This window comes from Sphingomonas sp. 37zxx (assembly GCF_000786205.1).
In the GTDB taxonomy this organism is placed as follows: Bacteria; Pseudomonadota; Alphaproteobacteria; order Sphingomonadales; family Sphingomonadaceae; genus Sphingomonas.
Genome location: NZ_JROH01000001.1, coordinates 114,905 through 171,455, shown reverse-complemented (window position 1 = coordinate 171,455; position 56,551 = coordinate 114,905). Strand labels below are relative to the sequence as shown.

54 protein-coding genes and 1 other RNA gene (1 of these 55 only partly in view) are annotated in these 56,551 nt (G+C 66.2%); 15 read left to right on the top strand and 40 right to left on the bottom strand.

All coding sequences use genetic code 11. From position 1 onward, the window contains the following. From QU44_RS00820 to QU44_RS17285, 8 genes are all read right to left on the bottom strand, one after another. Positions 1 to 308 carry the beginning of a phage major capsid protein gene (locus QU44_RS00820; protein WP_231621562.1) on the bottom strand. Its footprint begins 712 nt before the window's first position, so 308 of the gene's 1,020 nt are visible here — the first part of the coding sequence; the start codon lies at positions 306 to 308; its stop codon lies off the left edge, out of view. Between the two features lie 84 nt (positions 309 to 392). After that, positions 393 to 785 (bottom strand): HK97 family phage prohead protease, encoded by a 393-nt coding sequence (locus QU44_RS00815; protein ID WP_052134190.1) that lies wholly within the window; start codon positions 783 to 785, stop codon positions 393 to 395. A gap of 29 nt (positions 786 to 814) precedes the next feature. Continuing rightward, on the bottom strand, positions 815 to 1,117 hold the full coding sequence (locus tag QU44_RS00810; RefSeq protein WP_033919476.1) for a DUF6127 family protein: 303 nt from the start codon (positions 1,115 to 1,117) through the stop codon (positions 815 to 817). Next, positions 1,114 to 2,217, bottom strand: coding sequence for a phage portal protein (locus QU44_RS00805; protein ID WP_033919474.1), 1,104 nt, complete (start codon positions 2,215 to 2,217; stop codon positions 1,114 to 1,116). Before QU44_RS00805 ends, QU44_RS00810 begins: the two co-directional genes overlap by 4 nt. Positions 2,218 to 2,254: 37 nt before the next feature. After that, a complete protein-coding gene (locus QU44_RS17610; protein WP_033919473.1) occupies positions 2,255 to 2,551 on the bottom strand; it encodes a type II toxin-antitoxin system RelE/ParE family toxin in 297 nt (98 codons plus the stop codon). 1 nt (position 2,552) lies between these two features. Then, positions 2,553 to 2,825 carry a hypothetical protein gene (locus tag QU44_RS18070; protein ID WP_033919472.1) on the bottom strand — a complete coding sequence of 91 codons (273 nt, stop codon included), beginning with the start codon at positions 2,823 to 2,825 and terminating at the stop codon, positions 2,553 to 2,555. Positions 2,826 to 2,878: 53 nt separating this feature from the next. Continuing rightward, entirely contained in the window at positions 2,879 to 4,192 is a 1,314-nt protein-coding gene (locus tag QU44_RS00790) for a phage terminase large subunit family protein (RefSeq protein ID WP_033919471.1), read from the bottom strand. Next, entirely contained in the window at positions 4,189 to 4,731 is a 543-nt protein-coding gene (locus QU44_RS17285; protein WP_197054200.1) for a hypothetical protein, read from the bottom strand. Before QU44_RS17285 ends, QU44_RS00790 begins: the two co-directional genes overlap by 4 nt. 228 nt (positions 4,732 to 4,959) lie before the next feature. Between QU44_RS17285 and QU44_RS00780 the strand changes: the two genes are divergently transcribed. After that, the gene (locus QU44_RS00780) at positions 4,960 to 6,492 is read left to right on the top strand and encodes a permease (RefSeq protein ID WP_231621561.1); all 1,533 of its coding nucleotides are present in this window, start codon (positions 4,960 to 4,962) and stop codon (positions 6,490 to 6,492) included. Next, on the top strand, positions 6,489 to 7,520 hold the full coding sequence (locus QU44_RS00775) for a serine hydrolase domain-containing protein (protein WP_156140839.1): 1,032 nt from the start codon (positions 6,489 to 6,491) through the stop codon (positions 7,518 to 7,520). The genes QU44_RS00780 and QU44_RS00775 overlap by 4 nt, the downstream gene beginning before the upstream one ends. A 117-nt stretch (positions 7,521 to 7,637) precedes the next feature. Here the strand turns inward: QU44_RS00775 and QU44_RS00770 are convergent, their stop codons facing one another. Next, positions 7,638 to 9,248, bottom strand: a complete 1,611-nt coding sequence (locus QU44_RS00770; RefSeq protein WP_443018060.1) for an N-acyl-D-amino-acid deacylase family protein — start codon at positions 9,246 to 9,248, stop codon at positions 7,638 to 7,640. After that, complete coding sequence (locus QU44_RS00765; RefSeq protein ID WP_081987772.1) at positions 9,245 to 11,641, bottom strand: penicillin acylase family protein; 2,397 nt, start codon at positions 11,639 to 11,641, stop codon at positions 9,245 to 9,247. The genes QU44_RS00770 and QU44_RS00765 overlap by 4 nt, the downstream gene beginning before the upstream one ends. Before the next feature lie 373 nt (positions 11,642 to 12,014). Between QU44_RS00765 and QU44_RS00760 the strand changes: the two genes are divergently transcribed. Then, positions 12,015 to 15,062 (top strand): TonB-dependent receptor plug domain-containing protein, encoded by a 3,048-nt coding sequence (locus QU44_RS00760; protein WP_033919468.1) that lies wholly within the window; start codon positions 12,015 to 12,017, stop codon positions 15,060 to 15,062. 44 nt (positions 15,063 to 15,106) lie between these two features. Here the strand turns inward: QU44_RS00760 and QU44_RS00755 are convergent, their stop codons facing one another. From QU44_RS00755 to QU44_RS00740, 4 genes are all read right to left on the bottom strand, one after another. Continuing rightward, the gene (locus QU44_RS00755; RefSeq protein WP_052134188.1) at positions 15,107 to 15,910 is read right to left on the bottom strand and encodes a hypothetical protein; all 804 of its coding nucleotides are present in this window, start codon (positions 15,908 to 15,910) and stop codon (positions 15,107 to 15,109) included. 107 nt (positions 15,911 to 16,017) lie between these two features. Then, entirely contained in the window at positions 16,018 to 17,607 is a 1,590-nt protein-coding gene (locus QU44_RS00750) for an amidohydrolase (protein WP_033919467.1), read from the bottom strand. A gap of 23 nt (positions 17,608 to 17,630) precedes the next feature. After that, positions 17,631 to 20,726: a TonB-dependent receptor plug domain-containing protein gene (locus tag QU44_RS00745; protein ID WP_231621560.1), complete on the bottom strand. Its 3,096-nt coding sequence runs from the start codon at positions 20,724 to 20,726 to the stop codon at positions 17,631 to 17,633. A gap of 231 nt (positions 20,727 to 20,957) precedes the next feature. Next, positions 20,958 to 21,536 carry an Lrp/AsnC family transcriptional regulator gene (locus QU44_RS00740; RefSeq protein ID WP_231621559.1) on the bottom strand — a complete coding sequence of 193 codons (579 nt, stop codon included), beginning with the start codon at positions 21,534 to 21,536 and terminating at the stop codon, positions 20,958 to 20,960. 36 nt (positions 21,537 to 21,572) lie between these two features. Here QU44_RS00740 and QU44_RS00735 point away from each other — a divergent pair, with 36 nt between their 5' ends. Further along, positions 21,573 to 24,047: a zinc-dependent metalloprotease gene (locus tag QU44_RS00735; protein WP_033919588.1), complete on the top strand. Its 2,475-nt coding sequence runs from the start codon at positions 21,573 to 21,575 to the stop codon at positions 24,045 to 24,047. Positions 24,048 to 24,097: 50 nt separating this feature from the next. On the opposite strand, the gene QU44_RS00730 is transcribed toward QU44_RS00735, so the two are convergent. Next, positions 24,098 to 24,475: a PaaI family thioesterase gene (locus QU44_RS00730; protein ID WP_033919465.1), complete on the bottom strand. Its 378-nt coding sequence runs from the start codon at positions 24,473 to 24,475 to the stop codon at positions 24,098 to 24,100. Further along, positions 24,472 to 24,930 (bottom strand): PaaI family thioesterase, encoded by a 459-nt coding sequence (locus QU44_RS00725; RefSeq protein ID WP_033919463.1) that lies wholly within the window; start codon positions 24,928 to 24,930, stop codon positions 24,472 to 24,474. Before QU44_RS00725 ends, QU44_RS00730 begins: the two co-directional genes overlap by 4 nt. A 162-nt stretch (positions 24,931 to 25,092) precedes the next feature. On the opposite strand from QU44_RS00725, the gene QU44_RS00720 reads away from it, so the two are divergent. Further along, complete coding sequence (locus tag QU44_RS00720) at positions 25,093 to 25,881, top strand: crotonase/enoyl-CoA hydratase family protein (RefSeq protein ID WP_033919462.1); 789 nt, start codon at positions 25,093 to 25,095, stop codon at positions 25,879 to 25,881. A gap of 38 nt (positions 25,882 to 25,919) precedes the next feature. Then, positions 25,920 to 27,113 (top strand): acetyl-CoA C-acyltransferase, encoded by a 1,194-nt coding sequence (locus tag QU44_RS00715; protein ID WP_033919587.1) that lies wholly within the window; start codon positions 25,920 to 25,922, stop codon positions 27,111 to 27,113. A gap of 119 nt (positions 27,114 to 27,232) precedes the next feature. On the opposite strand, the gene QU44_RS00710 is transcribed toward QU44_RS00715, so the two are convergent. The 4 genes from QU44_RS00710 to QU44_RS00695 are packed head-to-tail and all read right to left on the bottom strand — an operon-like array spanning position 27,233 to position 31,237. Next, a complete protein-coding gene (locus QU44_RS00710) occupies positions 27,233 to 28,240 on the bottom strand; it encodes a glycosyltransferase family 4 protein (RefSeq protein WP_033919460.1) in 1,008 nt (335 codons plus the stop codon). Continuing rightward, positions 28,237 to 29,793: an alpha-amylase family glycosyl hydrolase gene (locus QU44_RS00705; protein WP_033919458.1), complete on the bottom strand. Its 1,557-nt coding sequence runs from the start codon at positions 29,791 to 29,793 to the stop codon at positions 28,237 to 28,239. The genes QU44_RS00710 and QU44_RS00705 overlap by 4 nt, the downstream gene beginning before the upstream one ends. Beyond that, complete coding sequence (locus QU44_RS00700; RefSeq protein WP_033919456.1) at positions 29,790 to 30,902, bottom strand: glycosidase; 1,113 nt, start codon at positions 30,900 to 30,902, stop codon at positions 29,790 to 29,792. Before QU44_RS00700 ends, QU44_RS00705 begins: the two co-directional genes overlap by 4 nt. A gap of 56 nt (positions 30,903 to 30,958) precedes the next feature. Next, positions 30,959 to 31,237, bottom strand: coding sequence for a chorismate mutase (locus QU44_RS00695; protein ID WP_033919455.1), 279 nt, complete (start codon positions 31,235 to 31,237; stop codon positions 30,959 to 30,961). Positions 31,238 to 31,336: 99 nt separating this feature from the next. Between QU44_RS00695 and QU44_RS00690 the strand changes: the two genes are divergently transcribed. Further along, the gene (locus tag QU44_RS00690; RefSeq protein WP_033919453.1) at positions 31,337 to 32,350 is read left to right on the top strand and encodes a polyprenyl synthetase family protein; all 1,014 of its coding nucleotides are present in this window, start codon (positions 31,337 to 31,339) and stop codon (positions 32,348 to 32,350) included. 60 nt (positions 32,351 to 32,410) lie between these two features. On the opposite strand, the gene QU44_RS00685 is transcribed toward QU44_RS00690, so the two are convergent. Continuing rightward, the gene (locus QU44_RS00685) at positions 32,411 to 32,602 is read right to left on the bottom strand and encodes a hypothetical protein (RefSeq protein ID WP_033919585.1); all 192 of its coding nucleotides are present in this window, start codon (positions 32,600 to 32,602) and stop codon (positions 32,411 to 32,413) included. Between the two features lie 93 nt (positions 32,603 to 32,695). Between QU44_RS00685 and hrpB the strand changes: the two genes are divergently transcribed. Both hrpB and QU44_RS00675 read left to right on the top strand, forming a co-directional pair. After that, complete coding sequence (gene hrpB / locus QU44_RS00680; protein ID WP_033919451.1) at positions 32,696 to 35,212, top strand: ATP-dependent helicase HrpB; 2,517 nt, start codon at positions 32,696 to 32,698, stop codon at positions 35,210 to 35,212. Positions 35,213 to 35,221: 9 nt separating this feature from the next. Beyond that, positions 35,222 to 35,503, top strand: a complete 282-nt coding sequence (locus QU44_RS00675; protein WP_033919449.1) for an ETC complex I subunit — start codon at positions 35,222 to 35,224, stop codon at positions 35,501 to 35,503. Here the strand turns inward: QU44_RS00675 and QU44_RS00670 are convergent. Beyond that, a complete protein-coding gene (locus tag QU44_RS00670) occupies positions 35,496 to 36,035 on the bottom strand; it encodes an NUDIX hydrolase (protein WP_033919448.1) in 540 nt (179 codons plus the stop codon). The two genes, QU44_RS00675 and QU44_RS00670, sit on opposite strands and share 8 nt — an antisense overlap. Positions 36,036 to 36,114: 79 nt before the next feature. Here QU44_RS00670 and mscL point away from each other — a divergent pair, with 79 nt between their 5' ends. Next, positions 36,115 to 36,570 (top strand): large conductance mechanosensitive channel protein MscL, encoded by a 456-nt coding sequence (gene mscL / locus QU44_RS00665; protein ID WP_033919447.1) that lies wholly within the window; start codon positions 36,115 to 36,117, stop codon positions 36,568 to 36,570. Positions 36,571 to 36,761: 191 nt separating this feature from the next. On the opposite strand, the gene QU44_RS00660 is transcribed toward mscL, so the two are convergent. Next, the gene (locus QU44_RS00660; RefSeq protein ID WP_033919445.1) at positions 36,762 to 37,190 is read right to left on the bottom strand and encodes an RrF2 family transcriptional regulator; all 429 of its coding nucleotides are present in this window, start codon (positions 37,188 to 37,190) and stop codon (positions 36,762 to 36,764) included. Positions 37,191 to 37,305: 115 nt separating this feature from the next. Here QU44_RS00660 and ssrA point away from each other — a divergent pair. Next, positions 37,306 to 37,654, top strand: a transfer-messenger RNA (tmRNA) gene (gene ssrA, locus QU44_RS17605). Between the two features lie 55 nt (positions 37,655 to 37,709). Here the strand turns inward: ssrA and QU44_RS00655 are convergent. The 5 genes from QU44_RS00655 to truB all read right to left on the bottom strand — a co-directional run bounded on the left by QU44_RS00655 (position 37,710) and on the right by truB (position 43,040). After that, the gene (locus QU44_RS00655) at positions 37,710 to 38,081 is read right to left on the bottom strand and encodes a hypothetical protein (RefSeq protein WP_033919444.1); all 372 of its coding nucleotides are present in this window, start codon (positions 38,079 to 38,081) and stop codon (positions 37,710 to 37,712) included. A 98-nt stretch (positions 38,082 to 38,179) separates the two neighbouring features. After that, a complete protein-coding gene (locus tag QU44_RS00650; RefSeq protein ID WP_052134187.1) occupies positions 38,180 to 39,199 on the bottom strand; it encodes a sensor histidine kinase in 1,020 nt (339 codons plus the stop codon). 139 nt (positions 39,200 to 39,338) lie between these two features. Next, positions 39,339 to 41,696: a polyribonucleotide nucleotidyltransferase gene (pnp, locus tag QU44_RS00645; RefSeq protein ID WP_033919443.1), complete on the bottom strand. Its 2,358-nt coding sequence runs from the start codon at positions 41,694 to 41,696 to the stop codon at positions 39,339 to 39,341. A gap of 178 nt (positions 41,697 to 41,874) precedes the next feature. Beyond that, on the bottom strand, positions 41,875 to 42,144 hold the full coding sequence (gene rpsO, locus QU44_RS00640) for a 30S ribosomal protein S15 (protein WP_033919583.1): 270 nt from the start codon (positions 42,142 to 42,144) through the stop codon (positions 41,875 to 41,877). A 14-nt stretch (positions 42,145 to 42,158) separates the two neighbouring features. After that, entirely contained in the window at positions 42,159 to 43,040 is an 882-nt protein-coding gene (gene truB, locus QU44_RS00635; RefSeq protein ID WP_033919442.1) for a tRNA pseudouridine(55) synthase TruB, read from the bottom strand. A gap of 97 nt (positions 43,041 to 43,137) precedes the next feature. Between truB and QU44_RS17280 the strand changes: the two genes are divergently transcribed. Then, positions 43,138 to 43,503, top strand: a complete 366-nt coding sequence (locus tag QU44_RS17280) for a hypothetical protein (RefSeq protein WP_052134186.1) — start codon at positions 43,138 to 43,140, stop codon at positions 43,501 to 43,503. On the opposite strand, the gene QU44_RS00625 is transcribed toward QU44_RS17280, so the two are convergent. The 10 genes from QU44_RS00625 to rimP form a co-directional block, all read right to left on the bottom strand. Further along, positions 43,500 to 44,093: a thymidine kinase gene (locus tag QU44_RS00625; RefSeq protein ID WP_033919441.1), complete on the bottom strand. Its 594-nt coding sequence runs from the start codon at positions 44,091 to 44,093 to the stop codon at positions 43,500 to 43,502. The genes QU44_RS17280 and QU44_RS00625 overlap by 4 nt on opposite strands. A gap of 2 nt (positions 44,094 to 44,095) precedes the next feature. Further along, on the bottom strand, positions 44,096 to 44,485 hold the full coding sequence (locus QU44_RS00620; protein WP_033919440.1) for a type II toxin-antitoxin system VapC family toxin: 390 nt from the start codon (positions 44,483 to 44,485) through the stop codon (positions 44,096 to 44,098). Further along, positions 44,482 to 44,811, bottom strand: a complete 330-nt coding sequence (locus QU44_RS00615; protein WP_231621558.1) for an AbrB/MazE/SpoVT family DNA-binding domain-containing protein — start codon at positions 44,809 to 44,811, stop codon at positions 44,482 to 44,484. Before QU44_RS00615 ends, QU44_RS00620 begins: the two co-directional genes overlap by 4 nt. Then, the gene (gene rbfA / locus QU44_RS00610) at positions 44,795 to 45,211 is read right to left on the bottom strand and encodes a 30S ribosome-binding factor RbfA (RefSeq protein ID WP_033919439.1); all 417 of its coding nucleotides are present in this window, start codon (positions 45,209 to 45,211) and stop codon (positions 44,795 to 44,797) included. The genes QU44_RS00615 and rbfA overlap by 17 nt, the downstream gene beginning before the upstream one ends. Beyond that, positions 45,208 to 45,579, bottom strand: coding sequence for a helix-turn-helix transcriptional regulator (locus QU44_RS00605; protein ID WP_033919437.1), 372 nt, complete (start codon positions 45,577 to 45,579; stop codon positions 45,208 to 45,210). Before QU44_RS00605 ends, rbfA begins: the two co-directional genes overlap by 4 nt. Positions 45,580 to 45,588: 9 nt before the next feature. Then, entirely contained in the window at positions 45,589 to 45,816 is a 228-nt protein-coding gene (locus tag QU44_RS00600; RefSeq protein WP_231621557.1) for a type II toxin-antitoxin system RelE family toxin, read from the bottom strand. Between the two features lie 72 nt (positions 45,817 to 45,888). Further along, positions 45,889 to 48,738 carry a translation initiation factor IF-2 gene (gene infB, locus QU44_RS00595; protein WP_033919435.1) on the bottom strand — a complete coding sequence of 950 codons (2,850 nt, stop codon included), beginning with the start codon at positions 48,736 to 48,738 and terminating at the stop codon, positions 45,889 to 45,891. 8 nt (positions 48,739 to 48,746) lie between these two features. Then, complete coding sequence (locus QU44_RS00590; RefSeq protein ID WP_331377402.1) at positions 48,747 to 49,427, bottom strand: DUF448 domain-containing protein; 681 nt, start codon at positions 49,425 to 49,427, stop codon at positions 48,747 to 48,749. 223 nt (positions 49,428 to 49,650) lie between these two features. Further along, a complete protein-coding gene (gene nusA / locus QU44_RS00585) occupies positions 49,651 to 51,300 on the bottom strand; it encodes a transcription termination factor NusA (RefSeq protein ID WP_033919434.1) in 1,650 nt (549 codons plus the stop codon). Next, a complete protein-coding gene (gene rimP, locus QU44_RS00580) occupies positions 51,300 to 51,863 on the bottom strand; it encodes a ribosome maturation protein RimP (RefSeq protein ID WP_033919432.1) in 564 nt (187 codons plus the stop codon). Before rimP ends, nusA begins: the two co-directional genes overlap by 1 nt. Positions 51,864 to 52,055: 192 nt before the next feature. Between rimP and QU44_RS00575 the strand changes: the two genes are divergently transcribed. Next, positions 52,056 to 53,225: a PQQ-dependent sugar dehydrogenase gene (locus QU44_RS00575; protein WP_033919578.1), complete on the top strand. Its 1,170-nt coding sequence runs from the start codon at positions 52,056 to 52,058 to the stop codon at positions 53,223 to 53,225. Positions 53,226 to 53,267: 42 nt separating this feature from the next. On the opposite strand, the gene QU44_RS00570 is transcribed toward QU44_RS00575, so the two are convergent. Both QU44_RS00570 and QU44_RS00565 read right to left on the bottom strand, forming a co-directional pair. Further along, positions 53,268 to 53,672, bottom strand: coding sequence for a Dabb family protein (locus QU44_RS00570; RefSeq protein WP_033919431.1), 405 nt, complete (start codon positions 53,670 to 53,672; stop codon positions 53,268 to 53,270). After that, on the bottom strand, positions 53,669 to 54,883 hold the full coding sequence (locus QU44_RS00565; protein WP_231621556.1) for a Gfo/Idh/MocA family protein: 1,215 nt from the start codon (positions 54,881 to 54,883) through the stop codon (positions 53,669 to 53,671). The genes QU44_RS00570 and QU44_RS00565 overlap by 4 nt, the downstream gene beginning before the upstream one ends. A 192-nt stretch (positions 54,884 to 55,075) precedes the next feature. On the opposite strand from QU44_RS00565, the gene QU44_RS00560 reads away from it, so the two are divergent. Together QU44_RS00560 and QU44_RS00555 are read left to right on the top strand one after the other, a co-directional pair. After that, a complete protein-coding gene (locus QU44_RS00560) occupies positions 55,076 to 55,456 on the top strand; it encodes a c-type cytochrome (protein WP_033919428.1) in 381 nt (126 codons plus the stop codon). A 22-nt stretch (positions 55,457 to 55,478) separates the two neighbouring features. Then, positions 55,479 to 56,522: a sugar phosphate isomerase/epimerase family protein gene (locus QU44_RS00555; RefSeq protein ID WP_033919427.1), complete on the top strand. Its 1,044-nt coding sequence runs from the start codon at positions 55,479 to 55,481 to the stop codon at positions 56,520 to 56,522. The last annotated feature ends 29 nt before the right edge of the window (positions 56,523 to 56,551 follow it).

Below are 56,551 nucleotides of genomic sequence, written 5' to 3'. Positions count from 1 at the left end.
GTCTGGCTCGCCCAGCCCGAAGGCGTGCCGCCGCTGGTCACCAGCTTGCGATAGCCCGCCGATCCCACCTGCACGACATTGGCGATTGCCCGGATCGGGCTTGCCGCCTTCAGCGTCGAATCGATCATCGCATCAAGTTCGCGCGGCACCGCAAAGCCGCCCTCGGCCCCCGTCACCCCGGTAAACGCCTTCATCTCCAGCCCGCCCGCGCCGCTGCGCAAGAACCCGGCAAACGCCGCGCTCGCCGCCGGTGCCTGTGCCCCGCTCAACAACGGCCGCGCCGTCGCCATCATCGCAAAATCGGTCATTCGCATTCCTTCCTTCGCCCAAAACAAAAAAGGGGCGCGCCACCCGGCACGCCCCTGCAAAACCCCAGCAATTTCGTTGCCGCCTTAGCTGTCCACCCGCGCCAGTCGCTGCATCGGCTGCGCCACCAAACTCACCTCGACCAGATCGAGCGACAGCAATTCGCGATACACGCCCTGCCGCACCGCCCGCGCGCGATAGCCGAACGACAGCCCGGTCAGCGCCCCCGCCGCCACCAGCGCGCCCAGTCGCGGCTCCTCGATCACCCCAGCCACCCGCAGCCCGCGCGAATCCTCCGCCACCGCCTCGACCCGCCCGACCACCGCGCCATGCTCCCACAGCAACGGCACCGCCCCCGCCCCGGCAAAGGCGCCCCGCCGAACCACATCCCCCCCCCGATCCGGACAATCAAACACCGCCGCATACCCAGCAAACTTCCTTCCCCCCTCCCGCTTGCGGGAGGGGTCGGGGGAGGGCATGTCACCGCCCTCGCCAACCCCCTCCCCCCTCACTTCACCCACCCCCCAAACCCCAACCGCACCGCCAGCCCCACCAGCAGCACCGCGCACGCCATCCGCGCGATCCACCCCACCACCGCGCGCGCCGCCGATCGCTTGGCATCGCGCCACGCCGCCAGCAGTTCGCGCAATTCGCCCATGTCCTTGGCCGCCGCTGAATCGCTCAGCCCCAGCCGATCGAGCGCGCGGCCCGCCGCAACCTCCCCCGCCTCCTCGGCGATCCCGCGCAGCGTCGCCACCGACGCGCCTTCATCCTGTGCCTGCCGCAACAGCTCGGCCAGCATCGCGCTCATTGCGCCACCCCCAGCATTTCGCGTTTCTCCTCATTGGTCAGGAAATCGGCGGCGCTCACCCGCGCCCACAATGCCGATCGGTCCTCGCTCAGCGCCGGCACCCGCTCCAGGTCCACGGTCAGGCTGGCATCGGCGAACCAGGGCCGCAGATCCTCGGCGATCGCGCCCAATATCTTGCCCGCCAACGGCAGCACCGCCTGGCGCCACAGCGCGCGATTGGCCTCGCGATAATTGGCATAGGCATTGTCGCCCGGCAGCCCCAGCAGCATCGGCGGCACGCCAAAGGCCAGCGCGATCTCGCGCGCCGCCGCCGCCTTCAGGCTCACGAAATCCATGTCGGCGGGCGTCATGCTGATCGGCTGCCATTTCAGGCCACCTTCCAGCAGCATCGGCCGCCCGGCATTGGTCGCCCCCTGAAACCCCGCGAGCATCTCGGCTTTCAGCCGCTCGAACTGGTCGGGGCTCAGCACCGCGCCGTCGCGATTGTCGTACACCAGCGCGCCCGATGGCCGCGCGGCATTGTCGAGCAGCGCCTTGTTCCAGCGGGTCGCGGCATTGTGGATCGCCACCGCGCCCGCCGCCGCGCCGATGCAGCCGAGGCCATAATGATCGTCGAGCGGGTGGAATCCGCGCACATGCACCACCCCCGGCCGCCCCGCGCCATCCTCGCCCAGCCGCACCGATCGCTCGCCGACGCGGTAGCGATAGGCGACCGGCCAGCCCTGTGCATCGACCTCGACCGACACCCGCTCGGGCCGAAGCGCGAACAATTCGATCACCTGACCCTGTGGGTCGCAGGTCACCTGCACGAAGCAATTGCCGTGCAGCAGCAATTGCGCCGCCAGCGTTTCGAGCAACGGCTGCCCCGCCGATCGCTCGGCCACGAGCGCCGCCAGCGCCGGATCGGACGCCGTCACCGGCACGCTCCCCACCGCCTCGGCCACCAGCCGCACCGCGCGCTGCGCCACCGGATTGGCGCAAAACCCCTCACGCACCTGTGCGTCATAGCCGCTGGGCCATTCGCCCAGCCGATGCCCTGGCGCACCCGCCAACACCGGACGCGAACCCTCGCGCCCGGCCTTCCTGCCGAACCATTTCATGTCGTTTCCTTGCCTTGTTGGCGCGCAGCGCGCGCGATCAGCCCAGGATCGCCTGGTTGTCCCGGCTACCGTGCAATATGCGGACGATCGTCACCCGGTCGGTGCGAACGCGATAGAGGATGATCAGCGTCCGCTCGAACGAGACGCTGCGATATTCGCCGCTTCCCAGCCGCGGCGTTCCCCGAAACGGAAACTCGGTCAGGCCTGCGCATTGATCCAGGATTCGCTTGAGGTAACCATCGGCGACATCGCTATCGGCCTGTTCGGCTACCCAAGTGCGAATCCGTTTGAGGTCGATCGCCGCCCGGCGCGAAAACTCCAGCGCGAACGCCACCTTATTCGGGCGATTCGCCGCGAGCGATCCGGAACGCCTCCTCCATCGAAACATAAAGCCGCGGATCGGCGTCGGCCTCGGCCACCTTCTCGCGCAGCCATGCGGTGAATTCGGGCGTCTCCATCGCGCGATCATCCTCGTCGAGCGCGTCGAGCCCGGCGCGCAACACCGCCTCGACCGACTCAAACCGTCCGCTGTCGACATGCGGCTGTGCCCGCGCACGCACCGCTTCGAGTTCCGCCGCCTGCTGGTCGATCTTCACCGGCTTGTTCATCGCGCTGCTCCCCGAGTCCCCCAATCCTACGCCCGCCCCCGTGCCCCCGCAACTCACACAACCCGCACCGCCGCCGCCGCGCGCGCCTCGACCATCAGCGCGTTCAGCGCCCACACGCACGCATCGGCGCGGTCGGGCGATCGGCCCGGCCCTTCATAGCCGCCCCCCACCGACAGACCGCATAACTCATCCTCCAGCGCCGCCAGTCCGCCGACATGGAACACCCGCCCGCTTTCATACAATGCCGCCACCGGCTCGGCGCGCGCCACCTTGCCCTTCGACGCATGCACCAGCCGCACCGGCAACAGCGAATGCGCGGCCTTGAGCACGTCGCGCACCATGTCGCCGCCCATATTGGCCTCGGCCACCACCAGATCGCCGCGATGCCGTTCGTAACACCCCACCACCGCGCGCGCCCAGCCTTGCGGCGAGCAGCCAGCGACGCTCGCATCCTCGATCACATAGCCATGCCCGTCGGTCCCCAGCCCCGCCGCGACGATCCCGCAGGCATCGCCGCCGGCGCTTGCGGGCGGATCGACCCCCACCACCACCCGCACCAGATCGGGCGCGGCGCGCACCCGGCATCGCTCGATCAGCGCGCGGGTCCATAATGCCCCCACCACATCGTCGAGCAATTCGCCGTCCAGCTCCTGCCGCCCCAGCCGCGAATCGCCATATTCGGCGATCATCGCGCCGACGAAACTCTTGGGCAGATGCGGATTGTCGCGCGTCCGCCCGCGCGTTTCCACCAGGTCGGGCATCGCCAGCAGCCGCCGCATCAGCCGGGTCGGGCGCGGCGTCGTCGTCACCAGGATGCGCGGCCTTGGCCCCAACCGCATTCCCATCGCCAGATTGTCCCACGCCGCCTCGCCGCCCGCGCCCCATTTGCCCAGCTCGTCGCACCAGGCCAGATCATGTTCGGGGCCACGCAGCTTTTCGGGCGAGGCGGCGGAAAACACCTGCGCCAATGCCCCCGATCCGAACTGCACCTCACGCAGCGACGATCGCCAGCTCACCGTCTCGCCGTCATGCGCCACGTTGATCAGCCCGCTTTGCCCCTCGATCATCACCTGCACCACTTCGTCAAAGGTCGCGCCGACCAGCGCGATCCGGGCCTGCGGATGGTTGCGCGCAAAATCGCTCACCCATTCGGCCCCCGCGCGCGTCTTGCCAAAGCCGCGCCCCGCGCGGATCAGCCACACCCGCCAGTCGCCCGGCGGTGCCAACTGGCCGGCATGCGCCCACATCCACCAGCGCTGGCTGATCTCACGCAACTGCTGCGTCGTCATGTTCGCCAGCAACCGATCGCGAAGTGGCCCGGCCAGCATCGCCAGCCGAACGATCTCGGCATCGGGCACCGCGCTCATTCGACCGCCTTCATCCGCTTAGCCAGCATATCGAGCTTCGCGTTCAGCACCGCATTGGTCTCGTCGCGGGTAGTGCCATGCGCCTTGCCGGCACTGCCCCGCGCCGATTTCTTCCCCGCGCCGGGACGCTCCAGACGATCCAGGCGATCCAGCAGATACATCGCCAATTTGGTCTCTTCGGCGCTCAGCGGCTGCAACGGCGGCTCCTGCGCCGCATCCTCGCCATCGCCGCTCACCGGCCCCTCGATCGTCAGCCGCTCGGCCGCCGCCAGCGCTTGTTCGAGCAGCCTTTCCTCCAGCCGGGGATAGGCCATGCGGATCGCTTCGCTCCAGGCAGCGGCAAAGCTCGGATCGCGCCACCGCAGCCGATACAATCCCCTGCGCGACATTCCCAACAGGCGCGCCGATCTGGCGACGTTGCAGCTATCGGCCAGCTCCTCCAGAAACGCCTGTTTTCGCTCCTCGCTCCATTCGTCCGCACGCAGCTTCGCTACCTGCAACGGGTATCGCCTGCCCGTCTTGATCCGTTCCTCGCCCATCATCCCCGCCCCAAATGAAAAGAGCCGGAAAGCGTCACCGCTCCGGCCCGACTCGCAATTCTTCAGCGTTCCTGTTATGTACCGAATGAGCGTGACGATGTCAAGCAAAATGTTCCCATTTGGTACGCGGGCGACCTGCCCCCGCTAAACAATCCGCGCCGGGCGGTTGACGCCGCCAGCCGCCGGCCCGACGATGTGCCCACCCCCCCATCAGGAACCCCCAGCGCGATGACCGCAACGCCCCCGCCGGTATCGCCGCCCACCCCAACCCCAGCCACCCCAGCCACCCCAGCCCCGCCGCTGCCCCCCGGCAAAGCCCGCATGGCGCTGTTCGGCCTGCTCGGCTTCTCCGCCGGGCTGCCCTTCTACATGTTCTCCACCGTCCTCGCGCTCCGGCTCCAGGCGCATGGCGTGGCTTTGGTCGTCATCGGCTTCTTCGCCTGGGTGCAATTGCTCCCCACCTTCAAATTCCTCTGGGCACCGTTGCTCGATCGCTACGACGTCCCCGGCTTCGCGCGCTTCTGGGGCAAAAGGCGCGGCTGGATCCTGCTGTCGCAGCTCGGCATCTTCACTGCGATGGTCGGCATGGCGCTCACCGCCGGCGACCAAAGCCTGGGGGTCACCGCCTTGTTCGCGGTGCTGCTGGCGTTCTGGACCACCACGCTCGAAGTCGCCGCCGATGCCTGGCGGATCGAGCTTGCGCCGACGCAGGATGAACAAGGCCCGATCGTCGCGGCGAACCTGTGGGGCTATCGCTCGGCGATGGTCGCGGCGGGCAGCGGCGCGCTGCTGATCGCCGATGCCAGCGGCTGGTCGGCGGCGTATCTCGGCATCGCCGCCGCCGCGATCGCGCCCTTCCCGCTGCTGCTGGCGACCGCGCCCGATCGCCCCGGCACGCGCGGGCGCTGGACCGCCCTTGCCCACGGGCTGACCGCGAGCGCCGCGATCCTCGCCCTGGTGCTGGTCGTCACCGCCGCGCTCGGCTGGGTCGTGCTCGAGGCCGCGTCGGCAGCGGGGATCGGCAGCCAGAGCAACGTCACCCCCTATGTGCTGGGCATCTGCATGCTGCCCTTCATCGCGATGGCGATCGCGCTGCCCAAAATCCGCCGCGCGCCACCCGACTCGCGCATCCGCCGATCGGCGGCGATCGGCCCCTATGTCGATTTCTTCTGGCGCTATGGCTTCGGCGCGATCGTGCTGCTGGGCTTCGTGTCGATCTATCGCATGGGCGACGTCCTCGCGCTCAACCTGTCGAAGCCGATGATCCGCGACCTCGGCTACACCCTCGTCCAGATCGGCCGCGCCGACAGCATCGTCGCGCTCGCCGCCAGCATCATCGGCGTCGGCGTCGGCGGCTTCATCGTCACGCGGTGGCCGATGGCATGGACGCTGGCGCTGGGCGCGGTGTTCGCCGCGATCGGCAATTTCGGCTTCGTCTGGCTGGCGTGGCAACCGCCGAGCGAGGCGTTGCTCTACATCGCCACCGGCGCGGACCAGTTCGGCAACGGCATGGCGGGCGCGATCTTCGTCGTCTATCTCTCGCTGCTGGTGAACCCGCGCTTCCCCGGTGCGCAATATGCCTTTCTGTCGGGCTTCGCCTTCCTGCTCCCCCGGCTGCTGTCGGGCGCGGGTGGCGCGATGGTCGGGACGATCGGCTATAACGGCTTTTTCGCGCTGTCGGGCATCGTCAGCCTAGCGGCGATCCCCTTCCTCCCCGCGCTGTCGCGTATCCGCCCGCGCGCATCGGATTTGCCCGCATGATCGAAGCCATCGCCGACCACGCCTTCGCCGCCGCCGCGCAAGCCGTTGCCGCCGGACGAATCCCCGGCGCGACGCTCGGCATCGTCACCGCCGATGGCCAGCGCGCGACTCGCCTCGCCGGCCTCGCCAGCCGCGTGCCGCACGAAATCCCGCTCACCGCCGATCACTGGTTCGACCTCGCCTCGCTGACCAAGGTGATCGCCACCACCACGATGGTCCTGCGGCTGGCCGACCAGGGCGCGCTCGATCTCGACGCCCCGCTTACCACCGCCATCCCCGACCTTCGCCAGTACGACGTCGCGGGTGCCGCCGAACGCCGCCTCACCTTCCGCGCCTGCCTCGCGCACAATACCCACCTGCCCGCGGTCGAGCCGATCTACACCTATGGCGACGATCCCGACCGGCTGCGCGCCTTCATCCTCCAGCGCGAATGGCGGCACGGCCCGCCGGTCTATTCGGACATCAACTATCTGTTGCTCGGCATCGCGATCGAGCGGCTGACCGGCGGCCCGCTCGACGCGCAGCCGCTGGGACCGGGCATAAGCTATGGCCCACCCCCCGGCCCCGCCGTCGCCACCGAACGCTGCAGCTGGCGCGGGCGGGTGTTGCAGGGCGAGGTCCACGACGAAAACTGCTTCGCGCTGGGCGGGCGCACCGGCCATGCCGGGCTGTTCGGCACCGTCACCGGCGTGCTCGATTTCGCAGGCGGCCTGCTCGACGGATCGGGCGCATCGCCCGCAATGCTGTCCGCGATCCGCACCCCCGTCACCGAACGGCGCACCTGCGGCTGGGAGCGGCGGTTCGACGGCTGGCCCGGCGGCAATGGCTGCTCAGCCGAGACGATCGGCCATACCGGCTTCACCGGCACCGGGCTGTGGATCGATTTCGCCCGCGGCATCGGCTGGACCTTGCTGACCAACCGGGTCCACCCCACCCGCCACGCCGACAGCGGCATCGTCGCGCTGCGTGCGGCAACGGGGGATGCGGTGGTCGCTGGGTTCGATGCCGCCACCGTTCGTGCTGAGTAGCGACCGAGTAGCCCGAAGGGCGTAGCGAGGGCGCGTATCGAAGCACCCGCGCGTGTGGCAGTCCTCCGATACGCGCCTCCGACAAGCTCGGCCGCTACTCAGGACGAACGAAAAGGCTCAAACGGCAGGACACCCCGCAGGCCTTGCCCGCAGCAAAGCCCGCCCCGCCCTTGCCCCTGTCGCCGCGCCATCCTCCAACGCCAGCACGCCGTTGACGAACAACGCCGTCACCCCAGCAGCCGGCAGCGCCGGGTTCACATAATCCGCACGCGGCGCATACTCCTCAGGATCGAACACCACCAAATCGGCGAAATACCCGGCGCGCAGATACCCGCGCCGCTCGATCCGATACATATCCGCCACCTTGCCGGTCGATCGCCGGATCATCGTCGCCAGGTCGATCACCCCGCGCTCGCGGACATATTCGGCGTATAGCCGGGGGAAGGTCGCATATTGGCGCGGATGCCCGTCCGATCCGTCGGATCCGGTCACCACCCAGGGCTGGCGCATGATCAGATCGATGTCACGATCGGCCATGTTGAACGACGCGACCGCGCTGCCCGCGGCGCCGGTGCCGCGCGGATTGGCGACGCGCAGGATTCGGATCGCCGCCTCGATCGGGTCGATCCCCCAGCTCTGCCCCATCTGCGCCAGCGTCCTGCCGGTCCAGGGCTGCCCCGCGCTGGTCAACAGCAAGCTGTCGGCCCCGCCCCGCCGCCGCAGATTCTCCGCCATCTCGCCCTTGATCCGCGCCAGCGTCGCGGGCGTGTCGAACCGCGCGATCATCGCCTTATAGCCGCCATCGACCGCCCAGCGCGGCACCAGCGAGGCATCGACGCTCGATCCCGATGCGTCCCACGGATATTGATCAGCGGTCACGTCGATCCCCGCCGCGCGCGCTGCCTCGATCTCGGCGATCAGTTGCGGGGCCTGGCCGTGGACGTCGACCCCCAGCGCCTTCAGATGTGCGAAATGCACCGGCATCTTCGCTTCGCGCCCGATGCGGATCGCCTCGCGCGTCGAACCGAGCAACCCGATGGTGTAGCTCGATTCATCGCGCTGATGCGTGTCGTACATCCCGCCGCGCGACCCCGCCTCGCGCGCCACCGCGATCACCTCCTCGGTCGTCGCAAAGCTCTGCGGCGCATAGAACAGCCCGGTCGAAAGCCCCAGCGCCCCCTCGCACATCGCCTTGGCCACCAGCGCCTGCTCCCGCGCCAGTTCGGCAGCCGTCGGCACGCGGTCGTCCTGCCCCAACACCGCCTCGCGCACCGCGCCGAACCCCACGAAGCGCGCGACATTGGTGCCGATCCCGCTCGCCTCCAGCCTGGCGGCATCGGCGGCGACATCGGGCGAACCGCCGCCATCGACGCCGTGGATGATCGTCGTCACCCCCTGCGCCAGCCACGGCAAATTGCGCCGCGCCACCGGATCGGCCGATCGGATATAGCTGTCGGGATGGGTATGCGGATCGATGAACCCCGGCGCGACGATCTTGCCCGCCGCGTCGATCACCCGCGCCGCCGCTGTCCCGCGCGAAGGCCCGACATAGACGATGCGGTCGCCGGCAATCTCGACATCGCCCACCGTCGCCGCATCCTCGCCACCCGAATAGAGCGTGCCGCCCCGGATCACGACATCGGCGCGCTGCCCGCTCCCGGCGCTCGCCGCGCATCCGGCCAGCGCCAGCGCCAGCGCCAGCATCGAAACCACAGCCCGCCGCATCATTGCTCGTCCCCCGGCACCAGCATCGTCCGCCCCCGCGCATCGGCATCCACCGCCCCGCGACTGAAGGGCAGCTTTAGCATTCGCCCGGTGATCCACGGCGCATAATGATCGCGGTAATGGAGCGATCGCGGGTCGGCCGATTGCCCCGGCAAATTCAGATACAGGCTGTTGTCCCAATCGCCGACATCGATCACCTGCAAATAGCTCGCCCCGCCCGACGTCCGATAGCCCCGGCTCGCCGCCACCCAGCGCGCATTGACGGTGTAATTATCCCCCGGTGACTGTCCCCCCTCGATCGCCGGAAACGCCGCCGCGATCGCCGGCAGCCGTGCCAGCGGATGCGCGATCCGCACCTGGTGTAGGCTCCCCCAGCGCCACCCCGCCGGGTCATCCCCCATCAGCCGCTTCGCCTCCTCCCAAGCCGCAACCAATGCGTCATCGAACAGCCCCGCCATGCCCGCACCGCGCGCGCGCAGCAGCCGGATCAACTCCCCCGCCGCGATCGAGGGCACCAGTTCGCGCGCCTGCGCCGGCACCACATGATCGAGCACACGCTTGCCCAGCCCCGCCCACAGGATCTGGAACAGCGCCCCCGCCGCGCTCCCGGCCCCCAATTGCCCGTCCCACCCGCGCAGCATCGCCGCCGCGGGCGTCGCCGCCGCGCTCACCTGCGCGGGGATCAGCGCCACCAGTTCGCGCGCCGGGGTCGACAGCACATCCTGCTGCAACGCCGCGCTGTCGGCGAGGCTATGCTTGCGCTGCCCCGTCAGCACCTGCACGATCCGGTCATAGCGATACGGCTCGCGAAACGAGAAGGCGAGCGGCACCCGATAATCGGCGGGCAGGTTGTTCTGATTGGCGGTCGCGAACCAACCCTTGGCGGGGTTGTACTCGCTCGGCAGCTTCTCCGCCCCGAACCGCCCCTGCCAGTCATAGCGCCCGTCGCCCGGCACCGGCAGCAACCCGTCATGCCCGCCGCCGCGCACCGGCGCATGGCCGATCACCTGCCAGCCATGATTGCCCTCGATATCGGCATAATGGAAATTGGTCGGCGAGGGATGCAGCTTGAAAGCTTCCTTCAGCCCCTCCCAATCGCGCGCCAGGTTGATCGCGATCATCGCAAACGCCCCCATCGCACCGGGCATCATCGTAACGCTCGCCAGCGACGTCGCCCGCCGCCTTGCCGGATCATGCAGCAACACCGGCCCATGCACGCAATAACGCAGCACCACCGTCCGCGCCGGCGCGCGCCTGGCAGCAATCACCTCCTCCACCCGCTCGAACCGCTTCCACCCGCCATCGTGGCGGTAGCGCTCAGGATCGGCGGGATCGAGCTCGAGGATGAACAAATCGCTCTGGTCGTTATGCGAATTGGTCCGCCCGAACGCAAAGCGGTCGGTGTGCCCCTGCATGATCCCCGCCAGCCCCGGCGCGCCGCCGCCGATCACGTCGAGCCCCGGCGCGGTCAGATGCGCGACATGGCGCGGGGCAAAGCCGCCGATCCCCAGATGCGGGTCGTTCGCCAATATCGCCCGCCCGGTGGCGCTTCGCCCCGGCGCGATCGTCCAGGCGTTGGACCCGGCATTCTCGCGCTCGATCCGCACGCCTGCAGGATCGCGCACCGGCGTCGGCGTGGTGCCGAACGGCAACGCGCCCTCAGCCTGCGCCAACACCCCCAGATCAGCCTCCGACACCCCGGCCACGTCGAGCCCCTCGGGCACCCGCAGCGTCCACGCCGGCCGCAGCGGCGCGACCAAGGTGTCGAGATCGAGCATCCCCATCGCCGCCAGCCGCGCGCGGCGGATCTCATCATCGACATTGCCGATCGCCGCCCCGCGCGCCAGCACCAGATCGCGCACGTCCCAGCGCAGCGGCAGCGCACCCAGGATGTGATATTCGGGCGGCAGCAGCGTGCGATCGGCGATCACCTCGTCGATCCGCGCATTGATCCCCGCGACATAGCCCCGCGCGCATTCCAGCACCTCGCGCGGCACCACCGCCAGCTCGGCCTCGAGGTCGCCGCGAAAATGGAAAAGCCGCTCGGCATGGTCGTGGACCGCGAAGTCAGGCCCGAATGCCTCGGCCATCCGCCCCATGCTGCGCCGATGGCTCAGGTCGAGCTGGAACAGCCGATCGCGCGCGACGACATAGCCCTGGCCGAAAAACGCATCGGGCTTGGTGCCAGCGCGAATATGCGGAATGCCTTGCGAATCGTCGATAATCTCGATCGGCCCGCCCGCCCCGCGCACCGTCCGCCGCGCGACCGGCCCCGCCTGCCCCCCCGCCTGCCCCCCAGCCTGCCCCCCAGCCTGCCCCCATGCCGCGCCCGCCAGCGGCAGCAGCGCGACCATCGCCGAAGTGCCACCCAGAAAGCGGCGGCGATCGAACTTCATGCTGTTCTCCCAAAGCGGCCGTCCCGGCCACCGGCACCAAGCTATCGCATCCAGCCGCCGCAGCGTATCGCACCTATGCGCCGGGTCATGCCGTCGGGCTATGGCGCGCAACTATCGTTCACCAAAGGCGTGATTTTTGTAGCGTCCATGCCCTCAGGCTATGGCGGGGGCAACGTATAGAAGCCTCCCTCGGCTTGACGCGCTTCGCGCGCACCCTGCACTATCCGCACGGTCGTTAACCGCAGCCGATGACGACATGATGACGAACGGGAGGGCTGCCCGCACCCAAGGACATATCCGGGGCGGCAGCAGGCAGCAGCGGGGAGTCAGGCGATCGGCCTGTCATGCCCGCAAAAGGATCAGGGGGATTTCAATGCTTACCAACCGCGCACTTTCCGTTCGCATCGCGACCCAGGCCAGCCTCGCCGCGCTCGCGCTCGCCGGCCTGATGCCCGCCGCCGCGCAGGCGCAGACCATGCCCGCCGACACCCAGAGCGAAGCCGCCGAACCGGCACCCGACGGCACCGAAGTCGTCGTCACCGGCTCGCGAATCATCCGCGACGGGTTTCAGTCGCCGACACCGCTGACGGTGCTGACCGAGCAGGAAATCGCCGCCGGGTCGCCGTCGAACAATATCGCCGATTTCGTCAACACATTGCCGTCGCTGGCGGGCTCGACTCGCCCGGCCAATTCGCGGCTCAACATCTCCAGCGGCCAGGCAGGGATCAACGCGCTCAGCCTGCGCAATCTGGGGGCGGAGCGCACGTTGATCCTGGTCAACGGTCGCCGCTCGGTCGGCTCGACGATCACCGGGCTGGTCGACATCAACACCATTCCCCAGGCGCTGATCTCCAGCGTCGAAGTGGTCACCGGCGGCGCATCGGCGGCCTATGGCTCCGATGCGGTCGCGGGCGTCGTCAACTTCGCGCTGAACAACCGCTATGAAGGGCTGAAGGTCGAGGCCGACAGCGGCATCACCCAATATGGCGATGGCGCGAACTATTCGATCAACGTCGCCGGCGGCATGGCTTTTGCCGGCGGGCGCGGCCACATCCTGCTCAGCGGCGAAGTCGCGCATCGCGACGGCATCTTCGATGTCGATCGCGACTGGAACCAGACCGGCTTTGTCCGAATCACCAACCCCGCCTACACCGCCACCAACGGCACGCCGCAATTCCTGATCCGCAGGCAGGTCGGTGCGGCGAACTCGACGCCCGGCGGGCTGATCACCAATTCGGCGGGGCCAGCCGGCGCGAACACCTTGCGCGGCATTTATTTCACCGATGGCGGGGCGATCAACCGCTTCACCTATGGTGCGCTCACCTTCCCCAGCTCCACCGGTGCCGCAGTACCCGCGCTCACCCAGGGCGGATCATGGCAGGTCAATGATTCGGGTCGCCGCATCGGCCTCGATCCGCAGGACGACCGCTATGGCCTGTTCGGGCGAGTCAGCTTCGAGGTCACCGACGCGATCGAGCTTTATGCCGAAGGCGCGTATAACCGGCAGGAAGTGCTCTTCAACGCCGGCCCAAATCTATCGACCGGGGTCGTGCTGAACGCCACCGGCTGTACCCAGATTCCGGTGCCCACCACCTGCAATGCGTTTCTGCTCAACACGCTGGGCGCGGCACAGCTTCAGGGCATTACCAGCGTGACCCTCGGCACCACCTTCGCCGACCTGCCGTTTCGCGCGATCAACAACGAACGCGAAGTGCAGCGCTACCTGGTCGGCGCGCAGGGCGAATTCGATGCTTTCGGCAAGACCGCACGCTGGGACATTTACGGCCAATATGGCCGCGCCGATGTCCGCGAGCAGCTTCGCAATATCCAGAACAACGCGAACATGAACGCCGCGCGCGACGCGGTGTTCGCGCCTGCCGGCAGCGGGTTCCCCACCGGATCGATCCAGTGCCTGATCAACGTCGATGCCAATCCCGCGAACAACAATCCGGCCTGCGTGCCGCTCAATCGCCTCGGCACCAATGTCGCCAATCCGGCGGCGGTCTCGTTCGTGCTCGGCGATCCCTATCGCGACCAGACGCTTGAGCAGACCGTGATCGGCGGCAATTTTTCGGCCACGCCGTTCGCCACCTGGGCGGGTGATGTCAGCATCGCGATCGGTGCCGAATATCGCAAGGAACAGGTGACCGGATTCGTCCCCGATGAATTCCAGCCGGTGCCGATCGTCACCAACGGCAATGTCACCGGCGCCACCAATCGCTGGTCGGTGGGCAATTACCTGCCAAGCTCGGGCAGCTTCGATGTCAAGGAAGCCTATCTCGAAACGGTGATCCCGCTCGGCCTCGGCCTCGAATTCAACGGCGCGGTGCGCGCGACCGATTATTCGACCGCGGGCTATGTCACCACCTGGAAGGCGGGGGCCACCTGGCAGCCGATCGACGATATCCGCCTTCGCGTCACGCGCTCGCGCGACATTCGCGCGCCCAATCTGAACGATCTGTTCCAGGCGGGAACCGCCAACAGCGATGCGGTCACCAACCCCGGCTTTATCACCGGCACCAGCCCGTCCTTCGTCGCTGCGGGCCAGCCGCCGCAAGCGGGCTATTCCTTTTCGGGGTTCGCCACCGGCAACCCCGAATTGGGGCCGGAAAAGAGCGACCAATGGAATATCGGCGCGGTGTTTTCGCCCAGCTTCGTGCCGGGCTTCAACCTGTCGGTCGACTATTTCGACATCGATGTCGGTGAAGGGATCAGCACCTTCAACGCGCAATCGATCGTCAATCTGTGCTTCCTGGGCGAGGCACAGTTCTGCGACGCGATCAGTGTCGATGCCTCGCGCACCCAGACCCCGGCACAGCCCTATCTCATCATCCGCAGCCAGCCGTTCAACGCCGCCAGCCAGCAGGTGCGCGGCCTCGACTTCGACGCATCCTATCAATTGCCGCTCGACCGGCTGTTCGCCAATGCGCCGGGCAATTTCACGTTGCGCGGCCTGGTCACCCATTATCTCGAAAATCGCTTCGACAGCGGCGTCCCCAATACGGTCGTGGTCGACACCACCGGGGTGAATGGTGGACAGGCGAGCACGCCCAGCTGGATCTACCGCGCCAGCGCTTCGTACACCTCGGACGATTTCGGCATCACCGCGATCGGACGCGGGGTCAGCTCGGGCAAATATGTCGCCAACGGCATCGAATGCCAGACGACCTGCCCGACCTCGACGGTCAATGCGCCCACCTATGAAAGCAACCAGATCGACGGTGCATTCTATGTCGATCTGAATGTGACGCAGAAATTCGGTTTCGGCGGTGATGCGCGCGGCGAGTTTTTCGTCAACGTCACCAACCTGCTGAACGCCGATCCGATCCTGCTGCCCGAAACCGGGCTTGCCGCCAACAGCACCTATTCGGACCTGTTGGGCCGCACCTTCCGCATCGGCATCCGCGTGCAGACGCGCTGACCTTGCGCCCCCGCGCCAGCCACCCCGGCTGGCGCGAGGGGGGCTCAGCCGCCGCGCTTGCCGGTGACGGTATAATCGATCCGAATGCTAACCCACGCCCCAACCATCTCCCGCCCACCAACCCGCGGGGGTCGCACCCGGAATTGCCACGCCGCCTGCCGCACCGCGCCGGCCAGCCGCGATCCGCGCGGGAAATCGCCCAGTTCGCGGCAGTCCTCGACCCGGTAATTCGGCGCGGTGCGGCACGCGATCAGGCCCCATCCTTCCTGCTGCCGCTCGGGCATATAGGTCGATAATTGTGCGTTGGTCGGGCGGGTATGCCATTCGGCGGCATAGAGCGGCTCGCCATTCGGCCCGCTGCCCTCGGCCAGCGCGCTGTCGCCGGGCATCCGGCTGCTCCGCCCCGGCGTCAGCGACGGGGTGCCCGATGGGGCATCGGCGACGCGCGGTTCGCCCTTGGGCAGCGCGGTGCTGGTATATTGCTCGCGCGTCAGCCATATCACCCGCGACGGCAATTTCACCTCGGGCGGCGGGGCCGGCGGAGTCGGCGGCGGATCGACGGGTGCCACCGTCGGGTCGGGCGGCGGCGGCGCGACTTCGCCCGCGCTGGCTTCGTCGCTATCCTCGGCTTTGGTAGCCGTCGGCGGCGCGTCCTCCGCGCCGGCGGCGACATCGAACGTCGTCAGCGACGTTGCCGGCACCAGCTCGGGGGCAAAGCGCGGTGCCAGCGCCAGGAACAGCAGCACCAGCAGCGCCTCTGCCGCCAGCGCCAGCAGCAAGGGCGGCCCGCGCCGGCGAAGTGCCTCGCGCCACCGCGCGGCCAGGGAAGGATCGGTCGTCGAACGCATCGCGGAACTCAAGGACCGCCGCGAAGCACGGCTCGTCGTTCCCCGATCCTATAGGCAATTTCACCGGCAGCGATAGCCGGGCGGTGGCCCAGGGCGGCGGGCTGCCGTCAATTCGCCGGATAGCTCACCCCCAACTGGTCGAGATAGGTTTTGTACTTTTTGGGGTTGTAGTAATAAGGCTTCATCGCCGGGCGCATCCGCTCCATGATCGCCTGGTTCAGGTGGATCGCGGGCTTGTCCTCAGCAGTGACCACAGGGTCGTATTTCTGGTCCTTGAGCTGCACCTCGGTGAAAAAGGTCTTGGCCTCCTGCACCAATTGCGGCGACGTCATCAGGTCGATCACCGTCATCGAAACCGCCTTGGCCCCCGAAACCACGCCCTTATGCGCCACCGGCGTCGCCATCGCGATGGCCGCCAGCACATTATGGCCGATCAGGTTCGGGATGTTCGACGGATAGCCCACCGTGATCGTCGGCACCGTCCACATGATGTCGCCGATATCGTCCGATCCGCCCCCCATAGACCGCGGGCGCGTATCGGGGGTCGATAGCGGCATCACCTCGGTAGAAAGCGGCTTGGGCGTGCGACCGTTGGTGACCTGTACCGACTTGGCAAAGGCCTGGTCGCCCGCCGACCAGCTTGGCATGCCCACCGCCTTGATGTTCGCCCATGCCGCCTCGGCAAGCGGCTTGTTGCCGAAATTGGGGGCGGCATAGCCCAGCAAACGGTGCTCGACCGTGGTGCCCGTGCCCATCGCCGCCGCCTTGGAAATTTCGGTCCCGGTCTCATACAGCTTGCGGACGCTGGCAAAGTCCTGGTCGCGGAAATAATACCAGACGGTCGCCTTGTCGGGCACGATGTTGGGCTGGCCGCCACCTTCGGTGATCACATAGTGCGACCGCTGCGTGACGGGCAGATGCTCGCGCCGCATGTTCCAGGCAATGTCCATCAGCTCGACCGCGTCGAGCGCGCTTCGCCCTTCCCAGGGCTGCCCCGCCGAATGCGCGGTCTTGCCCTTGAAGCTATATTCGGCCGAAACCAGCGCGTTGTTGCCCATATTGCCCCATCCGGTGCCGAACTCGGTGCTGACATGGGTGAAGATGCAGGCATCGACATCCTTGAACAGCCCCTCGCGCACATAAAAGGCCTTGGTCGCGAGCAGTTCTTCGGCAACGCCGGGCCACAGCATCAGCCGGCCGGGGATCTTGTTCTTCTGCATCACCTGCTTGGCGGCGATGGCGGCGGCGATCACCAGCGGCATCCCCGAATTATGCCCCTCGCCATGCCCCGGCGCGCCCTCGACCATCGGCTTCAGCGTCGGCGATCCCGGCATCTGGCTCAACCCCAGCAACCCGTCGACATCCGATCCCAGCGCGATCAGCGGCCCGCCGCTGCCCCAGGTCGCGGTCCAGGCGGTGGGGATTCCCGCCACCCCCTTGGTGATCGTAAAGCCGTTCTTGGCCAGGATGTCGGTCAGATATTCCATCGTCTGGAATTCCTGAAACCCAGGCTCGGCGAAGCTGAAGACAGAATCGACCATCTCCTGCACCAGCTTGGCCTGCGCCTCGACCCCGGCGGCGGCCTCGGCCTTCAGCGCGTCGTTGGTGGGCGCGGATTGGGCATAAGCGGCCATCGGCGCGGTCGTCAGCGCCGGCACCAGCGCAGCCGCGATCAAGCGTGAAATCGGCGAAAACATACGGTCTCTCCCTGGTTTCGTCATCAGAACGCAAAGCGCATGCCCAGCCGGTACACCCGGCCGAGAAAGTCATAGAGGTTGCGGTTGGTCTGCGGATATGCCGGCGTATTGTTGCCCGTCGGGCCATTGCCCACCAGCACCGGATCGGTATCGAGGATGTTACGAACCGACAGGAACGCCTGCAGCTTGGCTCCCTGCACTTCGAACGCATAGTTCGCAGCGAAATCGAGATAGAAGGCCCCGGCGATCTGATTGTCGTTGATCGTGCGGTTCTGCACCGTCGATGGCGGGCAGGTCGTCTGACATTCGATGAAGTCGTTGTTATACACGCCGCCGGACAAGCCGCGCCCGGTCAGTTGCAGGCCGACCCCGTCCTTGTCGTATGCGGCGGTCAGACGATAGGTCCAATCCGGCGTGTTGCCGCTATTCTGCCCCGCCGCTTCGGTCGGAAAATCGACGCCATTGTCGGTGTAGAGGCTCAGATAATGCGTCGCCAGCGCGCGCAACGTCATCTGCCCGCCCCCAAGTGGCCGGCGATAGCTCGCCTCGAAATCAAGCCCTTCGGATTTGACGCCGACGAAGTTGAACGGCGTCAGCCGGATGCCGGTGATCGCCGCGCCTGCCTGGGTGCCCCCAACGCCTGCCGTGGTCGTGATGTTCTGGCAGGCATCGGCATTGGCCTGTTCATAGCAAAGATCGACCGTCGTCTGCGCGGTATAGTTGCTGATCGCCCCGCTCAGGTCGATATTGTAATAGTCGACCGAAGCCGCGAAGCCGGGCACGAAGCTGGGGGTGAAGATGACACCCGCACCATAGGTCTTGGCAATTTCCGGCGCGAGTTGGGGGTTGCCCACCGTCTGCTCCAGAAACTGGTCGGCACGGAATGCGCCGCCCGCCAACGGCACGTTGACGGTGTTGGTGCGCGCGGTGCCTGGCGCGAACAATTCGCCAAGGTTGGGCGCGCGAATGTCGCGCGAAACCGTCCCGCGCAGCCGGAAATCGCTGATCGGTTGCCAGGTCAGGCCCACTTTCCAGGTGCTGACGCTGCCCGAGGTCGAATAGTTGGTCAGGCGATAGGCACCGTTCAGATCGGCCCCTTTGAACAGCGGGAACACCGTTTCCAGATAGCCTTCATAGACCGAGAATTCGCCCTCGGTGACCAGGTAATTGCCGTACAGCCAGCCTGAGTTGAACTGCGGATCGACCGTGCCGGTCACCGATTCCCGCCGCGCTTCGGCCCCGAAGGCGATCGACACCGGCCCCTGCCAATTGTCGAACAAGCGCTTGGTCGAAAAATTGAGCGCCGCCACGGTCTGTTTCAGCGTCTGTTCGCGCAGCGGCTGGTTGCCGTCGTTGAAGATGTAATCAAGCGCGCCCTGGGTGACGCCGCCCACGCCGACACGGTTGATCGGGACACAGCCATTGCCCGGATTGGTCAGCGTCGATCGGCAGGTGATCGTGCCCGGCGCAATTCCCGCAGCATTGCCCGCCGGCGCGAACACCGCATCGGTCGCCAATGCCATCCGCGCCGTGTTCCAGGTATTGGTCAGCAATTCGTCGACCTTGGCAACGCCGCGCTGGACATAGGCGTCCCAGCGCCAGTCGCGGCCGATCGCGGCGAATTCGCCCTCGACCCCGCCGACGACGCGAAACACGTCGCGCGTGTTGTTGCTCCCCTGCGCCGGGATGCCCGCATTGCTGGTGCCGATCGCCACGGTGTTGACCCGCGTATTGCCCGGCGTCGCGTTATACGCATTCACCTGGTTGATGAACGCGGTCGGCAGATAGGCGTTGATCAGCCCGCCATTGGCGGCGCTGGGCGCGACTTGCAGCGTCACCCCGGTCGATGGCGTCTGCTGGTAAAAGCTGTTGCCCTCATAATGGGCATAGCTGCCGGTCAGGAACAGCGTCGCCTCGGGCATCACCTCATATTCCACCCGGCCGAAGATGCTCGAACGATCCTCGTCGGGGATCAGCGTATTGGTGCCGATATGGTTTTCGCGCGTGATCAGATAGTCGCCGCCGACCATCCACTGGCCGTTGGTCGGCCCGAACTGCAACTGGTTCAGGCTTGGGCCACCCGCCCCGATCGTCCCGAAATAGGTGCCGCGAAACGGGCCGGTGCTGATGAGGCCCCCCGGCGTGAATTGCGACGTGCCGATGCCGCCCTGCACCAGCCGCGCCGGCTGGCCGTTGGTCGGCGTATAGGCGGGGTTGTCGATCTGGAAAAAGCCGGCCTGGTTCCAGTCGCGATTGATCGTGTGCTCGCCCTTCTGGGTGAATGCCTCGGCGCTGACGATCACATGCCCGCGACCATCGGCAAAGGGCATGCCGCCGGTCAGCGATATCTTGTGGTTCGGCCCGTCCGAATAAGTGGTGACGCCATATTCATAATCGCCCTTCAGCCCGGTGAAGTCGCGATCGAGGATGAAGTTGATGACGCCCGATACCGCGTCCGAACCATAGGCCGACGATGCACCGCCGGTAACCACTTCGATCCGCTCGATCAGCGCCTGGGGGAAGGTGTTCACATCGACGATGCCGGTCGTCGACGATGCCACCGATCGCTGCCCGTCGAACAACACCAGCGTGCGATTGGCGCCCAGCGATCGCAGGTTCACCGATGCGATGCCGGCAAGCCCGTTCGACAGCGACCCCGATGAATTGCTCGCGGTCGAACTGCCGCGCACCGATGGCAGCGTATTGACGAAATCGGCGATGTTGGCCGGGGCCTCGGTCCGCAATTCCTTGGCGCTGATGATGCTCACCGGGGTCGGCGCGTTGTATCCGTCGCGCTCGATCCGCGATCCGGTGATGGTGATCTGCCCATCGTCCTGCGCCGCCGCCGCCGCGCCGTCGTCGCTATCGGCCAGCAGGTCGGGCTTGCCCCCCGGCGAATTGACCGTTTCGCCGTCCCCCGGCGATGATTTGCCGGGACCGCTATTGGTCTGATCGTCCGCCAGCGGCGTCGATGCGGTCTGAAACGTCTCGGTCTGCGCTGCGGCGACCTGCGCGGTCAGGCATAGCGCCATGGCCACCCCTGCACCCAGCAGGCGACGATAACGGCGGTGAAGCGATACGACGTCGACCTGCACGGCGACGCTGCGCGAAAATTGCATATGGGACCCCCTTGAACGTGCGTTGCCTTGGGCGTTCCTCTCCCGGCGTTTCGCTTTTCTTGGTTCCCTGCATCTTCACGCGCCGGCTGTTTTTTGCCGCTCGGCTATCATGTCGATTGTTGTACCCTAACAGCACCCGCGTGGGGGTTTCCGGCAATTTTTACCCTGTTTAAAGGTCCATATTGACTGATTCCGTCACAACGCCCCATTGCGACGCAGCTTTCGTGCATGTTACACTGTTACAGCGCCTAGAACCGATGGCGCGACATGGCGAGTCGCGACTTCGCGCATCAGAAAGCTGCTGCGAACCCGCGCGACATGCGGCAGCGTCGACAATTCCTTGCGATAGACCCGGTCATAATCGTCGAACGATTTGACGTGGACCATCATCACGAAATCAATGTCGCCCGATACAAAGCTGCAAAACGACATTGACGGGCATTTGACCACCGCCGCTTCGAATTCGTTGAGTACCTGTTCGGCCTGGCTGCTCAATTCGATCTGCACCAGCACGCCGATGCTGAAGCCCAGCTTCGCCATATCGACATCGGCGGTATAGCCCTGAATGATTCCCCGCTCTTCCAACAGCTTGCGCCGGCGGGCGGTCGCGGTGCTCGACAGATGCACCCGTTCCCCCAGCGCGACATCGGATGCGCGGCCATCCTTCACCAGCTCACGCAGGATTCGAAAATCGGTAAAGTTCAACTCGTTGGTGTCGGTTTCCGGCAATGAACGTCTCCTGCGCGCAGGATATTGGCGCATTTCCCACCGAAACTGCTGGCGATTGCCGGAAAGCGCAACACCGATCATGCTAGCGTCACGCGATCGAACCAGGGGGAAGCGCACATGCAGATGAAATGGTGGATGACGGCGGCTGCCACGGCGATGATCGGCGCGCTATCGGCGCACGCACAAACCGGCCAGAACGCGCCGACCGGGCAGGCCGCGCCCACCCTGCTGCCGGTGCGCGCCAACCCCGCCGATGGCCGCGTCCTCTTCACGCTTCCCGCCCCCGATGCCGATGGCGTGTCGGGCCGCTATCTCTATGCCACCGCGCTGCGTACCGGGCTCGGCTCGGCTGACCTTCGCCTCGATCGCGGGATGCTCGGCGGCGAACAGATCATCGCGTTTCGCCGGATCGGCAAGAAGGTCGCGGTCACCTTCGAAAACCACAAATTCCGCGCCACCGGCGATGCCAAGGTCGCCGAAGGCGGACGCACCAGCTTTCCCTTCAGCATCGTCGCGATGCTCGACATCGTCGACAGCACCAGCGGCCCCTTGGTGGTCGACATGGCCCCCTTCCTCACTCGCGATGTCATCGGCATCGCCGACACGCTCAATCGCGGCGCACCCGCCGGGGGCAGTCCCGGCGGTGCGGGTGGCGGCGGTGGCGGCGGACGCGGCTTTCGCCTTGCCGAAGGATTGAGCGCGGTCGATCCCACCTCGGTCAAAGCCTTTCCCGACAATATCGAAATCGACGCGCTCCAGACCTATCAGACCGATACGCCGGGGCGCGAGGTCGAACGGCTGGTGCCCGAACCGCGCCAGACCAGCTTCGTCGTCCACCACAGCTTCATCCGCCTGCCTGCCCCCGGCTATGTCCCGCGCGCGTTCGACATCCGCTCGGCGGCGGGCGGCAACCAATATTATGATTATGGCACCCCGCTCGGCGCGCCGGTGGTACAGCAAGTCGCCAACCGCTTCCGCCTCGAAAAGACCGATCCCTCGGCACCGCGCTCGCCGGTCAAGAAACCGATCGTCTTTTACATCGACCGCGCCGCCCCCGAACCGATCCGCACCGCGCTGATGGAGGGGGTGAACTACTGGACCCGCGCGTTCGACGAAGCCGGGCTGGTCGGTGCCTTCCGCGCCGAATTGCTGCCCCAGGACGCCGATCCGCTCGACGTCCGCTACAACATGGTCAACTGGTCGAACCGGCTGACCCGCGGCTGGTCCTATGGCGGCGGCATCGTCGATCCGCGCACCGGCGAGATCGTCAAGGGCAATGTCGTCATCGGCGCGCTTCGCGTGCGGCAGGATATGATCATCTTCGAAGGGCTGGTCGGCACCGCGGGCAATGGCAGCGGCGGCCCCCAGGATCCGGTACGCGCCGCGCTCGATCGAATCCGCCAATTGGGCGCGCACGAAGTCGGCCACGCGATCGGCATCATGCATAATTTCGCCGCCAGCACGCAGGAGCGCGCCTCGGTGATGGACTATCCCGGCCCCCGGCTGAAGCTCACCGGCGGGCAGATCGACCTGTCCGATGCCTATGCCCCGCCCGGCGGCAAATGGGACGCCTTCACCGTCGACTGGCTCTATGCCGATCCCGCCCCCGGCATCGATCCCGACACCGCCGCCCGCGCCAAGGCCAAGGCGGCGATGGACGGCGGCATGCGCTTTATCACCGATGTCGATGGCCGCTCGGCCGATGCCGCCAGCCCCTGGGGCAGCATGTGGGACGATGGTGCCGACCCGGTCGCGCATCTTCGCCAGACGCTGGCGGTACGCAGCGTCGCGCTCAACAATTTCGGCCCCGGCGTGTTGCGACAGGACGAGCCGCTGTCGAACCTGCGCCGCAAATTCGTCCCCGTCTGGCTGCTCCATCGCTATGCCGCCGATGCGGCGGGCAAGCTGATCGGCGGGATCGACTATAGCTATGCGGTGGCAGGCGACGGCCAGCCCCCCGCCATCCCGGTTGCCGCCGACGTGCAATTGGCGGCGATCGACGCGATGCTCGCGACCCTGGCGACCGACACGCTGACGGTGCCCGCGGCGCTGGTGATGCCGCTGTCGTCGGCCACCACCGCGCGCGACGATCCGCAATATACCCAGGAAATCTTCCGCACCTCGGGCGCCGCCGCCTTCGATCCCCTGGTCGCCGCCGATGTCGCCGCGCAAGTCACGCTCGGCTCGCTGCTCGCCCCCGCACGCCTCGCGCGCATGGTCGAACAGCATCGCCGCGACGCATCGCTCCCCGGCCTCGACACCTTGTTCGACCGGATCGAAGCCGCCGCAATCGCCCCGCGCCAGGATGCGGTCGGTCGCCGCATCGCCTTCCGCACCGTCATGAGCATGGCCCGAGCCGGCCGCGATCCGATGGCCTCCCCCGAAGTGGCGGCGGCGATCGGCGACCGGCTGCAACGCCTCGCGACCAGCTTTACCCAGCGCGGATCGGGCGAGGATGCCGCCTGGCGCCGCCACCTGGCGGCATTGCTCGCCGATGACGAGCGGCTCCAGCGCGAGCTCGACAAGATGCCCGCTACTCCGCCGGTGCCGCCGGGCATGCCGATCGGCGACACCGGCTGGTTCGGCGACTGATCAACCGCAAAACGCCATCCTGCCGTTGCAACGGCGGGATGGCCCCGGCGCTACCGCACCAACAGATAATGCATCCGCGCCGCCGCGATCGGCTTGTCGCGCGAATCCTGCCACGCCACCGCCTCGACATTGGCGATCCGCGTACCCAGCCGCGTGACCGTGCCCGCCGCGCGCGTCGGCTTCTCGCGCCCGCCGCGCATGAAATCGATCGTGACGTTCACCGGCTTCACCCGCGCGGCATCCTTGCCCAGCGCTTCGGTCAGCGCGACGATCGCCGCCATTTCGAGCAGCCCACCCAGCGCGCCGCCATGGACGAACCCGGGCCGCCCCAGCACTTCGGGGGTGAAGGGCATCACCAGCTCGGTCGCCGCACCCGGCTCGCGCTCGGCGATAATCCCCAGCAATTGCGCATAGGGCGGCAGCGTCATTTGCCCGCCTCGGTAGCCGTGCCTACCTCGGTAAACATAAACGTCCCCGCGACATGCGCCAGCGGGTCATCAGGGTCGCCGTCATGCGCCTGCCCGCGCACGAACGCGATGCTGCGCGTCAGCCGATAGCATTCGCCGCGCCCGATCACCGTCCGCCCCGGTGTCGCGGGTCGCAGATAATCGATCCGCAGGTCAAGCGTCGCTTGCGGCACGAACTGCCCGCGCTTCAGCCAGATCGCGACGCTGGTCGCCATGTCCATCAGCGTCAGGATCGGTCCCGACGCGATCACCCCGGTGGTGACGTCACCGATCAGCCGCTCGTCATAGGGCAGCGTCAGCTCGGCCCAATCCTCGCCATGCGCGCGGTATCCGATCCCCACCGCCGCGCCGTGACCGCCCACGCGCGCTTCGAAAAAACGGGCCGGATCGAACTGGAAGTCTGGCGCGATGCTCATGCAGCGCCCCTTAGCGCGCGATCGCGGCAGCGCCAACCGAACCTCGAATCGGCGGCGGCGAACAGCGGCATGGCACGGCGGGTATCGGCCATCGTTACGAAGCTACTCGCTTGTCCGGCCTTATGACGTCATAAGCCCTCACCCAACCGACGGAGCCCAAGGATGAGCGAGCAGCGCGTTACGACCATGATCGAGGGCGGGATCGCCGATGTGCGGTTGTCACGACCCGAAAAGATGAACGCGCTCGATCCCCAGATGTTCGCCGCCCTCGCCGGCACCATCCTTCGCCTGGGCGAAACGCCGGGCTTGCGCTGTGTGGTGCTGTCGGGCGAGGGGCGCGCCTTTTGCGCCGGGCTCGACATGGCCAGCATGGCGACCGGCGGCTCGGGCGCATCGCTCGAAGCGCGCAATTGCGGCGGCGACAGCAATTTGTATCAGCAGGCCGCTTGGGGCTGGCGCACCCTGCCCGTGCCGGTGATCGCCGCGGTGCATGGCATCGCGTTCGGCGGCGGTTTCCAGGTGATGGGCGGGGCCGACATCCGCATCTGTGCGCCCGCCACCCGCTTGTCGATCATGGAGCTGAAATGGGGCATCGTGCCCGACATGGCGGGCTTTGCGCTGTGGCGGACGATCGTGCGCGACGATGTGCTGCGCGAACTGGTCTATACCGCCCGCGAATTCGATGCCGCCGAAGCGCTGGCGCATGGCTTTGTCACCCGCCTTGCCGATGATCCGCACGCTGCCGCCATGGACCTCGCGCGCCAGATCGCCGCGCGGCATCCGCAGGCGGTGCGCGCCGCCAAACGGCTCGCCAACCTCGCCGCCGACGCCGCCCCCGCCACCATTCTGCGCGCCGAAAGCGAAGAACAGGCCCGGCTGATGCGCACCCCCAACCAGCTTGAAGCGGTCCGCGCAAACATGGCAGACCGAGTACCCGTCTTCACCGACTGATCCAGCCTGAAGGATTTCCCATGCGCGAAGCCGCCCCCATGCGCGAAGCCGTCATCATCTCAACCGCGCGCACCGGCATCGGCAAGGCCGGGCGCGGCTATTTCAACGCCACCGAAGCGCCGGTGCTCGGCGGCCATGTCATGCGCGCCGCGATCGAACGCGCCGGGATTGACCCCGCGCGGATCGACGATGTCTTCTTCGGCGCGGGCAACCAATGGGGGACGCAGGGCGCGAACCTGGCACGCATGTCGCTGTTCGCCGCCGGCCTGCCGCAAAGCATCCCCGCCTTCTCGCTCGATCGCAAATGCGGCTCGGGGCTCACCGCGGTCGCGCTCGCCGCGCGTTCGATCATCGCCGGCGACCTCGATGTCGCGCTGGCGGGCGGCATGGAATCGATCAGCCTGACGATGAAGGACGCGCCGCGTTACCCCAATCGCTCGGTGCTCGATCGGGTGCCGCACGCCTATATGCCGATGATCGAAACCGCCGAGATAGTCGCCGATCGCTACGGCATCAGCCGCGAGGCGCAGGATGCCTATGCCGCGCAAAGCCAGCAGCGCGCCGCCGCCGGCCTCGCCAGCGGCGCGTTCGATGCCGAGATCGCACCGATCACGGTCGAAAAGGCGCTGATCGACAAACAGGGCGTCCACACCGGCACCGAACCGGTCACCGTCACCCAGGACGAGGGCATCCGCGCGGGCACCACCGCCGAAGGGCTCGCCGCGCTCAAGCCCGTCTGGAAGGGCGGCGAGGTTGTTGCCCAAGGGCGCTTCGTCACCGCGGGCAATGCCAGCCAGCTTTCCGACGGTGCCGCCGCGCAGATCGTGATGGACCGCGCCACCGCACAGGCCGAAAACCTGCCCATCCTCGGCATCTATCGCGGCTTCCAGGTCGCGGGCTGCTCCCCTGAGGAAATGGGCATCGGCCCGGTGTTCGCGATCCCCAAATTGCTCGACCGCGCCGGGCTGACCGTCGCCGATATCGGCCTGTGGGAGCTCAACGAAGCCTTTGCCAGCCAATGCCTCTATTGCCGCGACGCGCTCGGCATCGATCCTGAACGCTACAACGTCAACGGCGGCGCGATCGCGATCGGCCACCCCTTCGGCATGACCGGCAGCCGCATGGTCGGCCACGCGCTGATCGAAGGCCGCCGCCGCGGGGTGCGCTATGTCGTGGTATCGATGTGCACCGCCGGTGGCATGGGCGCGGCAGGCCTGTTCGAAATCGTCTGAACCACCCTCGTCATTCCCGCGAAAGCGGGAACCCAGAGCCCCGTGTACCAGCCATGAACAAACGCCTGTGCAGGAATGACGAAGAGACGGGCGACGGGTCACGATAAACGCATCCCGCGCTACCCCCCCAGAATATCCCGGTACAGCGCCTCATATTTCGCCGCCATCGCCTCGATCGAAAACCGCGCCTCGACGCTGCGCCGGCACGCCGCCCGGTCGATCTCGCCCACCCGCTCGACCGCCGCGATCGCCTCGTCGAGGCTGTCGACCAGAAACCCGTTCACCCCATGCTCGATCAGTTCGGCCATGCTCCCGCGCCGCATCGCGATCACCGGGGTGCCGCACGCCATCGCCTCGATCACCGACAGCCCGAACGGCTCGTCGAAATTGATGAGGTGCAGCAGCGCCCGCGCCTGCCCCAGCGCCGCGATCCGCTCCGCCCCGCCGACCGCGCCGGGGTGGCGGATTCGGTCGCTCAGCCACGGCACCACCTCGCGCTCGTAATAGCCCTGGTCCTGCACGATCCCGTACATCGCCAGCTCGCGCCCCGTCGCCTGCGCCACCGCAATCGCCTCGGCCGCGCCCTTGTCGGGGTGCATCCGCCCGAAGAACAGCAGGTCGTCGCTGCCCCGTGCGTCGAAGCTGAAGTCGCCCAGCGGAATCCCATGATGGATCGTCGCTGCGTAGCGAAGCGAAGGATGCCGGTCGGCATCGCTGATCGCGACGAAATGCACCCGGTTCTCATACGGCTTGTACATCGGCAGGATTCGGTCGCTCGAAAAGCCGTGGATCGTCGTCACCATCGGCGTCGGCACCAGATTGGCAAAGGCGTGCGCGGGGAAATCGGCCTGGTTGTGGATCAGGTCGAACTCGCCCGCCCGCTCGAACACATGCGCCAGATGGGCATGTTCCCACACCTTCGCGTCGATCGCCGGGTCTTCGCTATAGGCGGCGGGCACCACGCCTGCGAGCGTCGCGGCGGTGATCGAATCCTGCGTCGCAAACAGGGTCACGTCGATCCCACGCGCCACCAAAGCCTCGGTCAACAGGCTCGTCACCAGCTCCCACGGCCCATAATGGCGCGGCGGGGTGCGCCACGCGATCGGTGCGATCATCGCGATCTTCATGCCAGGATCAGTCCTTCATTGGGGCCTAGCAATCGCGGATCGGCATCGCCCCCGGCACTCGAAAGCACCACCGACAGCCCCGCCGCCCAATCGGGCAGCGCGAACGGGGCGTATGCGGTGCCAAGGTTCAGCACCACCAGCGCGCGCGCGTCGCCCAGCCGCCGCTCATAGGCGAGCACCTCGCCGACACTCGCCACCGCCGCCCAATCGCCCAGCGCCAGCGCTGGCGTCGCACGCCGCAGCGCCAGCAGGTCGCGATACAGCCGCCACATCGACCCCGCCTCGTCGCGCTGCACGCCCATGTTGCGCGTGGGCCAGTCGGCATGCAGCGGCAACCACGGCTCGCCGCTGGTAAAGCCGCCGTTCGCGCTGTCGTCCCACGCCATCGGCGTCCGCACCGGATCACGCCCCAGCCCCTTGCCCGGCTCGCGCAATTCGCGCGGGTCCTGCACGCACTCGGGCGGAATCGCGACGTCGGCCATCCCGATCTCGTCGCCATAATAGATTGTCGGCGTACCGCGCAGCGTCAGCAGCAACATCGCCGCCACCCGCGCCTGCTCAGCGCCGAAGCGAGTCGCCGCGCGCGGTCGATCGTGATTGCCCAGCACCCAATTGGGCCAGCCCCCCTCGGGCAGCGCGCGCTCATACCCCTCGATCAGCGCCAGCAACGACGGCGCATGCCACTCCGCCCCGATCAACTGAAAGTTCAGCGGCAGATGTACGCCGCCATAGTATTTCATTAGCCGATCGACCGGCAGATAGATCTCCCCCACCAGCAACCGCTCGCCCGCCGCATCGGCAATCGCGCGCATCTCGCGGGCGATGGCGTGTACCTCGGGCTGGTCGGTCGAATGCGTCTGATGCACCCGGTCCATCTCTGGCATGCCGCCATGCCAATCGGGGTTCACCGGATTGTCGATGAAATCGGCATGCTTGATCATGTGCCACAGCACGTCGATGCGAAACCCGTCGATCCCGCGATCGAACCAGAAGCGAAGCACGTCGAGCATCGCCGCACGAAGCTCGGGGTTGCGCCAGTTGAGATCGGGCTGCTGCGCCAGAAACGCATGCGCGTAATATTGCCCGGTCGCGGCATCCCATTCCCAGGCCGGCCCGCCGAAATCGCTGATCCAGTTGTTGGGCGGCCCGCCATCGGGCGCAGCGTCGCGCCAGATATACCAGTCGCGCTTGGGATCATCGCGTGACGACCGGCTCGCGGTGAACCACGGATGCTGGTCCGAAGAATGATTGGGCACGTAATCGAGCAGCACTTTCAGCCCGCGTGCATGCGCCTCACTCACCAGCCGGTCCATCTCGGCCAGCGTCCCGAAGCGCGGGTCGATGTCGCAATAATCGGCCACGTCATAGCCGAAATCGGCCATTGGCGAGGGAAACACCGGCGAAATCCACAGCGCATCGACGCCCAGCGCCACCAGATCGTCGAGCCGCGCGGTGATCCCTGCCAGGTCGCCGATCCCGTCGCCGTTCGAATCCTGAAACGATCGCGGATAGACCTGATACAGCACCGCGCTCTGCCACCAGGGCGCGCTCACCCGAACACCCCCTTGGCCACCCGCGTCATCCGGCACGCCAGATCGGCCTCGCCCGACGCGACGATCCAGTCATCGCCGCCATCGACCATGCCGGTCGAGAACACCACCGGGCTCGGCAGATACATCTGATGCGCCAGATGCGCGGTCAGCGCGGCATTGGCCTCGATCAGCGGCACCCGATCCTCAACCGCCAATATCCGCGTCGGATCGTCGCGGTCGAACAGCGCCCAGAACGTCCGATACACCCCCACCGACGCCTGCTGCTCGACCCCATGATACAGCGTCAGCCACCCGGCATCGGTCAGCACCGGCGGCGTCCCCCCGCCGACCTTGAGCGCCGAGGTCGATCCGGCGCGCGCGCGGATTCCCGGTGCCTCGATCGGTTTCCAGTGCAGCGCATCGGGCGATTGCGCGAAGTTGATCGACGGCCCGCCCGCCCATTCGCTGGTCCCCGGATAGGCGAAATAACATTCGCCCAGTGGCCGCGTCAGCGCCATGAACCGCCCGCCGACCAGCCCCTCGAACAACAGCATGTCCTTGTTCTGGTGATCGAGCACCATCCCCTCGCATCGCCAGTCGAGCGCATTGTCGGAAGTATAGAGCGCAGTCGAATGCCGCTCGGCGGAAACGGCACACACCGTCATATACCAGCGCGCACCGATCCGGCTGATCCGCGCATCCTCGATGCCATAATCCTGCCAGTTCGCCTGCGGTTCGATCGCGCGGTCATAATGCACCGCCACCACCCGCTCGCCCTGGGGATCGATCTCGACCGGCAACAGCCACGACAGCGACGTCAGCCCCAGCAGCCGGTTGCGCCGCCCCTTCAATTCGAACTGGCGCGGATCGGCCATGTCGATCTCGTCCACCGCGAAACGATCGAGCACATAACCCTTCGCCGTCCAGCGGATCGTCCGCGCATGGCCATCGACCACCGGCTGCACCAGCGCCTCGGCCACGCGCACCATCAGCAGCAAATTGCCATTGGCCAGCCGCGTGAAGCCGGGATTGAACGCTCCCAGCACGAAGGTTGGTTCATCGAGCGAGCGCCGAAGCGGCGAGCGCGTCAGGTCGACATCGTCGGGGGTGAAGATCAGATGGTCGGTCATGGCGTCCCGGCTTGGGCGTCAGTACCGCGACTGTCCAGCTTCAACCCGCCCCAACCTCAGCCCTGCAACCGCTCGTGGTGGCGGATCACCTCATCGATGATGAAGCGCAGGAATTTCTCGCTGAATTCGGGATCGAGATCGGCGTCCTTGGCCAGCCCGCGCAGCCGCGCAATCTGCGCCTCCTCGCGCCCCGGATCGGCGGGCGGCAACCCGGCTCGCGCCTTATATTCGCCCACCGCCTGCGTCACCTTGAAGCGTTCGGCGAGCAGGCACACCAGCGCCATGTCGATATTGTCGATGCTCTGGCGATACCGGCCAAGCGTGTCGTCTGCCATCGTCGGCCCCCCTGTTGCGATGACAAAAGCCCTAAGCTGACGCTACGGGTTCACGCAAGCAGTTGCGTTTGGCGCGCCGAACGCCCAAGTCGCCAAGTGATGACTGCAACCGTGCATCGCCTCGCCGGCCGCCCCGCCCCGTCGCTCGATCCGATGATCGGCATCACCGCGCATGACATGAACCGCGTCAACGCGGTCATCATCGATCGCATGCAATCGGATATCCCGCTGATCCCCGAGCTTGCCGGGCATCTGATCGCCGGCGGCGGCAAAAGATTGCGGCCGATGCTGACCCTCGCCAGCGCCGCGGTGCTCGATTATGCCGGCACCCGGCATCACCGCCTCGCCGCCGCGGTCGAATTCATCCACACCGCCACCTTGCTGCACGACGATGTCGTCGACGGGTCGGACCTGCGGCGCGGCCGCCGCACCGCCAACGTCATCTGGGGCAATCCGGCCAGCGTCCTGGTCGGCGATTTCCTCTTCAGCCGCTCGTTCGAGCTGATGGTCGAAGATGGCAGCCTGAAAGTGCTCAAGATCCTGTCGAACGCATCGGCAGTGATCGCCGAAGGCGAGGTCAACCAGCTCACCGCCGCGCGCCGGATCGAAATCGGCGAGGAACGCTATCTCGAAATCATCGGGGCCAAGACCGCCGCCTTGTTCGCCGCCGCCTGCCGAATCGCTGCGGTCGTCGCCGAACGGCCTGAGCGTGAGGAAATGGCGCTCGATGCCTATGGCCGCAATCTCGGCATCGCCTTCCAATTGGTCGACGACGCGATCGATTATGTTTCGGACGCAGGCACGATGGGCAAGGATGCGGGCGATGATTTCCGCGAGGGCAAGATGACGCTGCCGGTCATCCTCGCGCATGCGCGCGGCGACACCGAAGCGCGCAAATTCTGGAAGGACGCGGTCGAGGGGCGTCGCAACGGCGATGCCGAATTCGCGCGCGCGATCGAACTGGTGCGCGAAACCCGCGCGGTCGACGATACGCTCGCCCGCGCGCGCCATTATGGCCAGCGGGCAGTCGACGCGCTCGGCATGTTCCCGGCCAGCACTGCCAAGGAAACGATGGTCGAAGCGGTCGAATTCGCGGTCGCCCGCGCTTATTGATCGGCAAGGATCGGGGCGAGCCGTTGCAGGCCCGCCCCGGCCTTTTTATGCCTTCGCCGCTTACTCTTCGTCTTCGACGCCCAGCACGTCTTCTTCATCGCCGTTCAACTGCTGGTCGACTGCTTCGGCCAGCAGGTCGAGCTGCTCGAAGGTCGCGGTCATTTCGATCGTGTCGCCATCCTCGTCCTCGATCATCAACAGATACCCGTCGCCGGTCGGGGTGATCGCGAAGCTTGCCAGTGCCTTTGCCATGTTCGTCTCCATTCGCAGGGGTGCCCATTCGATACGCACGACCCCATACGCACGAATTGTGCCTTGGCTCCCACGCGGGTAGCGAGAATCGTGATGAGCACCTTGCCGATCCTTGCCATATTGCCCGAATTGCTCAAGGCATTGCGTGCCGGCAGCAACGCGGTGGTCGTCGCGCCGCCTGGCGCGGGCAAGACCACCGCGATCGCCCCCGCATTGCTCGACCAGCCCTGGTGCGACGGCGAAGTGCTGCTGCTCTCGCCGCGCCGCCTCGCCGCACGCGCCGCTGCCGAGCGGATGGCGGCGCTGGCGGGCGAGCCGGTGGGCCGCAGCTTTGGCTATGCGACGCGGATGGACAGCAAGCGATCGGGCGCGACTCGAGTCACCGTCCTCACCGAAGGTATCTTCGTCAATCGCATCCAGGCCGATCCCGAGCTTGCCGGCGTGTCGGCGGTGCTGTTCGATGAAGTCCATGAACGCAGCCTCGACAGCGATTTCGGGCTGGCGCTCGCGCTCGATGCACAGGCGGCGCTTCGCCCCGATCTTCGCATCCTCGCGATGTCGGCGACGCTCGACGGCGCGCGCTTTGGCGCATTGCTTGGGGATTCGCCGGTGGTCGAAAGCGAAGGCCGCGGCTACCCGCTCGACATCGTCCATCTCGGTCGCCGCGCCGAGGGGCGGATCGAGGATTCGATGGCCCCCGCGATCCGCCAGGCGTTGCGGGAAGCAGAAGGAGGGTTGCTCGCCTTCCTGCCCGGCGTTGCCGAGATCGAGCGCACCGCCGATCGCCTCGGCGATCTCGGCCCCGGCTTCGTCCTCCACCGCCTCCACGGCAGCCTAGACCCCGCCGCCCAGCGTGCCGCAATCGCGCCCGATCCGCAGGGACGCCGCAAGGTGGTGCTCGCCACCTCGATCGCCGAAACCTCGCTGACGCTCGACGGCATCCGAATCGTCGTCGATTCAGGGCTCGCGCGCCGCCCGCGCTACGATCGCGCCGCCGGCATGACCCGGCTGGTGACCGAACGCGCCAGCCAGGCCTCGGCGGCGCAGCGCGCGGGCCGCGCGGGGCGGCAGGCTCCCGGCATCGCCTATCGGTTGTGGGAAGCCGCCGCTACCGCCGGGTTGCCGCGCTTCGATCCCCCCGAAATCCTCGAGGCCGATTTGTCGGCGCTGACGCTCGATTGCGCGCTGTGGGGCGTCAACGATCCGCGCAGCTTGCGCTGGCTCGATCCGCCCCCCGCCGCCGCGATCGACGAGGCGCATGCCCGGCTCCGCGTGCTCGAAGCAATCGACCAGGATCGCCGCCCGACCGCGCATGGCAAGGCGATCGCCGCGCTGCCGCTGCCGCCGCGCCTCGGCCACATGCTGGTGCGCGCGGGCGAAATCGGCCTTGCGCGCGTCGCCGCCGAGGTCGCGGTGCTGCTCGGCGAACGCGGCCTTGGCGGCACCGACCCCGATCTCGAACTACGCATGCGCCGCTGGCGAACCGAACGCGGCCCCCGCGCCGAATCGGGCCGCAAACTAGCCGAACGCTGGGCGCGGTTCGCCCCCCTCCCGCTTGCGGGAGGGGCCGGGGGTGGGCCTGAAGTCTCACCGAGGGTCCGCTCGCGACAAGGCCCACCCCCAACCCCTCCCGCAGGCGGAAGGGGAGAAGAAGTGTGCATCGCCCTCGCCTTCCCCGATCGAATCGCCCGCCGCCGCGACCCCAGCGGCGCACGCTGGGCCTCGGTCGGCGGGCGCGGTTTCCAGCTCGACCCCGCCTCCTCGCTCAGCGGTGCCGAATGGCTCGCGGTCGCCGAGACGCAGGGCATGGCCTCGGGCGCGCGCATCCTTTCTGCCGCCGCGATCGACCTCGCCACGGTCGAGGCGCTGTTCGGCGATCGGATCGAAACCCGCCGCAGCGTCCGCTTCATGCCCGACACCGGCAGGATCGAGGCGCTGCGCGAACGCCGCCTCGGCGCGATCCGCCTGTCGAGCGGCCCCGACGCCGCCGCCACCGCGCCCGAAATCGAAGCCGCGCTGCTCGAAGGCGTCCGCGCCCACGGCCTCGCGCTGCTGCCTTTCAGCGACACCGCCACCGCCTTCCGCGCGCGCGCCGCCTTTGCCGGCCACCCGCTCGATGACGCCACGTTGCTGGTCAACCTCGACCAATGGCTCCCCCCGCTGCTGTCGGGCAAACGCCGCCTCGATTCGATCGACCCCGGTGCCCTCACCCAGGCGCTCCAGCACCTGCTACCCTGGGACGCGCTGCAAACCGTCGAGCGCCTGGCCCCGCCGCGCTTCGACAGCCCCGCCGGCTCGTCGCACGCGATCGACTATGCCGCCGAAGCCGGCCCGCTGGTCGAGCTTCGCCCCCAGGCGCTGTTCGGCCTAGCCGAGCATCCCACGATCGGGCGTGACCGCGTGCCGCTGGTGCTCAGCCTCACCTCGCCCGCCGGTCGCCCGATCCAGACCACGCGCGACCTGCCGGGCTTTTGGGCGGGCAGTTGGGCCGATGTCGCGCGCGAAATGCGCGGTCGCTATCCGCGCCACCCCTGGCCCGACGACCCCGCCGCCGCCGCGCCGACGCTGCGGACGAAAAATGCGGATGCACGCCGCGCCGGTTCGCGATAAGGAAGCTCCATGCCCAACGCCCGTATCTATCAGCGCCCCAAGAATGCGATGTCCTCAGGCCGCGCCAACACCGACCGCTGGATGCTCGAATTCGAGCAGGCTGAGCCCAAGCGCCCCGATCCGCTCACCGGCTGGGCGGGTTCGGGCGACGTCCGCGACCAGGTGAAGCTCGGCTTCCCGACGCTCGAGGCGGCCACCGCCTATGCCACGCGCGAAGGCATCGACTTCCACGTCGTCCCCGCGCCGGTGCGCAAACTCAAGCTTCAGGCTTACGCCGACAATTTCAAATAACCGCGCCCAGCAACGCTGCTGACAGCAGCATCAGCATCTTGACGTCGATCGCACAGCCCTCGGCGCGCTTGGCCTCGACGAACGCCGCGATCTCGCCAAGCGCCACCCGGTGGACGGTGATTCCTTCGCCCTCGACCCCGCCGCCGTCGCTCACGCGCACCAGATCATGCGCGCGGACCAGGGTGAAGCTTTCGGCGACCATCCCCGGCGACGAGAAATATTCGCCCAGCGACTCAAGCCGCCCGGCGCGATAGCCTGTTTCCTCCTCCAGCTCGCGCGCCGCCGCGACCATCATGTCCTCGCCCTCGGTCTCGTCGCCGATCAACCCGGCGGGCATCTCGATACAGGCGCGCCCCAGCGCGACGCGATATTGCTCGACCAGCAAGATATGCCCCGAATCGATCGCGACGATCACCGCCGCACGGATGCCGCGCGCGCGCGCGACATATTCCCACCGCCCCTTGCGCTTGGCGGTGATGAAGCGGCCCTCCCACATCGTCTCGACAGGGGAGTCATGGTCGAAATGGTCCATCGGTGATCCTTTCACCCGCTCGCCTAGCGCGGGTGACTGCGCTAGGAAATGCCGCAACGGACAAAGCGGGGGAAATGCCATGTTGAACGAGTTCAAGACCTTCATCGCACGCGGCAACGTCCTCGATCTCGCGGTCGGGGTGATCATCGGCGCGGCCTTTGGCACGATCACCAAATCGCTGACCGACGATGTCATCATGCCGGTGATCGGCGCGGTTTTTGGCGGGTTCGATTTCACCAGCTATTTCGTTCGATTGGGGCCGGTGCCCGCGGCCTATGCCGGGTCGCTCACCGATTATGCCGCGCTGAAGGCCGCCGGCGTGCCGCTGTTCGGCTATGGCGCGTTCCTGACCGTGGTGATCAACTTCATCATCCTGGCCTTCATCGTTTTCCTGCTGGTTCGCAGTGTCAACCGGATGCTGGCGCGAATGGAAAAGGAAAAGGTCGAGGGCACCGCGCCCCCCGCCGCCGACCCCGCCGACATCGTGCTGCTGCGCGAGATCAGGGACGAGCTAAAGAACCGGGCGCCCCTCTAACCCTCTCCCGCCTGCGGGAGAGGAGCAGCCCTCTACCCTCTCCCGCTTGCGGGAGAGGGGGCGAGACTTGGGGTCGCCCTTGCGGCCCCTAGTCGCAGCGGTGAGGGTGTTTTGGGCGGGCGCATGGCAGAAGAAGCAGAAGAACCCTCACCCAACCCTCTCCCGCACGCGGGAGAGGGCTCGCGCACGCCCTACGCCGCCAGCGCCTCGGCCTGCGTATCCGCCAAACTCGTCCCATCCAGGATCCGCGCGGTTTCGTCGCGCACCCGCGCCATCGCGATCCGAATCGCGCAGCTCGCCTCGTCGCTGCAATCGGCGCAGGGGCGATAGGCGGTACGGCTGACGCAAGGCACCAATGCCAGCGGCCCCTCGATCACGCGGATGATCTCGCCCAGCGAAATCAGATGCGGCAGCCGCGCCATGCGATAGCCGCCGGCCTTGCCGCGAGTCGACACGATGAACCCCGCCTCGCGCAGATCGGCCAGGATCAGCTCGAGGAACTTACGCGGCACATTCGCTTCGGTGGCGATACGATTCATCGGTGTCGGCGCAGCCGCGATCGGCTGGCCGGCAAGGACGATCATCGCGCGAAGGGCGTATCGGGAACGCTGCGTCAACATGATCGATGGTCCCTTGGCATCGCTTTGTGGCGTTGGAAAGGCGTATGTGACATTTCCCGGCTGAACCGGCGCTTACGCGCTCCCCCAGCGGCTTTTCAGCGCCATCGCTGCCAGCCATCTTTCCTTTATCGCACGAGGGCTTATATCAGGAGGGCCGGGTTCGCCCGGCTATAGCGATAAATTGTTGCGTGTCATAGGCGCAGCGGACCCGGGGGCAGTACCCGGCGGCTCCACCAAAACCGGTTGCCCTTTCAGGGCGCGACCGGTCCTGACGGGGCCGAACTAGGATCGACGTGTGTTCAACGACGCAGCTTTCGCTCGGCATGGGACCGCCGCAATGGCCCATAACATAAATGCCAACGATAACGAGGCATTCGCGATTGCTGCCTAACTGATACCCTCACGGGTGGACGTTAAGTAGGCCAAAAGCGCGGTTGGACGCACCGGGCAACAGAAGCGTTACGGCGGTTTGGGGAGCACCGAGCAACAGAAGCTCCCCACCATATTCCCTGGCCCGGCTCAGCCTGCTTCCGCCACCGCCACCACTGGCGGCGTCTGCTGATGCTGCACCACCCGCCACAATTCATGCTCGATCCGCCGATAGGTCGAGGTGCAATGCGCGCTATAGGGCTCCTCGCCCTCGCGCTTGGCCTCAACGCCATAGGCGACGACGATCAGCCCTTCCTGCGGGCGGGCGATCCGTTGGTCACTGAAGCGTACCATGTCCCAGCGCGGCGTATCCGCCACCGCCTCGATCGCCTGGGTGCCGCTCAGCACGAAGGGCGGCGTCGGCAGCACCATCAGACATTCGGCGTCGATCGCCTCGCGATAATGCTCGGCATCGCCGGTCCACAGGCTTTCTTCAAAGGTCCAGACCCGATCGTCGTCCATGCGTTCACTCCTGTTGGTTCAGGCGTTCAGCGGTCGAGCCATGGGTTCGTTCCCCCGTACTTGCCCAAGACCGGGCGGGCGCGATCGGCCGGGCAGGATCAGGCGGGCAGAATCAGCCGGGCGATCGCACCATTGCCGCGCACCAGTTCGAAACTGCCCTCGAGCTGTCCGGCAAGCATGCGCGCGATCCGCAGGCCCAGGCTGTCGCTGGCCTCGATGTCGAACCCGTCGGGCAAGCCATGGCCATCATCGCGCACTTCGATCTGCACCTGCGCCTTGCCATCGCGCGACAATTCGACGTCGATCACGCCATGATCGCGCCCGGCAAAGCCATGCTCGATCGCATTCGCCATCGCTTCGGCTACGATCAGCGCCAGCGGGATCGCCGCATCGGGCGACAGCATCGCATCATCGTCGACGATGACATTGCAGCATATGCCAGGGCGCCCGCTCGCCTCGATCACGTCGTTGCACAACGGCTCCAGGAAAGCGCGCATCCGCCGCGCGCTGCCGCCTGCGTCATAAAGCTGGCGGCTGATCCGTCCGATCAGCCCTAACCGCCGCGCCGCCTCGTCCAGCGCCGCGCGGGCATCCTCGTCGCGCACCTGCCGCTTTTGCAGCGTGATCAGGCCGGCGGCGACCTGCAGATTGTTCGACACGCGATGCTGGAGTTCGCTGAACAGCAATTCGCGGGTTTCGGCCAGGGTGCGGCTGAGTTCGCGTTCATGCGCCAGATTGCGGTTCGCACGCTGCATCCAATGGATGATGGCGACGTCGGTTATGACGACGAAGGAGTAAAATCCCATCGCCACGATGCCACTCCAACTCAGCGCAAAGCTGTATCTCTCGCCGATGAAGCAGTACCAAGCGAGCAAGCCGCAGGTAACGCCGGCCAGAACGCCCATCCGGGTTCCGAAAAGAGCCGAAGCGAGAATAACCGCCGGGAAAAAAGTGACAAAGGGAAAACCGGGCGGCAGCACCGGATCGGCAACCACCCGAAGCGCGAACGAGACTGCGATCAACAGCGCCGTCGCCGCGACGGCCAGCAACGACCGGTCGGGCAAGAGCGGCAACCGCTCGATCAGATGCGTTCCCGCACCCCCTTTGTTCTCCCGCATCTGCAACGCTTTCGTCACACCACCAAAATGCCGCACTGTCGTTGATCTGAAGCAAGCTGGCCGCCGATTGCAGCCCTGTCACATGAAAAAAGGGAGCTGCGAACAGCTCCCTTTCGTCATCCGTCACATGGGCGTGCGATCAGCTTTCGGTGATGAACGAAGGCAGGCCGATATCGCCGCCATCGTCCTTCGATCCTTCGGCGCGCGGGCCACGGCCTTCGCCGCCGCCTGCACCGCGATCGCGCCGCGGACCACGGCTCTCGTCGCGACCGCCACGCTCACCGCCGCCGCCGCCACGACCGCCACGGCCGCCGTCACCGTCGCGCCGCGGGCCGCGCGGCCCGCGCCCGTCTTCCCTGGCACCACCCTCACGCGGCTCGCGCGCCGGGCGGGTGTCTTCCAGCTCGGCCCCGGTTTCCTGATCGACGACGCGCATCGACAGGCGAACCTTGCCGCGCGGATCGACTTCGAGAACCTTGACCTTCACCGCCTGGCCTTCGCTCAGCACGTCGGCCACCTTCTCGACCCGCTCGTTGCGGATTTCCGAGACGTGAACCAGGCCGTCCTTGCCGCCCATGAAGTTCACGAACGCCCCGAAATCGACCAGGTTGACGACCTTGCCGTCATAGACCTTGCCGACTTCGGCTTCCTCGGTGATCCCGCGAATCCACGCCATCGCGGCCTCGATCTGCGACACGTCGGACGACGACACCTTGATCAGGCCTTCGTCGTCGATGTCGACCTTGGCGCCGGTGGTGGCGACGATCTCGCGGATCACCTTGCCGCCGGTACCGATCACTTCACGGATCTTGGCCTTGTCGATCTGCATCGTCTCGATCCGCGGCGCGTGCGCCGACAGCTCGGTACGGGTCGAATCGAGCGCCTTGGCCATTTCGCCCAGGATGTGCGCGCGGCCTTCCTTGGCCTGTGCCAGCGCCTTGCGCATGATCTCTTCGGTGATGCCGGCGATCTTGATGTCCATCTGCATCGTGGTGATGCCCTCGGACGTGCCCGCGACCTTGAAGTCCATGTCGCCCAGATGATCCTCGTCACCCAGGATGTCGCTGATAACCGCGAAATCCTTGCCTTCCAGGATCAGGCCCATCGCGATGCCCGAAACCGGGCGCTTCAGCGGCACGCCGGCATCCATCATCGACAGCGAACCGCCGCAGACCGTCGCCATCGACGACGAACCGTTCGACTCGGTGATGTCGGACAGGACGCGGATCGTGTACGGGAACTCGTCCTTGCTCGGCAGCACCGGGTGCAGCGCGCGCCAGGCGAGCTTGCCATGACCGACTTCGCGGCGGCCCGGCGCACCGAAGCGACCGACTTCACCGACCGAATAGGGCGGGAAGTTATAGTGCAGCATGAAGTTCGAATAGCTCAGGCCGTCGAGGCCGTCGATCATCTGCTCGGCGTCCTTGGTGCCCAGCGTCGTGGTGCAGATCGCCTGCGTCTCGCCGCGAGTGAACAGCGCCGAACCGTGCGCGCGCGGCAGGAAATGCACCATCGCTTCGATCGGACGGATCTGCGTCGTGGTGCGACCGTCGATCCGCGTGCCGTCCTTCAGGATGGCGGTGCGGACGATGTCGGCTTCCAGCTTCTTCATCAGCTTGCCGGCGGCCATCTGGTCCTGCGGCGCGGCATCGGCGAACGCCGCCTTGCCCTTGGCACGCGCTTCGTTGAGCAGGTTCGAACGCTTGGACTTGTCGGTCACCTTATAGGCGGCGGCGATGTCCTTGCCGATCAGCTTCTTCAGCTTGTCCTTGGCCTTTGAAAGATCGGCCTGCTCGGCCATTTCCCAGGGATCCTTGGCAGCCTGCTCGGCCAGGTCGATCACCGCGTTCACCGCCTGGCGGCACGCCTTGTGCGCGAACTGCACCGCGCCCAGCATGATTTCTTCCGACAGCTCCTTGGCTTCGGATTCGACCATCATCACCGCGTTGCCGGTGGCGGCGACGACCAGGTCGAGCTCGCCGTCGCGCGCCTGTGCGGTGGTGGGGTTCAGCACATATTCGCCATCGACATAGCCGACGCGCGCCGCGCCGATCGGGCCCATGAAGGGAACGCCCGAAATCGTCAGCGCCGCCGATGCCGCGACCATCGCCAGGATGTCGGGCTCGTTCTCGCCGTCATAGGACAGCACCTGGCAGATCACGTTGATCTCGTTGTAAAACCCTTCTGGGAACAACGGGCGGATCGGACGGTCGATCAGGCGGCTGGTCAGCGTTTCTTTTTCGGTCGCGCCGCGCTCACGCTTGAAAAAGCCGCCGGGGATGCGGCCGGCAGCCGAGAATTTTTCCTGGTAATGGACGGTCAGCGGAAAGAAATCCTGGCCTTCCTTTACCGATTTGGCGGCGGTGACGGCGCACAGCACCACGGTCTCGCCCAACGTCGCCATCACGGCACCATCGGCCTGCCGCGCAACGCGGCCGGTTTCGAGCGTCAGGGTCTGTCCGCCCCACTCGATTTCCACTTTCTTCATGTCGAACATTGATTTTCCTTCATCCGGCAGCCCGATGCCGCCGGGGCCTGTATGCGGGCCGATGGTAGCCCGACTTGTCTCCACCGCCGCCCGTGAAACGGGGCTTTAGGGCGATGGAACCCAGGGCCAAAACCGAATTGCTCCGGCCCCGATAGCAAAACGGCCCCCGCTAGGGAGGCCGTTGAGATTATTTGCGAAGACCCAGCTTGCCGATCAGCGACTGATACCGCTCGACATCCTTCTTCTTCAGATAGTCGAGCAAGGTGCGGCGCTTGTTGACCATCATCAGCAGCCCGCGGCGCGAATGATTGTCCTTGGCGTGCGTCTTGAAATGGTCGGTCAGCGTGACGATCCGGTCGGTCAAGATTGCGACCTGGACCTCGGGGCTGCCGGTGTCGCCGCTCGCGCGGCCATGTTCCTTGATGAGCGCATCCTTGCGCTCGGGCGTGATCGACATCGTCATCCTTTCGATTAGAGGTTGAAGCCGCGAACGACACGAGCCTCTCGGCCCGAAACCTCCACCAGCGCTACCGGCACATCGTCCAGCGTCGCAAAATATTGGCCATCGTCTACGACAATCCCGACCATCACCCGCCCCTGTCGGAGCGCACCTGCCTGGTCGGGGGAGAGGGGTAGAGCCGGGATGTCGTCCAGCCCCGCCCTCAATGGCAGGATGATGTCTTCAAGCGCGCGTCCATTGGCCATTTCGTCCAATTTGTCCAGCGAAATCGCCGTATCGAGCCCGAACGGCCCCGCCCGCGTCCGCCGCAGCATCGTCACATGCCCGACAGTGCCCAGCGCCAGCGCGATGTCGCGCGCCAGGCTGCGGATATAGGTTCCCTTCGAAACATGCGCGGTGAACGTCGCCGTTTCGCCGTCGCTGTCGCCCAGCGTCAGCGAAAACACCGTCACCGCGCGCGTCGCCAGCACCACCTCCTCGCCCGCCCGCGCCAGATCATAAGCGCGCTCGCCGCCCACCTTCAGCGCCGAATAGGCGGGCGGCACCTGCTCGATCGGCCCGGTGAACTGCCCCAGCACCGCCTCGACCGCCGCCAGCGTCGGCCGCACCTCGCTTAGCGCGATCGCCTTGCCTTCGAGGTCGAGCGTATCGGTCTGCACCCCGAAACCGATCGTAAAGTCATACACCTTGCTCGCATCGAGCATCCGCCCGGCCAACTTCGTCGCCTCGCCCACCGCGATCGGCAGCACGCCGGTCGCCAGCGGGTCGAGCGTGCCGCCATGCCCCACCTTGGCCTTGGCATAGCCCCCGGCGCGAAGCGCGCGCTTGACCGCGCTCACCCCTTGAGTCGATCCCAGCCCCAAAGGTTTGTCGAGAATGATCCAGCCATGCATCGCGGCGGCTTAGCCGCTGCCGCCGCCAAACCCCAGCGCTTCGTTCAGCCTCTGGAAAGGTCGCTGGGGTGACCCTCCTAACAGGAGGAGGACAGCGATGTTTCTTTCGGCAGCAGCATGGTTGGCAATCGCGGCGACAGGGCAGATTTGGGACGCCGGCCGCACCCCGCACAACCCCGCAAACGACCCGCCAGTGACCGCGCCCGCCGACGGCACGCGCGACATCCTCGAATCGATCCGCAACGGCCAGCGCTCGGGCCAGCTCAGCCGCAAAGAGGCGAGGCGTCTGCGCAGACAGGCGGGCGCAACAAGATTCAAAGCGTTTCGTTATGCGCGCGACGGCCTGTCGCACTCGGAAAGCCAGGAACTCGTATTCGAGATCGAGGCGCTGCGCGGCCTCGTCATGGCAGAGCGGACCAGGGGCATCGCCACCGCCGGCCAAACCGAACCCTCCAAACCTTAGGCCGCCTTCTCCCCCATCGCCTCGCAAAAATGCCGGCGGCACAGCGCGACATAGCGATCATTCCCGCCAATCTCGGTCTGCCGCCCCTCGCGCACCGCCTTGCCCTCACCATCGATCCGCAGGTTCATCGTCGCCTTGCGCCCGCACGCGCACACCGACTTCAGCTCGATCAACGCATCGGCGATCGCCAGCAACCGCGCCGATCCGGGAAACAGCTCGCCCTGAAAGTCGGTCCGCAATCCATAGGCCAGCACCGGCACCCCGGCATCGTCGGCGAGCCGCGCCAGTTGATCGACCTGCGCGGGCGTCAGGAATTGCGCCTCGTCGACCAGCACGCAATCGACCGCCCCGCGCGCGCCGACACAGGCGAACAAATCGGTCGCCGCATCAAACGGCGTCGCCACCGCCGACAGCCCGATCCGCGACGCGATCCGCCCCTCGCCCACCCGCCCCTTGCCCTCCCGATCGTCGATTGCCGCGGTAAACAACATCGTCGAAAGCCCGCGCTCGCGATAATTGAAATCGGCCTGCAGCAACGTGGTCGATTTGCCCGCATTCATGCTGGCATAATAGAAATAGAGCTTGGCCATGATCAGCCGAGCGTTTCGATCGGCACCGGGCCACCGGGTCCAGTCGCGCGGGCGATGCCGCGATCGAAGGTCGCGAAAGCGTCGGTGTGGCGTGCAGCGACCAGGTGCAAAAGATCGGCGATGTCGCCGCCCTGCTCATAGCGATCGATCGCCCACAGGGCGTCCTCGCCCGCCTCGATGGTCAACGTCTCATAGCAGAACATCGCACGCAGCACTGCGGCGACGTCGGCGCGATCGAGCCGGTATCGCGATCCCAATACCCAGGCTATTTCGAGCAGGACGGTAAGGCTGATCCAGCACGGACCGCGCACGATCTGCTCAGCGATCGGCGCTTGCACCGGATCGTCGCCGAGCAGCAGCCGCAGCACGACATTCGAATCGAGCGCCTTCACGGGCGGCGGGCGGCGCTTTTGGCATATTCGGCGTCGATCGTGGCGTTTATTTCCTCTATCGACACCGGCGCATCCGTGTATTTGGCGGTGATCGCCCGAATGGCGGCGGTAATGTCATCGAACGACCGCCCCGATTTCCTGGCATGCGCGCGCAGCAGCACGCCGTCGCCGGTCTGTACTACATCGAGCGTCTGGCCAGGCACGAAGCCCAATGCATCGCGCACGTCCTTGGGGATCACGACTTGCCCCTTGGCCGACATGATGGTCTTGGCGTTCATCGCGGTAAGATGCGTCTTACCCGCGAGGGTGTCAATGCTCGCTGCCATCCCCGCCGCCTTCGTCACCCAGGTCGCGCGCGACATTGGGTGCGCGCAACAGCCTGTCGATCCGGCTGCCTTCGTCGAAGCTGTCATCGGGCACGAACTTGATCTTGGCGGCGTATTTCAGCTGGGTGCGGTTGGCCACCTCGCGCTGGAAGAACGCGGTGTTGGTGCGCAGCGCCTTAAGCACCACTTCCTCGTCCTTGCCCAGCAGCGGCTTTACGAACACCGTCGCGTTGCGAAGGTCGGGCGACATCCGCACTTCGGTAACCGACACCATATGCTTGGCCAGCACCGCATCATGCACGTCGCCGCGCATCAGAATGTCCGACAGGATATGCCGCACCTGCTCGCCGACGCGAAGCAGCCGGACGTTGCGGGTTTCACTGGTTTCGTTGGGTTTCAAAGCTTTTGCAAATCGTCGATGGAAACGGCCAAGACCTTGGCGATTTTCTTCCATAGTTCGATCGACCCGATACGATCCCCGGCTTCAATTCTGGATACCATGGACTGCTCACAGCCGACCATATGAGCGAATTCCACCTGTTTAAAACCACGGTGCTCGCGCCAGACGCGCAGGGGATGCTCACCTGCTAGTAACCGATCCACGATAGCAATGGGAACATCTTCTTCCCCATCAGCACGGCGCGCTTCGGCGGCACATGCGGCGACAACATCGGATCTATCTTCCGCTATATCGACCAGTCGCTCATAGTCAGCAATTGGCAGCAACGCCATCTTTTGACCGGAAATTTCCAGGATTTGTGCCGTCATATCGCCACCTCAATATATCGAACTGCGCGGTGCAATGTCGTCGATGAACAGCACACCATGCTCAATGCGGAAGATAATGCGCCAATCCTGCACGCGCAGACGATATTCCGGCCGCCCTTGCAACCGCGTTACGTTTCCACTCAGCGCAAACGGGTCACTTGCCAGCTGTTCAATCTTTTCTCGTATCAACTCCCGCTTATTCGATCGGAGTAGCGCTCTGGCGGCCGATGCGGACAAGCGTGTTTCCATACGCCGATATTCAATAAAACAGGTCCGATAGCAACGCCATCGGACCTGCTACTCGAACATCTACAGCGTGCGTTCGCGCATCTCGACTTCGAAGGTCTCGAGATAATCGCCCGCCTTGATGTCGACGAAGTTCTGCGTGAACGTCACACCGCACTCCAGCCCGGCGCGCACCTCGGCGACATCGTCCTTGAACCGCCGCAGCGATGCGATCTCGCCCTGATAGATGATGACGTCGTCGCGGGTGATACGGGCCTTGAGCGCCTTGCGGATAACGCCTTCGGTGACGAGCAGACCCGCCGCCTTGCCGTGCTTGCCCGCCGAAAAGACGTCGCGGATTTCCGCACGGCCAACCACCGTTTCGAACGCCTCCGGCCCAAGCTCGCCCGCCATGCCGGCACGGATCTCGTCGGTCAGATCATAGATGACGTCGTAATATTTGAACGCCACCTTGCTCCGCTCGGCGATCTCGCGCGCCTTGGCGTTGGGTCGCACGTTGAAGCCGATGATCGGCGCCCCCGATGCCGCCGCCAAAGTCACGTCGCTCTCGGTGATGCCGCCAACCCCCGAATGCAGCACCCGCGCACGGATGTCTGCGGTCGAGATCTTGTTGATCGACGCCACGATCGCCTCGACCGACCCCTGGGTGTCGGCCTTGACCACCAGCGGATATTCGATCGCCTGCTTTTCCTTGAGCGCCGAGAACATCGTCTCGAGGCTGGCGGGCGCCGATGTCGTGCGCTTGTTCTGGATCACGCTGGCACGATACGCCGCGACTTCGCGCGCCCGTGCCTCATTCTCCACCACCTGCAGCGGATCGCCCGCCATCGGCACGCCCGAAAGCCCCAGCACCTCGACCGGCACCGATGGCCCGGCTTCCTTCACCTGGCGTCCCTTGTCGTCGATCAGCGCGCGCACCTTGCCGCTTTCGGCGCCGCACACGAAAATATCGCCGACGCGAAGCGTACCACGGCTGACCAGCACCGTCGCAACCGGGCCGCGGCCCTTGTCGAGCTTGGCTTCGATCACCGTGCCCTCGCCCGGACGATCGGGGTTGGCGCGCAGTTCGAGCAATTCGGCCTGCAACTGGATCTTCTCGATCAGATCGTCGAGCCCCAGCTTCTTGAGCGCCGATACCTCGACGTCCTGGGTCTCGCCGCCCATGTCCTCGACCTGGATGTCATGCTCGAGCAACCGCTCGCGCACCTTCTGGGCATTGGCGTCGTGCTTGTCGATTTTGTTGATCGCCACGATCATCGGCACGCCGGCGGCCTTGGTGTGGCTGATCGCCTCGATCGTCTGCGGCATCAGCCCGTCGTCGGCGGCGACCACCAGGATCACGATGTCGGTCACATTGGCACCGCGCTGGCGCATTTCGGTGAACGCTTCATGGCCCGGCGTGTCGAGGAAGGTGATCTTCGACTTGTCCTTCTGCGTCACCTGATACGCGCCGATATGCTGGGTGATGCCACCGGCTTCGCCGGCAACGACATCGGTGCCGCGCAGTGCGTCGAGCAAGGACGTCTTGCCGTGATCGACATGGCCCATGATCGTCACCACCGGCGGACGCGGCAGCAGCGATTCGACCGCATCGTCGGTCGTGTCGAGCTGGATGTCGATATCGCTGTCGGACACGCGGACGATGTTGTGGCCGAATTCGGTCACCATCAGTTCGGCGGTATCCTGGTCGATCGTCTGGGTCACCGTTACCGGCATGCCCATCTTGAACAGCGATTTCACCAGATCGGCGCCCTTTTCGGCCATCCGGTTGGCGAGTTCCTGCACGGTGATCGCCTCGGGCACCTTGACGTCGCGGACCTGCTTGATCTGCGGCTCACGCGGGCCGCCCGATCCGCGCTTTTCCTTCTCGCGCGCTCGCTTGAGCGCAGCCAGCGACCGCGCCCGCGCGCCGCTGTCGTCGGACAGTGCGCGGTTGACGGTCAGCTTGCCCGACTGGCGACGATCGTCGCCCTGCCGGCCACGCGCCGGGCGCGCAGGCGGCTGATCGGGACGCTTGGCACCCGGGGCAACCGGCGCGCCAGCGCGTGGTGCGGCACCGGCGGCATCGGTCGAAGCCGTCGTCGCGGCTGGCTCGGCGGCGACGGGCTCGGGCTTTGGCTGCGGACGCGGAATTTCAGGCCGCGGCACCGGCGTAAAACGACGCGGCGCCGGACGCGAGGGATCAAGCCCAAAGCTGAGCGGCGCGGGCGCGGGCGGCGCTGGAGTGGGTGCCGGAGCCGGGGTCGGCGCAGCAACCGGGGCCGGAGCCGGCGTTGCAGCAGCGACCGGCGCAGGCGCAGGGGCTGGCGCTGGCACTGGCGCTGCCGGCGCTTCGGCCACCGCAGGGGTTGCGGCAGCAACCGCAGGCTCGGCGGCAGGTGCCGGCGCAGCCACGGGAGCGGCTGGCGCGGCGACAGGTGCTGCCGGCGGCGGTGGCGCAGCCGGTTCGGGAGCCGCCGCTGGTGTTTCGGCTGCCTTGGCAGCTTCGCGCTGCTTTTCCTCGACGCGCTGGCGCTCGGCTTCGGCGGCTTCGCGGGCGATGCGCTCGTCGCGGCGACGCGCATCTTCCTGCGCGGCCATGCGGGCTTCATCGGCCTCGCGCAGCAGCTTTGCCTGCATTTCCTGACGCGACAGCAACGTGCTGGGCGGAGCCTGACGCTGCGGCGGTGCCGGCGCGGGCGTCGGACGCACGGGTTCGGCGACCGGTGGCGGCGGCGGGGCTGCTGCTTCAAGCTGTTGGGGCTGTTCCTCGCCCGGACGGCCGATGACGCGGCGGCGCTTCACCTCGACCACCACGGTGTTCGAGCGGCCATGGCTGAAGCTCTGCTTCACCTGACCGGTTTCGACCGTGCGCTTGAGGCCCAGCGGCGCGCGCGCGCCCAATTTCGGCTTTTCGTTGTCCGTGTCGCTCATTCGGGTACTCAGCGTCCTTCATTCGTGCCGGCGGGTCCGCGCGCATCGTCTGCCGTGGCAGCCGATGCGCCCTGCGAGCCGGTTTCGCAAGGCAAGGGGGCGGGGTCTGGTCCGATAAAATGCAGCCACCGTGTCAGCGCTTCGCTGACCCGCTTGGCCGCCTTGGGATCGGTTACGGCAGCATGTACCACATTTTCGCGGCCTAGCGCCAATGACAATATGGTGCGGTCGATCGGCAATGTCATCCCCTTGAGATCACTGCCTTCACGGTCACTGCCCACGCGCCATGCCTGGGCCAGCTTGCGGCTGCCATCGTCGCTGGCATCGGCGGCATGCAGCAGCACGCGAAGCTTGCCCGAACGCGCAGCCTCGCCGATCCGGTCACCGCCGACGATCAGAAAACCCGCTTTCGACTCCAGCCCAAGCCGGTCGAGTGCGTTGCGGCGCAACTGATCCTCGATCCGCTGCGGCAGATCGGGGGAGATCGTGAAATCGCCGGTCTTGAACGCACGCGCCAGCCCGCCGCGCAGCTTGCCCTTGGCAAGCGCCGCTTCCAACTCGACGCGCGTGACGCCGATCCACCCGCCACGGCCAGGAGCCTTGGCACGCACATCGGGATGCACCTGGTTGTCGGGGCCAAGCACCAGCCGCACCAACCCGTCACGCGGCGCTTCCTCGCGCGACAGCACACAGGTGCGGATCGGGTCGTTCGAAATGCCCCCCTCCCGCTTGCGAGTTTCAGGTGAACGATGCCTCGCATCGTTCAGGTCAGGCTGGGAGCCTGACCGACCCGAAGCTGGGTTGGGGGAGGACGTGTCCACAAGTGACCCGCCTTCGGTTACCAGCCCCTCGCCGACCCCTTCGCCATGGGGCGAAAGGGGGGATGAAGCAGTCAGGCCAACTTCCGCCCGATCATTGCTCGGATTCCGCAACAGCGTCCTCCCCGGCATCTTCGGTTTCGGGGGCGGCGGCCTTGGGTGCCGCGGGTGCCTCGTCCTCGAACCAGTGCGCGCGCGCGGCCATGATGATTTCGTTGCCCTGCTCGTCGCTCAACGAATAATCGGCCAGGATGCCGCCCTTGGGCTCGGGCCGCTTTGGCGTGTCGTCGTTGCGGCGGCGCGGTTCGGTGCGCTTCTTCTCGACCAGCTCGTCGGTCGCCAGATCGGCCAGGTCGTCGAGCGTCTTGATCCCCGCCTTGCCCAGCGTCACCAGCATCGCCTCGGTCAGATACGGCATCGTCGCCAGGTCGTCCTCGACCCCCAGCGAGCGGCGCAGTTCGCGATTCGCTTCCTCGCGGCGATCCAGCGCTTCCTGCGCGCGATTCTGCAATTCGCCCGCCAGATCCTCGTCAAAGCCCTCGATCGTCGCCAGCTCGGCGATTTCGACATAAGCGACTTCTTCCAGCTCGCCAAAGCCCTCGGCGACCAGGAGCTGCGCCAGCGTCTCGTCGACGTCGAGCTCCTTTTCGAACATCGTCGATCGCTCGACAAATTCCTTCTGCCGCTTCTCGCTGGCATCGGCTTCGGTGAGGATGTCGATGGCCTTGCCGGTCAACTGGCTGGCAAGCCGCACATTCTGGCCGCGACGGCCGATCGCCAGCGAAAGCTGGTCGTCGGGCACCACTACTTCGATTCGATCATCTTCCTCGTCGATCACTACGCGCGCGACGTTGGCGGGCTGCAATGCGTTGACGACGAAGGTCGCGATGTCGGGCGACCAGGGGATGATATCGATCTTTTCGCCCTGCATTTCCTGCACCACCGCCTGCACGCGGCTGCCCTTCATCCCGACGCACGCGCCGACCGGATCGATGCCCGAATCATGGCTGATGACGCCGATCTTGGCGCGGCTGCCCGGATCACGCGCTGCCGCCTTGATCTCGATGATGCCGTCATAGATTTCGGGCACTTCCTGCGCGAAAAGCTTCTTCATGAAGTCGGGGTGCGCGCGGCTGAGGAATATCTGCGGCCCGCGATTTTCGCGGCGAACACTGAAGATCAGGCTGCGGATGCGGTCGTTGACGCGCACCGCTTCGCGCGGAATCTGCTGGTCGCGGCGGATGACGCCCTCGGCACGGCCCAGATCGACCACGACATGGCCGAACTCGACCCGCTTGACGACGCCGGTAATGATCTCGCCGACGCGGTCCTTGAATTCCTCATGCTGGCGATCGCGCTCGGCGTCGCGAACCTTCTGGAAGATGATCTGCTTCGATGCCTGCGCCTGGATGCGGCCGAATTCGATCGGCGGCAGCGGATCGACGATATAATCGCCGACTACCGCACCCTTTTGCAGCTTCTGCGCCTGCGCGACATCAACCTGCTTGAAGAAATCGTCGACCGCCTCGACGACTTCGACGACGCGCCACAGCCGCAGATCGCCGGTCACCGGATCGAGCTTGGCGCGGATGTCGTTTTCGGCACCATAGCGATTCTTGGCGGCGCGCTGGATCGCGTCCTCCATCGCTTCGATGACGATCGCCTTGTCGATCAGCTTTTCCTTGGCGACCGAATCGGCGATCGCGATCAGCTCGGCGCGGTTGGCAGTAACGGCGGTGGCCATCAGTCCTGTTCCTCTGCTTCGGTTTCGTCGGTGCCGTCGATCGGCGCTTCGATGATTTCGTCGGCTCCGGCCAGCGACAGTGGCTGGGTGGCGGCGATCAATTTATCGGTCAGCAGCAGCTTCGCCTCGGCGACCTGCGCGAACCCGATCGTCATTTCCTTGTGCTTGCGAACGTCGATCGTGATCTGGTCGCCCTCGGTGCCCACCAGGATGCCGGTGAGTTGCTTGCGGTTATCGACCGGCTCGACCAGGTGGATGCGCGCTTCATGCCCCGCCCAGTCGCTGAAATCGGCAAGCCGGGTCAGCGGACGGTCGATGCCCGGCGACGATACTTCGAGCCGATACGCCTCGACGATCGGATCCTTTTCGTCGAGCACGTCCGAAATCCGCCGCGACAGCGCCGCGCAATCCTCGATCATCAACTGGCGGGTATCGGGCCGCTCGGCCATCACCTGCAATGTCGGGTCCGAAGTGCCGCCGAACATCTTGACGCGCACCAGCGCCAGCCCGAGCGCGGTCGCTTCGGGTTCGATCAGGGCAGTCAGGGCGGCAATATCGGCCATGCGGTCTTTCGTTGTACAGGCAAGCAGCTAGCGCGCCGGAGCCTTTCGGTCCCGACCTCGTCAGTGTCACCAATGTCGAGAAGACCTGCCATATACGCCGCGATTCGGCGATCGGCAAGCGCCTCTGGCGGAACCGTGTCGCTTGATGCAGGTTTGCGTTAAAACGCAATTTTCTCGGGAGAGACCATGACCATGCGAATAGCCCTTTTCACCACCATCGCCTCGACCACCTTATTGGCGTGTGGCGCACCCGATCAGGGCAATGCAGCCGTCACCGCCGATCCGGCTGCCGGCGCGCCCGCCAATGCGGTGCCCGCGGCAGCAGCACAAACCGGCCTGCCCTTTGCGATTACCCCGGTTGCCGATTTCAACGCTCCCTGGGCGATGACCTTCCTGCCCGACGGACGGATGCTGGTGACCGAAAAGGCGGGCAAACTGCTGCTCGTCTCGGCCGATGGCAAGACCAAGACCGAAGTGTCGGGCATCCCGGCGGTCGACAGCGCCGGTCAGGGCGGCCTGATGGACGTCGTCCTCCATCCGCAATTCGCGCAGAATCGGATGGTCTATTTCAGCTTTTCCGAAACCGGCCCCGGCGGCAAGGGCGTCGCGCTGGCAAGCGGTGTGATGCAGGATGGCGCATCGCCGTCACTACAGAATGTGTCGGTAATCTTCCGCGCCTCGCACTATGTCGAGGGTAATGGCCATTATTCGGGCCGGATCGCCTTTGCGCCCGATGGCCAGCATCTGTTCTTCACCAATGGCGAGCGGCAGAAATTCGATCCGGCGCAGGATCCCAAGGCGACATTGGGCAAGGTGCTTCGCCTGACACTTGACGGCAAACCGGCGGGCGATCCCGGCCTGACCGGACGGGGCTTCCATCCGGCGGTCTGGTCCTATGGCCATCGCAATTTGCTCGGCATCGCCTTTGATGGCATGGGCAATTTGTGGGAGCAGGAAATGGGGCCGAAGGGCGGCGACGAGGTCAACCTGATCCTGCCGGGCAAGAATTACGGCTATCCGATCGTCTCCGATGGCGATCATTATGACGGTCGCGACATTCCCGATCACGACACCCGCCCCGAGTTTGAAAAGTATAAAGTCACCTGGAATCCGGTGATCTCGCCCGGCGGGCTGATTGCCTATTCGGGCAGCATGTTTCCGCAATGGCAGGGCGATCTGTTCATCGGTGGCCTTTCGTCCCAGTCGCTGGTTCGCGTCGATGTCAACGGCACCAACGCCACCAAGGGCGACCAATGGGGCATGAACGCCCGCATCCGCGAGGTAGAGCAAGGGCCGGATGGCGCGCTCTATGTCCTCGAAGACGGCGAAGGCGGGCGGTTGCTCAAGCTGACGCCCAGGTGATCGCAGCGGCGGCGGGATCGCGTGTCCCGCCGCCGCCCTGTGCTACCGGGCCACCGGCTCGGTATCATAGACCATTACCCGCTCCCAAAGCGCGGCATTGTCCTCGACGAACTTCAAATGGATCGGATCGACCTGATAGGCGTCCTGTTCGGCCTTATTGTCGAAGAACAACGTCCAGGATACCGAATAGGAACTGTCGATCACGTCGCGCCGCGTCGGGGCGGGCTGGCCGATCTGATAGCGGCGGATCGTTTGTACCGCCGCCAGCTTTTCCAGCGCGGCGATCAATTTGGCCCGATCGGCGGCGCTGTCGGGATTCTTCAGCCAGAAAAACACATGATGTACGAACCGCGCCTCGCGCGGTGTCTGCGCGCGCGCCGGCGCGGCGACGAACAGCGAGGACAGCACCACCCCGGCAACCAGCCAGCCCAGTTTCGAACGGCTCATCGGTTTGCTCCCATCTCGGCCCGGCGCGCCGCCAGCACATCGGCAAGCCGGGTCCATTTCACATCGCCCGCGCTGTTTTCGATCATCGCCTCGACAAAGGTCATGGTCCGCAGACCATCGTCGATCCCGGGAAACCAGTCGGCATCGCCGGTCACCGGGGCCGAAGCCGCCGCCGACACGGTGCGCGCGAAGCTGCGATACAGATTGGCGAACGCCTCGATATAGCCTTCGGGATGCCCCGCCGGGGTCCGCAGCCGCGCGGTGGTCAGCGCGTCGAGCCCCGGACCGCCAGCGCGCACGATCTCGGCGGGCCGGTCGAGCCAGCGCAACGTCAGCGTGTTCGGCTCCATCTGCGACCAGTCGAGCCCGCCCTTCTCGCCATGAATCCGCAGCCGCAAGCCATTTTCATCGCCCGCCGCGACCTGGCTGGCCTTGAGCGTGCCGCGCGCGCCGCCCTCGAAGCGCAGCAGCGCCGATACATCGTCGTCGAGCCGCCGTCCGGGAACATGGATCGTCAGATCGGCGCTCAGTGCCTCGACCCGCAGCCCCGATACATGCTCGGCCAATTGAAACGCATGCGTGCCGATGTCGCCCAGGCACCCGCCCAGCCCCGCGCGCGCCGGATCGGTGCGCCATTCGGCCTGTTTGTTACCGGCGACGTCGATCGCCTGGCTCAGCCATCCTTGCGAATATTCGACCTGCACCAGCCGGATCGCGCCCAGATCGCCGCGCGCGACACGCACCCGCGCCTCCTCGACCAGGGGATAACCGCTATAGGTGAAGGCAAGGCCATATAACCTGCCCGAGCGCTCGACCGCCTCGGCAATCGCCAGCGCTTCGCCCAGGTTCAACGCCATCGGCTTTTCCGACATCACGTCGAACCCGGCGTCGAGTGCGGCGATCGCCATCGGCGCGTGCAGGTGGTTGGGGGTGACGATCGCCAGCGCCTGCATCCGCTCACCCGTCGGCAGCGCCGCTTCGGCCGCCAGCAGCGCATCAAGCGAGGGATAGGCGCGGGCGGGGTCTAGCCCAAGCGCGGCGGCGCTGCGGGCATTGCGTTCGCCATCGCTGCTGAAGGCACCGCAGACCAGCGCGCATTCACCGTCGAGCGCCGCCGCCATGCGATGGACCGCGCCGATAAACGCGCCCTCGCCACCACCCACCATGCCATAGCGCAGTTTCATTGCCGATGCCGATGCCAGTGCCGTCATACACAGCCCCTCCCTATTGTCTGTGTTCATGGGTAGCGCCGCAATCCCGCCATGCCAAATGACTTGCGTTAAGCGCCGCGACAGGCAGGATGTGTTGCAAGCCTCAAAACGCAAGCCGCGCCAACGGCTTGCTCACACCAAAGGGAACCCGCTACAAGCCGGGCAACCGATCGCAATAGACCGGAGAGGTTCATGAAATTCCCGTTTGCGGCCATGCTGGTTACAGCCGCCTTGTCGATCGCCCCTACTGCTGCAACCGCGCAAAACGCCGCCAATGCGGGGGCACAGACCTTCAACACCTGCCGCGCCTGCCACACGCTGAATGCGGGCGGACGCAACGGTGCCGGCCCCAATCTGCACGGTTTATTTGGGCGTCAGGCTGCCTCTGCTGCCGGTTTCAGCTATAGCCCGGCGCTGAAGGCGTCGAAGATCCGCTGGGATGAAAAGACGCTCAGCGACTATCTCGAAGCGCCTGCGAAACGAGTACCGGGGACGCGCATGGTGGTGAAGGTCGCCGACCCTGCCCGCCGTGCGGCGTTGATCGCTTATTTGAAAACCGAAACCTCGAAATGATCGATCCGATGGGAGTTTGCCGATGAAGGGACCAGCCGTCTTCCTCGCCCAGTTCATGGGTGACGCCGCACCGTTCGACACGCTCGCCTCGGCGGCGCGCTGGATGGCCGATGCGGGCTATGTCGGGGTGCAGATCCCCACCTGGGACAGCCGCTGCATCGATCTGGCCAAGGCCGCCGACAGCCAGGATTATTGCGACGAGCTGGCGGGCACCTGCCGCGAGGCGGGCGTCGAGATCACCGAGCTCTCGACGCATCTGCAGGGCCAATTGGTCGCGGTGCATCCGGCCTATGACGTCGCCTTCGACGCCTTCGCGCCGCAAGCGCTGCACGGCAAGCCGGTCGAGCGCCAGGCCTGGGCGGTCGAGCAGGTAAAGCTGGCCGCGCGCGCCAGCCGCCGGCTGGGGCTGAACGCCGCCGCCACTTTCTCGGGTGCGCTCGCATGGCCTTATCTCTATCCTTGGCCGCCGCGCCCCGCCGGCTTGGTCGAGGAAGCCTTTGCCGAACTCGCCAGGCGCTGGCACCCGATCCTCGATGTGTATGAAGATCAGGGGATCGACCTCGCCTATGAAATTCATCCGGGCGAGGATTTGCATGATGGCGTGACCTTCGAACGCTTCCTGGCGGGCGTCGACAATCATCCGCGCGCCAACATCCTCTACGACCCAAGCCATTATGTGCTGCAATCGCTCGATTATTTGCAGTTCATCGATTTCTATCACGAGCGGATTCGGATGTTCCACGTCAAGGATGCCGAGCTTAATCCCAATGGTCGCTCAGGCGTGTATGGCGGGTTTCAGGATTGGGTCGATCGCCCCGGCCGCTTCCGTTCGCTTGGCGACGGGCAGGTCGATTTCGGCGGCATCTTCTCCAAGCTCACCCAATATGGCTATGCCGGCTGGGCAGTGCTCGAATGGGAATGCTGCCTGAAACATCCCGAAGACGGGGCGAGGGAAGGCGCACCGTTCATCGAAGCGCATATGATCCGAAAGGCCGAGGGCGCATTCGACGATTTCGCCGGCGGCGGCGATCCTGCGCTCAATCGTGCAATGTTGGGCTTGACCTGAGGCGAAGCGCCGATCAACTTGTATGACAA

Bases quoted from the DNA above. Each gene is read 5' to 3' on its own strand.
- QU44_RS00815 (WP_052134190.1), bottom strand. From the start codon at position 785: ATGCCCTCCCCCGACCCCTCCCGCAAGCGGGAGGGGGGAAGGAAGTTT.
- QU44_RS00810 (WP_033919476.1), bottom strand. From the start codon at position 1,117: ATGAGCGCGATGCTGGCCGAGCTGTTGCGGCAGGCACAGGATGAAGGC.
- QU44_RS00805 (WP_033919474.1), bottom strand. From the start codon at position 2,217: ATGAAATGGTTCGGCAGGAAGGCCGGGCGCGAGGGTTCGCGTCCGGTG.
- QU44_RS18070 (WP_033919472.1), bottom strand. From the start codon at position 2,825: ATGAACAAGCCGGTGAAGATCGACCAGCAGGCGGCGGAACTCGAAGCG.
- QU44_RS00790 (WP_033919471.1), bottom strand. From the start codon at position 4,192: ATGAGCGCGGTGCCCGATGCCGAGATCGTTCGGCTGGCGATGCTGGCC.
- QU44_RS17285 (WP_197054200.1), bottom strand. From the start codon at position 4,731: ATGGGCGAGGAACGGATCAAGACGGGCAGGCGATACCCGTTGCAGGTA.
- QU44_RS00780 (WP_231621561.1), top strand. From the start codon at position 4,960: ATGACCGCAACGCCCCCGCCGGTATCGCCGCCCACCCCAACCCCAGCC.
- QU44_RS00775 (WP_156140839.1), top strand. From the start codon at position 6,489: ATGATCGAAGCCATCGCCGACCACGCCTTCGCCGCCGCCGCGCAAGCC.
- QU44_RS00770 (WP_443018060.1), bottom strand. From the start codon at position 9,248: ATGATGCGGCGGGCTGTGGTTTCGATGCTGGCGCTGGCGCTGGCGCTG.
- QU44_RS00765 (WP_081987772.1), bottom strand. From the start codon at position 11,641: ATGAAGTTCGATCGCCGCCGCTTTCTGGGTGGCACTTCGGCGATGGTC.
- QU44_RS00760 (WP_033919468.1), top strand. From the start codon at position 12,015: ATGCTTACCAACCGCGCACTTTCCGTTCGCATCGCGACCCAGGCCAGC.
- QU44_RS00755 (WP_052134188.1), bottom strand. From the start codon at position 15,910: ATGCGTTCGACGACCGATCCTTCCCTGGCCGCGCGGTGGCGCGAGGCA.
- QU44_RS00750 (WP_033919467.1), bottom strand. From the start codon at position 17,607: ATGTTTTCGCCGATTTCACGCTTGATCGCGGCTGCGCTGGTGCCGGCG.
- QU44_RS00745 (WP_231621560.1), bottom strand. From the start codon at position 20,726: ATGCAATTTTCGCGCAGCGTCGCCGTGCAGGTCGACGTCGTATCGCTT.
- QU44_RS00740 (WP_231621559.1), bottom strand. From the start codon at position 21,536: ATGATCGGTGTTGCGCTTTCCGGCAATCGCCAGCAGTTTCGGTGGGAA.
- QU44_RS00735 (WP_033919588.1), top strand. From the start codon at position 21,573: ATGCAGATGAAATGGTGGATGACGGCGGCTGCCACGGCGATGATCGGC.
- QU44_RS00730 (WP_033919465.1), bottom strand. From the start codon at position 24,475: ATGACGCTGCCGCCCTATGCGCAATTGCTGGGGATTATCGCCGAGCGC.
- QU44_RS00725 (WP_033919463.1), bottom strand. From the start codon at position 24,930: ATGAGCATCGCGCCAGACTTCCAGTTCGATCCGGCCCGTTTTTTCGAA.
- QU44_RS00720 (WP_033919462.1), top strand. From the start codon at position 25,093: ATGAGCGAGCAGCGCGTTACGACCATGATCGAGGGCGGGATCGCCGAT.
- QU44_RS00715 (WP_033919587.1), top strand. From the start codon at position 25,920: ATGCGCGAAGCCGTCATCATCTCAACCGCGCGCACCGGCATCGGCAAG.
- QU44_RS00710 (WP_033919460.1), bottom strand. From the start codon at position 28,240: ATGAAGATCGCGATGATCGCACCGATCGCGTGGCGCACCCCGCCGCGC.
- QU44_RS00700 (WP_033919456.1), bottom strand. From the start codon at position 30,902: ATGACCGACCATCTGATCTTCACCCCCGACGATGTCGACCTGACGCGC.
- QU44_RS00695 (WP_033919455.1), bottom strand. From the start codon at position 31,237: ATGGCAGACGACACGCTTGGCCGGTATCGCCAGAGCATCGACAATATC.
- QU44_RS00690 (WP_033919453.1), top strand. From the start codon at position 31,337: ATGACTGCAACCGTGCATCGCCTCGCCGGCCGCCCCGCCCCGTCGCTC.
- QU44_RS00685 (WP_033919585.1), bottom strand. From the start codon at position 32,602: ATGGCAAAGGCACTGGCAAGCTTCGCGATCACCCCGACCGGCGACGGG.
- hrpB (WP_033919451.1), top strand. From the start codon at position 32,696: ATGAGCACCTTGCCGATCCTTGCCATATTGCCCGAATTGCTCAAGGCA.
- QU44_RS00675 (WP_033919449.1), top strand. From the start codon at position 35,222: ATGCCCAACGCCCGTATCTATCAGCGCCCCAAGAATGCGATGTCCTCA.
- QU44_RS00670 (WP_033919448.1), bottom strand. From the start codon at position 36,035: ATGGACCATTTCGACCATGACTCCCCTGTCGAGACGATGTGGGAGGGC.
- mscL (WP_033919447.1), top strand. From the start codon at position 36,115: ATGTTGAACGAGTTCAAGACCTTCATCGCACGCGGCAACGTCCTCGAT.
- QU44_RS00660 (WP_033919445.1), bottom strand. From the start codon at position 37,190: ATGTTGACGCAGCGTTCCCGATACGCCCTTCGCGCGATGATCGTCCTT.
- QU44_RS00655 (WP_033919444.1), bottom strand. From the start codon at position 38,081: ATGGACGACGATCGGGTCTGGACCTTTGAAGAAAGCCTGTGGACCGGC.
- QU44_RS00650 (WP_052134187.1), bottom strand. From the start codon at position 39,199: ATGCGGGAGAACAAAGGGGGTGCGGGAACGCATCTGATCGAGCGGTTG.
- pnp (WP_033919443.1), bottom strand. From the start codon at position 41,696: ATGTTCGACATGAAGAAAGTGGAAATCGAGTGGGGCGGACAGACCCTG.
- rpsO (WP_033919583.1), bottom strand. From the start codon at position 42,144: ATGTCGATCACGCCCGAGCGCAAGGATGCGCTCATCAAGGAACATGGC.
- truB (WP_033919442.1), bottom strand. From the start codon at position 43,040: ATGCATGGCTGGATCATTCTCGACAAACCTTTGGGGCTGGGATCGACT.
- QU44_RS17280 (WP_052134186.1), top strand. From the start codon at position 43,138: ATGTTTCTTTCGGCAGCAGCATGGTTGGCAATCGCGGCGACAGGGCAG.
- QU44_RS00625 (WP_033919441.1), bottom strand. From the start codon at position 44,093: ATGGCCAAGCTCTATTTCTATTATGCCAGCATGAATGCGGGCAAATCG.
- QU44_RS00615 (WP_231621558.1), bottom strand. From the start codon at position 44,811: ATGGCAGCGAGCATTGACACCCTCGCGGGTAAGACGCATCTTACCGCG.
- QU44_RS00605 (WP_033919437.1), bottom strand. From the start codon at position 45,579: ATGACGGCACAAATCCTGGAAATTTCCGGTCAAAAGATGGCGTTGCTG.
- infB (WP_033919435.1), bottom strand. From the start codon at position 48,738: ATGAGCGACACGGACAACGAAAAGCCGAAATTGGGCGCGCGCGCGCCG.
- nusA (WP_033919434.1), bottom strand. From the start codon at position 51,300: ATGGCCACCGCCGTTACTGCCAACCGCGCCGAGCTGATCGCGATCGCC.
- rimP (WP_033919432.1), bottom strand. From the start codon at position 51,863: ATGGCCGATATTGCCGCCCTGACTGCCCTGATCGAACCCGAAGCGACC.
- QU44_RS00575 (WP_033919578.1), top strand. From the start codon at position 52,056: ATGCGAATAGCCCTTTTCACCACCATCGCCTCGACCACCTTATTGGCG.
- QU44_RS00570 (WP_033919431.1), bottom strand. From the start codon at position 53,672: ATGAGCCGTTCGAAACTGGGCTGGCTGGTTGCCGGGGTGGTGCTGTCC.
- QU44_RS00565 (WP_231621556.1), bottom strand. From the start codon at position 54,883: ATGACGGCACTGGCATCGGCATCGGCAATGAAACTGCGCTATGGCATG.
- QU44_RS00560 (WP_033919428.1), top strand. From the start codon at position 55,076: ATGAAATTCCCGTTTGCGGCCATGCTGGTTACAGCCGCCTTGTCGATC.
- QU44_RS00555 (WP_033919427.1), top strand. From the start codon at position 55,479: ATGAAGGGACCAGCCGTCTTCCTCGCCCAGTTCATGGGTGACGCCGCA.